Origin of the sequence: Capnocytophaga sp. oral taxon 336 str. F0502 (assembly GCF_000411575.1) — a bacterium.
In the GTDB taxonomy this organism is placed as follows: Bacteria; Bacteroidota; Bacteroidia; order Flavobacteriales; family Flavobacteriaceae; genus Capnocytophaga; species Capnocytophaga ochracea.
In genome coordinates, this window is record NZ_KE150490.1 from 57,672 (window position 1) to 115,342 (window position 57,671).

Below are 57,671 nucleotides of genomic sequence, written 5' to 3' on the forward strand. Positions count from 1 at the left end.
AGGTTTTAAAGCATATATGGAGAGCGAAGCCCCCGCTGAACTGCTCCAAAACCCCTGCGATGCTTTGAGAGCCGATGTAAAGAACCAATCGAATATGATGACCTCTAAGGTGCAATTTATCCTCACCGATTGTGCTAATAAAACCGTCTTTACTTCCGAGATAGGTAAAAGTCGTGAAAAGGAGTTCAAGAAGTCGTATCAAGAAGCCTTGCGCAATGCCTTTGAAGGGAATGCTTTAGCAACTTTTAAGTCGGAATACAAAGCACCTGTTACTACTCAAACGGCAATGGCAACGCTTACTCCTGCACAACCTACTACCATAGCAAAAAACAATACTCAAATAATAGAAGAAGACCCCTATATAGAATTTTTATATGCTAAAAAAGTAGATTTTTCATACGAATTGTATGATAAGAAGACTAATGAATTGCATTATAAAATCAAACCGACTCTTACCCCGAATACATTTGTAGCTTATGATTTAAAAAATAATGAATTTGGAGTGCTTGAAAAGGACGGCTCCACATTCTATAAATTTACTTTGTTTAAAAAAATAGATGATAGAGGTCATACATTTTTAGCAAATATCCAATTCATACCTTAACCCCTTGTACAGCAAAGCTGAAGCAAAAAAACTACGCGAAGACTTCTGGATTTCCTTTGGCAAATCCTTCCCTCGGAAATGGACGCTTTACGATACCAAGATAAAGGATTTCAGCTTTAAGTTTTCATTCGACACCTGTAAAGCACGGGTGCTCCTCGCTGTGGAAGACCCTGACGAGGCAACACGTAGTCTGTACTACAACAAATTGTTGTCGCTGAAAACCATTCTGCAAGAACAGTACCTCCCTGACGTTGTTTTCGAAGAGCACTTTCTCTTGAACAACGGTAAAGAAATCAGCTGTGTGTATGTAGAACTGCCAAACGTAACCATTCACAACAAAGCTACTTGGCAATCAGCGATGGAGTTCCTCTATCAATCGATGTTGCAGTTTGAAGTCTTTTGGGCAGAGTACAAAGACATAATACAAGAAGAAAAATAAGCACTACTTACCCCTGTATTATCCTTTGAAACTTTAAGAAAAGATTAACATCGAACCTCATTCTCACGTAACTTTTTTGTCTTACCTTTGCATAGAATAAGGTAACACCCTCAAAGAGGAAGTGTTTTTTACTATAAAAGCACTTCCTTTTCTGTATTTAATATCTAATAAATTGGTAATTATGAAAGAAAACATCAAAGATAAAGTCGTGATTATTACAGGAGCCAGTAGCGGGCTCGGCGAAGCTACTGCCCTTTATTTAGCGCAGTATGGTGCTATAGTCGTAGCGGTTGCGCGCCGTAAAGACCGCTTGGAATCGCTAGTGAAACGCATCGGCTCTCAAGGCGGTAAGGCTCTTGCCATTGTATGTGATGTTACCAAACGTGAGGACTTGGAACGTGTTGCCCGAGAAACGCTCAAAGCTTACGGTCGTATAGATGTGCTGGTAAACAATGCTGGACTTATGGCACAGGCTCCTCTCGAAAAGCTTAAAGTAGACGAATGGGACAAAATGATTGATATCAATATCAAAGGAGTTCTCTACGGTATTGCTGCAGTACTCCCAACGATGCAGAAGCAACATAGTGGGCATATCATTAACTTATCCTCAGTAGCGGGTTTGAAGGTGGCGGCAGGTCGTGGTACGGTGTACAGTGGTACTAAGTTTGCTGTAAAAGCTATTAGTGAAGGTTTACGTATGGAAACCGCTAAAGATAACATTCGCGTGACTACCCTTTACCCAGGCGCAGTGGAGAGTGAACTTAAGTATGGTAGTTCCGACCCCGAAGCTAGTGCAGGCATTCAGGCTTTTTATAAGGAATATGAGATTCCTGCCGATTCAGTTGCCCGTGCTATTGTATATGCTATTGAACAACCAGAGGACGTAGCTATCAATGAGATTACTTTGCGTCCTACTAAACAAGAATTTTAATTCAAGTATAACATCTAACTTATGATAAAAAACTTTATTAACAGACCGGTACTATCAACGGTAATTTCTATTCTGATAGTAATTTTAGGGATTTTAGGGATTGTATCCTTACCTATTTCCCAATACCCCGACATTGCCCCTGTAACGGTACAGGTATCGGCTAACTATGCGGGTGCTAATGCCGAAACAGTGCTTAAAGCGGTGGTGATTCCGCTGGAAGAACAAATCAATGGGGTGGAAAATATGGATTATATTACCTCATCGGCTTCTAATAGTGGTTCAGCAAATATTACTGTCTATTTCAAACAAGGCACTGATGGTGATATCGCGGCAGTAAACGTACAAAATGCAGTGTCGCGTGCCAACTCTATTTTGCCATCTGAGGTAACCCAATCGGGGGTGACGGTACGCAAACAGAGCTCAGGTAACCTGATGTTTCTTACCTTCTTTTCTGAGAATAAAGAGTTAGACGATGTGTTCTTGCAAAACTACTTAAGCATCAATGTGATTCCTGCAATCAAACGTATCAGTGGGGTAGGGGATGCCAGTGCTTTTGGAGGTAAAACCTATTCTATGCGCATTTGGTTAAATCCGCAAAAACTTCAAGCTTATGGACTTAATCCTACTGAGGTAACTGCTGCAATTTCGGCTCAGAGTAGAGAAGCGGCTGCGGGTACTTTGGGGCAAAACAGTGGTAGTAGCTATGAATATGTGATTAAGTACAAGGGGAAATACACCCAAGTATCGGAATATGAAAATATAGTACTCAAAGCGTTAGATGGGGGTCGTATTCTCCGTCTTAAAGATGTAGCTAAGGTAGAACTCGACGCGCTCGGATATACAGGATTTTCAGAAAGCAAAGGTCGTCCTGCTGTGGCAATGGGTATTTCGCAAACGCCAGGCTCTAACGCTCACGAGATTATCCAAAATATCGAAAAGCTCTTAGACGAGTTGAAACCTTCTTTGCCCGAAGGGATTACTTATACTATCAACTATAACGCCAATACTTTCTTAGATGCTGCCATTTCTAAGGTGGTGTCTACCCTTTTAGAGGCTTTCCTTTTGGTGTTCTTGGTGGTGTATATCTTCTTGCAAGACTTCCGTTCTACACTCATTCCTGCTATTGCGGTGCCAGTGTCTATCGTGGGTACTTTCTTCTTCTTGAACCTCTTTGGTTATTCTGTCAATATGCTTACCCTTTTCGCCTTGGTGTTAGCTATCGGTATAGTGGTGGACGATGCCATTGTGGTCGTCGAGGCAGTACACGCCAAGATGGAACAAACTCACGAGAAAGCTAAATCCGCTACCATTTCAGCTATGAACGAGATTACAGGGGCGATTATCTCTATCACCCTTGTGATGGCAGCAGTGTTCGTACCGGTAACCTTTATGGGTGGTACTACGGGCGTGTTCTACAAACAGTTTGGGGTAACCCTTATTGTAGCAATCGTGATTTCAGCAATCAATGCGCTCACCCTCAGTCCGGTACTTTGCTCGCTCTTCCTCAAACCTCACGGCGATAAAGAATACGAAGAAAAATCGTGGTTTGGCAAGTTCTTCCACAAGTTTAATGTAGCTTTCAATGCAGCAACTTATAAATACGGACAAACTTTTACTTTCTTTCTTCGCCACAAATGGGTAACCTTAGTGCTTTTACTCTTGGCAGGAGGTGGTATCTATTTTACCAATAAAAGTATGAAATCGGGGTTTGTGCCCAGTGAAGACCAAGGGTTTGTGATGATGGATGTTTCTATGATTCCTGGTGCCTCTATGGAACGTGTCGCCAATATTATGCGTGAGGTAAACGAAAGTCTTTCCAATATCCCAGGGGTGGAAAATGTTACTTTTGTAACGGGTCGTGGTATGATTTCGGGCGAAGGTAGTAACAATGGTATGGGCTTCTTCAAGCTGAAACCTTTCGAACAGCGTTCTAAACTCCCAGGTCAAGACATTCAGTCGATTATCAACAATGCCTTTCGTGCAGTAGCCAATATCAAAGATGCCAATGTGATTTTCTTCCAACCGCCTTCAGTGCCTGGTTTTGGTGTAGGAGGTGGGGTATCGTTTGTACTCTTGGATAAATCCGGAAGTGATATCAGTGAGGTGAACAAGAATGCACAAGAGTTCTTGGGCGCTTTGATGCAACGTCCCGAGATACAGTTTGCCCAAACCTCTTTCAATGTGAACTATCCACAATACCAAATGGATATTAATGTAGAACGCGCTATGCAGTCGGGTATTACAGTGAGCACTATTCTATCGACCTTACAGAATTATATAGGGGGCTTCTATGCAACTGACTTTACCCTTTACGGAAAGCAATACCGTGTAATGGTACAATCGTTGCCCGAAGCGCGTAAAGACCTCAATAGCCTTAATAGCTTATTCGTGAAAACAGGTAGTGGAACGATGGCACCTATTACCGAGTTTGTAACTCTTACACGTACATTCGGTCCGCAATCGCTCAGCCGTTATAACCTTTTTACTTCGGTGTCTATTTCGGCTCAGAACAATCCTGCCTATAGTACAGGTGATGCTCTGAAAGCAGTACAAGAGGTGGCTGCCCAAACCCTCAATAATAATTATGGAATCGACTATACAGGTTTGACACGTGAAGAACAGAATGCAGGCTCACAAACCATTCTCATCTTCTTGCTCAGCTTGGTGTTTACTTATTTTATTCTTTCAGCACAGTATGAGAGTTACCTATTGCCACTATCAGTGCTCTTCTCATTGCCTTTTGGTATCTTTGGAGCGTATTTAGGACAATGGCTTTTTGGATTAGAAAATAATATCTATTTCCAAATTTCCCTCATTATGCTAATGGGTCTCTTAGCTAAAAATGCGATTTTGATTGTAGAATTTGCTGTGCAACGCCGTCGTATGGGGGAAAGCCTATCTAAGGCAGCTATCAATGCCGCAATGGCACGTTTACGCCCAATTTTAATGACCTCCTTTGCCTTTATCGTTGGTTTGATGCCATTAGTATTCGCCTCAGGCGTAGGAGCAGCAGGAAACCGTTCAGTAGCTACGGGAGCTGCTATTGGTCAGCTTATTGGCACCTTTTTCGGACTTGTTGTGATTCCGGTATTCTTTGTATTCTTCCAAGCGATACAAGAGAGTATTAGTGGTCATAAAGAAAAAGAAGAGGTATTTGTAGAGCCTACTGGCGAATATTAAAAGCCTATTGTGCTACGACAAAAAAGGCTATCTGCTTTTTAGCAGACAGCCTTTTTATTTTCTATTACTAGCACATTATTTTTGGGTCGTTTTTGCGTACAATACTTTGCCAAAGTTTCCAACTTTGGTAAAATTGATATAACTTTTGTATCGCAGTCCGTATAAATCTCATTTCTTTAGCTACTAAATCCGTTCTATAAACCTCGCAGATTTGTGAAATCTGTGTAATCTGTGGGATTTTTTTTAATTATCTGATGTTTTTCTTATTCTGAACTCAGAAAGTAGTAATATTGTTTTTTATTTGTCAAAAACGCTATTTTAACACTTTTTCTTCAATAAAGTTATAAGGGCTTTTTACCTATTGATATCCAATATTCTAACATTTTTCCTTCGTCTTAGGTTCGCCTTAGCTTCGCTCTACCTTCGGTTAAACTTCAATTAAAAGATAACAAAGGTTTTTCTAATATTTTACTGATGAATAATGTTTTAATGTTTTTGACATCACGAAATACTATCAAGTGTTCTACTTTCTAAACTTTAAAAAAATTGCAGGGTTTTAAAAGAGATTAACATTTTTTCAGCATTGACCTTGCCTCTTTTAATTCGAGTCAAACTCACCACGTAATAGAAAAATAAAAAGGCTATCCTAATTTAGGATAGCCTTTTCCTTAATTTTTATTTGTAAGTTCTTATGTTGTAGGGTATTTGATTACTCTACGATAGTAGCGATACTTACACGGTTCCAATCTGGTTCACTGAACATATCACCGATACCATTACCTTCAGCTTCGATTCTGTCAGAAGAGATTTTGTAACGATTAACCAACAATGTTTTAACAGCTTTTGCACGAGCATCAGCCAATTGTTTGTTCTTTTCTAAGTTTCCTTCTGGTGAAGCATAACCTTTGATAGTTACTTTAGCATCAGAGTGTTTTTTAAGGTAAGAAGCGATACGCTCTACGTTAGGTAACTGAGAAGCATCGATAGTAGTTTTAGCTACGCGGAAAGTAACTACTGATTCTAAAGTTTTCTTGTTTTTAGTAACTACTTTTTCTACTACTTCTGGTTTCTTGTTGCGAGCTGCTTCTAAGTCATCTTGCAATTTATTAACTTGTCTTTGGCAGTCAGATAATTCCTTGTTTTTGCTGTTCAACTCATCACGAAGTCTACCCAATTCTGCGCTATTGTCAGGATTTTGAGTAGCTGTAGTGAAGTGGTGAGCACCATTACTTCCTTTGAAACGGTAAACCACACCAACAGTAGCTTGAATGAAAGAGTTTAAGCTGTTTAAGCTGTTTACTGAACTTTTTTCAGTAGGAACGTCTACGCCATACACAATAGCAGGACTTAATTTAACTCCCCACGCTTTGCTTTCGCCTAAATTGAACAATAAGTTAGAACCAAACTGAGCAGACATACTGTTGCTTCTGTAGTTTTCTCTATAGTTAGGAGCGATGTCTTGTACATATCTGTGGAACCAACCAATTCCTGCAAAACCTTCTACTTCGAAGAAACGAGGAGTTCCTTTGTAACCAGCAATAAGGTTGCTCAAGTTTACAGTACCTACCAAGCTTACATTGGTATTGTCTATAAAGTTACCTGCATCTACATTATTGTCAAGGGCTACGGGACGTACATACGCCATACCTTCAACGCCTAAACGGAAAGCAGGAGAGATTTGTTTGCCAATCTCAGCTCCAAAAGTGGCACGGGTGTTTTTAAAGAAAGCTTCACGGTGAGTATCTGAGAAACCACCAGCTTTAACACCTACTTGCCAGTTGTCAAAAAATTTGCTCTTACTTAGCATATCTTGTGCGTTAGCACTTGTTATCACTGCAACGACAGTTGCAATACTTAATAAGGTTTTTTTCATATAAAAAAATGTTTATTACTTGTGTTTTAAAATTCGGGGCAAATATACGACTTTTTTATTTGTACAATCATTTTTAGTAATAAAATATGTGCTTTTTGCATTTTTATCCTGTTTTTTTAACGTTTCATTTACAAACTGTTTGCATTTCTTTCACATTTCAGAGAGTTAATATAGTTTTTGGGTATAAAAAATCAGGGAGAGTTTCATTGTAAACTCTCCCTGATTTTCGTGTTAATAAAATATGATAATAATGCTATGAATTTACAATTACATCATTCCTGGCATTCCACCACCCATTGGAGGCATTGCAGCTGCTTTATCGTCTTTGATGTCTACCAAAGCACATTCGGTAGTGAGAATCATACCAGCTACTGAGGCAGCATTTTCAAGGGCTACACGGGTTACCTTTTTAGGGTCGATGATACCTGCTTTAAACATATCGGTATAAGTACCTGTTTTGGCATTGTATCCGTAAGCATCTCTTGAAGCCTCGAGTACACGAGCTACGATTACAGAACCTTCAACCCCTGCGTTTTCTACGATAGTGCGCAAAGGAGCTTCCAATGCTTTGAGGATAATTTTAATACCTGTTTCTTCGTCGGCATTGAGAGGTTTTAGTTTTCCTAATACATTTTTAGCACGAATAAGCGCTATACCACCTCCTGCTACGATACCTTCTTCAACAGCTGCACGAGTAGCGTGAAGGGCATCATCTACACGGTCTTTTTTCTCTTTCATTTCCACTTCCGAAGCAGCACCTATGTAAAGCACTGCTACCCCACCAGAGAGTTTAGCTAAACGCTCTTGTAGTTTTTCACGGTCATAATCAGAAGAGGTGTTTTCGATTTGTGCTTTGATTTGTGCTACACGCGCTTTGATATTATCAGATTTTCCAGCACCATTTACAATAGTGGTGTTATCTTTGTCGATACTTACTCTTTCGGCAGTACCAAGCATATCGATAGTAGCGTTTTCAAGAGTAAAGCCTCTTTCTTCGGCAATTACAGTGCCACCGGTTAGGATAGCGATATCTTCGAGCATTGCTTTACGACGGTCACCAAAACCAGGAGCTTTTACAGCAGCGATGCGAAGGGTACCGCGCAATTTGTTTACTACTAAGGTAGCTAATGCTTCACCATCGATATCTTCAGCGATAATCAAAAGAGGTTTGCCAGATTGAGCTACAGGCTCTAATACAGGAAGCAAGTCCTTCATAGTAGAGATTTTCTTGTCGTACAACAAGATATAAGGGTGGTCGAGTTCTGCAACCATCTTTTCAGAATCGGTTACGAAGTAAGGAGAGAGGTAACCGCGGTCGAACTGCATTCCTTCTACTACATCTACGTAAGTATCTGTACCTTTTGCTTCTTCTACGGTGATAACCCCTTCTTTACCTACTTTCTCGAATGCTTGAGCGATAAGTTCGCCAATAGTATCGTCGTTGTTAGCAGAGATAGAGGCTACTTGTTTTATTTTTTCAGAAGAAGAGCCTACTTCTTTAGCTTGTTTAGCCAAGTGTTCTACGATTTTTGCTACGGCTTTATCAATACCGCGTTTTAAATCCATTGGGTTAGCACCAGAAGCTACGTTTTTAAGACCTTCTTTTACGATAGCTTGTGCTAATACAGTAGCGGTAGTAGTACCGTCGCCTGCGAGGTCATTGGTTTTAGAAGCTACTTCTTTTACCATTTGAGCGCCCATATTTTCGAGAGCGTCTTCTAGTTCTATTTCCTTAGCAACGGTTACCCCGTCTTTGGTTACTTGTGGTGAACCAAATGATTTGCTAATAATCACATTACGACCACGAGGGCCTAATGTTACTTTTACTGCATTTGCTAATGCATCAACGCCACGTTTTAAACCTTCGCGAGCGTCTATATCAAATTTAATATCTTTTGCCATTTCTTTAGTTTTTAGTTTTTATGTTTAGATAACTGCTAATACGTCGTTTTCACGCATAATAAGGTAGTCTTTACCTTCTAATTTTAGTTCAGTACCGGCATATTTGCCATAGAGTACTGTATCGCCTACTTTTAGGGTTACAGGGTTATCTTTAGTACCTGCTCCAACGGCTACAACCGTACCTTTTTGAGGTTTTTCTTTTGCAGTATCAGGGATGATAATACCTGATGCGGTAGTAGTTTCGGCCACTGCGGGCTCAATCACTACTCTATCAGCTAAAGGTTTAATATTCAATTTTGCCATTATTTGTTTAGTTTTTAGTTATTTTTTTGTTTAGAAAATAGGAATTAGGTGTTAGGGAATTACATCGCCCGCGCCCCCTTCGAAAGGGGGGGATGTGGGGATGTTATCTAACCTTTTCATTCAAGTATTTTAATTCCTTTTATAAAAAATCGAAGAGGATATTTCAGAAAGTATGCCAATCTGTAAAAACTGACTTTTTGTCAGTTTAGTTACCTGTATTAGAAGATGTGGCAGGAGTAGCAGGCATTTGAGTAGCATTGTTGGCAGGTGCTTGTTGGTTAAGAGGGTTTTCTACAGGGGCAGTAGGGGTATTGCCATCGAGCAGTTTAGAATCGGCATTTACACCGGTATTGCCTTGTAGTAAGGTGTTGGCGATAAGAATAAGCACTCCTAAAGCAGTAGCAAACGTCCAAGTACTGCGTTCGAGGAAGTCGCCTGTTTTTTTCACACCACCTACTACTTGTGTATTGCCACCGAAAGTAGAAGAGAGTCCGCCTCCTTTAGGGTTTTGTACCATAATTACTAAAGCGAGTAGCAAACATACTACCACGATAAGCACTAAAAAGATGTTGAATGTAGTCATTTCTCTATAAATTAAAATAAATTATTTTGTTGTAGTTTTTTGATATTTTCTATTTGGGCTGCAAAGTAAGCACTTTTTTCTGGATTTTTCAAAATTAATATTTCATACGCTTGTATAGCTTGCTTAAATTTGCGCTGATTTACATATACTTGTGCCAATGTTTCGGTCATTAATTGTTTAGGGTCTGAGTTTACATCATCGGCTAAATTTACGTTGGATACATAGTCTTTAGAGGCTTCAATCTTAGGATTGTTCTCCAAAAACTTATCAATGAGTTTGAACTTCTCGGCTACCTTGTCGTCTTTATAAGATACTTCGGTATGGTCATCGGAGATGTTTTCTAACCATTGAGAGATATTGTCAGTATCAGTTTTAGGTTTTTCCTCTGTTTTTGGTTCAAAAGCATCGGCTAACTCTTGGTGATTTACCAAATCTTCGGGGAAAATAGGTTCTTCGAAAATAGATTCGGGTACATTAGGGCGATACAAGCGTGGTTCGTGGTCGATGTAACTTACCTTAGGAGGTGTATTCTCAGTTTCTTCGGCTTCTTTGCGTTCTCTCGCTTTGCGAATACGTTCAAAATCACGGCGCAGGGCTGAGAAATCAGGGATAATACTTTTAGAATTGATAAAGTCGAACAATACTGAGCGGTCGGTTACGTGTACCGCAGCGAGTTTTAAGGCTTTGTTGTACTTGTAGTTTTCTTCGGAATGCAATATTTTGAGTTGTAACACCCTTGCCGCTTGGAAATAAGGATATTCCTTCACTATCTCGTCGAGTTCATATACTTGATCATCGTTAATAGTGTAGGGATGCCTAATAATCTCTATGAATTGTTTTACTGTCAATCTTACCTTTTATCTTTACCTAATTGCTACCAATCTGCTAATGAGGCGTTGAAAATATCTTGGGTGATACGCTCGAATATCTGTGGGATAGCTTCGCCTTTTACCGAGTTGAATTGTGTAGCAGCAGGATAATCATAGTAAAAAGAAAAGCGTTTTTCAAAGTCTTTTTTATCTTCTTTATGATTAGTAAAGCGCACATTTACGCCTATGGTTACACGGTTTTGGGCAGCGGTTTGTCCTGCGGTAGCCGTCATAGGGGTAATGTTAAACTCTACGATTTCGCCTTCGTACACGAGGTCGCCATTGCGATCGGTAAGGCTGAGGTTGGTTTGGTTGTTAATCAAATCTTGTAGGGCGATGGTAAAATCGCGGTCGAGGCCAGGTTCTACCAAGGGAGCATCGTTGCGAAAGAAGTTTACTTGAAAAGTCTTTGCATCGCCTGTACTTCCTCCTGTAAAGTTGTAGATACCACAACTTATAGCGGTGAAAGCCAAGAGTATATATAAGATATATTTCATTTTACCAATCAATTAGCGGGCAAAGATACGAAAATAATTACGAATGACAAATTACGAATGATGAATTTTTTTACAAGCGTTTGAGGGCTTGCTTGATGATTTCTTCTACTGAAAGCTCTTCGTTGCTTGATTTGATAATGGTATCGACTACTTTTTCGGCTTGTTTGCGCATAAAGCCCAATACTTCTAAGGCGGCAAGCGCTTCTTCTTTGTGGGTACTTACGGTGTTCATCGGCACCTCTTCAAAGTCTCGAAGCTTGAGCATCTTGTCTTTGAGGTCGAGTACTACGCGTTGGGCTGTTTTAGCACCTATACCTTTTACTGCTTGAATGGTAGCTACTTCGCCATTGATAATAGCATTGCGCACTTGTGCAGCGGTGAGCGATGAGAGCATCGTGCGGGCAGTACTAGCACCTACTCCCGATACCGAAAGGAGCAATACAAACACTTCGCGTTCGGCTTTGGTGAGGAAGCCATAGAGCGTGTGGGCATCTTCTTTTATTTGCAAATAGGTGTATAGTTTAATGGCTTCGCCTTCGGGTAGCGCTGAATAAGTATTCAAACTGATATTTACGAAATAGCCCACCCCGTGGCAGTCGATTACTACGTGAGTAGGGTTCTTTTCTACGAGTTTTCCTTGTAATTGTGTAATCATTAGTTTAATTTGTCGATTGAGTAGTGCAAAAGTACAAATAATTAGAGAATTAGCAAATTAGAAAATGAGAGAATTAGAAAATTAGCAAATGGGGTGCTAGTTACAAGCTTGAACTAGAAGAGATTAACTTTGCCAAAGGTGCGAGCCGCACAGGCAGTGTGAGCCACACGGGCTGTTAAATTAGCAGATTAGCAAATGTAGAGGGTTGAGGGGTTCGGAAGAAAACGGAGAAGTTCGGAAGAGGGGAGGTAGGATTTTTGATGAAAAAAGGGTGTAAGAAGGGTGGGGGTAGCTTATAGAGAGCTTATAGGAAGCTTATACGAATCTTGGACGATTGGTATAGGAAGGGTATATAAGTAGTTGACTCATAATATAATACAACAAGGCTAAAAATATTAAAAACAGGGTTTCGAGGCGAAAGAAAAAGGAATAGGTGTTAGGTCATAGGCCTTAGGCAATAGGGGAGAAGCGACGGTCATTATTGTTGTATAAACATTCTCTTTTCATATACTTCGCTCTCGCGGTGCACATACCCAGCTGTTGCTGGTTATCTTCGAAGGGGGAATTAGTGACGGGAAGGTTAAATGTATTTAACTTTGCCAAAGGTCGTAGGACAACAGGCAATAAGGGGAAGACGGATATAAATTGGTAAATTGATAAATTAACAAATTAGCAAATAAATAAATTGGGTTATCGGCATATGATGGTAATGGCTCTTTCTTCGCCTTTTTCGTTGATGATACGCAGGGTGTGATTACCTTTTGGGGCAAAGATATTCATTTCGTGAAAGGTTTCGGTGGTGCCGAGAAAAGCATCGTCTAAATACCAAAAAACCTTGCCTTCGCGATTGGCAGCCTTTGCTGTAAAGGGTTGTTGCTCGCCTCCAAAAGTTTTAGTGGTGTAGAGTACGCTTTGGTGTTTGGGGTAAACGAAATCCAAGCCCCTTTGCAGATTGCCTTGTGTGCAATCGGGACGTAGGGGGGGAAGTGGCTTGTAGTGAATGTGTTGCTGTTTGTAATACCATTCCATTACGGGAGGTAACACGAACCACGCTTTGTTTACAATGTTTTGTGGAGATTCGCACGAGGTGTTTACTTGGTACTGCTCCTCACGGTCGAGGTGTACGAGCTTATGATAAGGACATTGCCCCACTTCCTTAGGAGCGAGAGTGCTGAGTACTGTTTGCTTAGGGCATTCGGGTTTGGCAAGGAAACCAGAATTGGCACAGACGGATACCTCGCGCAGGTCGTCTAAGGGTTCTGAAAACCACGAAGTAGGAGGGAGGGCGTTGAAGATACTGAACATTACCGGAGCGGCGTAGGTAGCCCCTGTGAGGGTGGGACGTCCTTCGCCTGTGGCATTGCCTACCCACACAGCCACCACATATTGAGGCGTAGCACCAATCGCCCACGCATCTTTATTGCCAAAGCTGGTACCCGTTTTCCACGCTATCTTGCGCGACGACTCGTAGTAGCGCCACGCTATATCATCGGTAGGGCGGTTCACTTCCTTCATTGCACTAAACATCTTGTAGAGCGCTCCCGCCCTGAGTGTAGGTAGTTCGCGAGTGTTTTTTCCGAAATCTAAGGGGGCAGTATCGGTATAACGCAAGTGCTGAAATTCCTTAGTACGATAGTGCTGAGTGCGCGCAAAGACTTCCGTTTCCGAAGCCAGATTGGTATACGCCTGTGCCAAATCCCACAGATTGCTCTCGGCACCTCCGAGGATAATGGAAAGACCATAATGGTCGGGGTGGCGGTTGATGTTTTTCAGTTGCAAGTGTTGTAACACATCGTAGAAACGATAGGTAGTAAACTGCTTTAAGAGCCATACAAATGGAATGTTTAGCGATTTGGCTAAAGCCATATCGGCAGAGACAGCACCTTCAAAACTATTGCTAAAATTCTGAGGTGAATAGCCTCCTATTTGAGTAGGAACATCGGGTACTAACTGGGTGGGGAGGAGTTCTCCCTCGTGCAACATTGCTGCATAGAGAAAAGGTTTTAGCACACTGCCCGTACTGCGAGGTGCGTGCACGATATCCACATCTTTTTGATGATCGGTATCGGTAGGGGTATTGCCTACGTAAGCGAGCACTTTTCGTGTTTTCACTTCTACCACCAAAGCTGCCATATTATAGATTTCGGATTGCGAGTAGTGGGTGTAATACCCTGCTACAAGGCTGTTTACTTTCTCTTGCAAGTTTAGCGACACCGTAGAGCTAATGCGCTCACCTTCTTGGGTTTTAGAAGCAAAAATAAGCAAGTGAGGTGCGAGTTGTGGAATAGGGTGAGGTTCAGCAGGAAGAGGTTCGAGAAGTGCCAAATCGTATGTTTCTTTATCGATGATATTTTTAAGGAGGAGTTTGTAAAGCAACGCATTGCGTTTCTGCAAGAGACGTTCTTGGTTCTTACCAGGAAAGATAAGGCTGGGTGCATTAGGAAGGACTGCCAGCGTAGCCGATTGTGCCCACGAGAGCTGATGAGGAGCGACACCAAAGTAACGCCAGGCTGCCATATCGAGTCCCACAACATTGCCACCAAAGGGAGCGTGAGAGGCGTAGAGCTTGAGAATACTCTCCTTAGAATAACGGAACTCCAACCGGGTAGCCCATATCATTTCAATAAGTTTCTCGAAATAAGTGCGCTGTTGGTGCTCACGAGCGATGCGTATCACCTGCTGGGTGAGCGTACTACCGCCGCGCTGTACTTTACCACTGCTCACATTGCGATAGAGAGCCTTGACTACCGATATGGGATTTACCCCCCAATGGTAATAAAAATGAGCATCTTCGAACTGCAATACCGACATTTTAAAGCGGTAGGGCACACTGTCTACTTCAGGGAAGCGCCATTGTCCGTCGTCCGCAATCTTAGCCCCAAGTAATTTACCCTCGTTGCTTTCCAACACCGTGGCATAAGGTTGTGGGAAGAGCTGACGAGGCAGGCAGAAAGCATACCACACAAAGCATAGCACTGCTATCGCTGTTTTGATAGGGTGGTGGCGGATATAAGAGATAAGAGGAGACAAGTAACGGGTAACAAGTGTGGTGTTCATAAAGACTACTAAAAAGACTTTCAGAAAATCGCGCAAATATAAGAAAAAGTTTTTAGTTGTCAATCACCAGGAAAGTCAAGAGGAGCAGAAAGAACCGATTCTTATGATATTCTCCTATCTAACCGCTAATCACTAACGGTTAATTTTCTAAGTTATTAAACTTTTAACACTCTTTACTTCTTTATTTTTACATTTATTTATAAACAGAAACTATTCTCTTTTAAAAGGAAAGAGTGTTGTTCTCTTAAAAAAGATTAAAGAAATTCCTTAGAGGTACACCTGTATTTTCGTTTTATTTATGTTTTTTGCAAAAAAGTATGTTTTTTAGCAAAAATATTTTCGATTGGTAATTAATAGGTTATAAAATAAGAAATGTTAAAATTTTAAGATTGTTAATAAATTTGTTAGTTAAAATTTGGCAGTTTATTAAGAACTCTCTACCTTTGTCGAAAATAAATTTTTAGTAAATGAAAGTAAAAGAATCAATGTTGCTATTCGTTTTGTTGCTATGCTGCACTGTAGCAATAGCACAAACGAGAGTATCTGTAACAGGTTCTGTTACAGGTAACGATGGACTGCCCCTCCCTGGGGTGAGTGTAGTTGTCAAAGGGACAACGCGTGGTGTTTCAACCGATTTTGATGGGAAGTACGAAATCCAAGTTGCTCCTAATGAAGTACTTGAATTTAGCTCTATTGGGTATGCTTCTCAGCTCAAAAAGGTTGATACGAAAAAAGGAACGTTTACTTTAAACATCGTTCTTAAAGAAGAAGCGCAACAGCTTGGCGAAGTAGTGGTTACTGCGTTAGGCATCAAGCGTGAACAAAAGGCTTTGAGTTACAATGTACAACAGGTAAACGCCGAAGAGCTTACTAAAGTGAAAGATGCAAACTTCATCAATTCACTCACTGGTAAAGTAGCTGGGGTTACTATCAACCGCAGTTCTTCTGGTGTGGGGGGGGCTACCAAAGTGGTAATGCGTGGTGCTAAATCTATTGAAAAGAGCAACAACGCTCTTTATGTGGTAGACGGTGTGCCTATGCTATCCACTACTTCTAAGCAAGGTAGTGGTAAGTTCCACTCACAAGGGTCTACCGAAAGCATTGCCGATATCAACCCTGACGATATTGAAAGTATGACCGTACTTACAGGGGCTTCAGCTGCTGCGCTCTACGGTTCGGCTGCTGCCAATGGTGCAATCCTTATCACTACTAAAAAAGGTAAAGAGGGTAAAATGAACATTCAGTTATCCTCCAATACAGAGTTTGGCAATCCGTTTGTCTTGCCAGAATTCCAAAATAGTTATGGCAGTGATGGCAAAGTAACTTCTTGGGGGGCTAAATTGCCTGATGATGCCAATCGTTACGATGTGAAGGACTTCTTTAGAACCGCCACTACCCTTACCAATTCGGTAGCACTTTCTGGAGGTACCGAAAAGAACCAAACTTATTTTTCAGCAGCCTCTACCAATGCTGAAGGGTTGGTACCTAACAACCAGTACAACCGTTACAACTTTACAGTGCGCAACACTACCCACTTATTAGGCGACCGCTTGCGCATTGATGCTTCGGCAAGTTACATCCTCCAAAACCACCTTAATATGATTAATCAAGGGGAATATATGAACCCCTTAGTGGGTGCTTATTTGATGCCTCGTGGTTACGGTTTGCAACGCGCTCGTCAGTTTGAACGTTACAACCCTACTACTCATATTTATGAACAAGTATGGGGAGATTTCGCAGCTGGCTCCGATGGTACTTTCAACGGTAGCTTTGCAGGTGATTACACCTTGCAAAACCCATATTGGGTAGCTTATCGCAACTTGCGCGAAAGCAAACGCGAACGCAATATGCTTTCTTTTGGCGTTACCCTCGACCTCAAAAAGTGGAGTCCTACTGAAAAATGGGATATTTCAGGACGTGTACGCACCGATAATACCAACTTCACCAGCACCGACAAACGTTATGCTTCTACTTTGTCGTTATTAGATATGAGCAAAACAGGTTATTTTGGCATTGCTCGTGGTTATGAAAAACAAACCTACCTCGATGTGCTTACTAACCTCAACAAAAATTTTGAATGGGAAGGCGTGGGTCGTTTCTCTTTAGTAGCCAATATTGGAGCTTCTTTGCAAGACACTCGTTATGACGAATTAGGCTATAAAGGACCTTTACGCAAAGATGGTATTCCTAATGTATTCAACACTTTTAATATCGACCAAGGTGCTGCCAAAACCAGACCTTACCAATCGGGGTATACGGAACAAACTCAATCTATTTTCGGTAGTTTGGAAGTAGGTTATAACAGTTGGCTCTACCTTACCCTCACCGGTCGTAATGATTGGGCTTCACAGTTAGCAAACTCTCCACAATCTTCTTTCTTCTATCCCTCAGTGGGACTTTCAGGAGTACTTACCGATTTGCTTTCACCTGAAACGAAAGCTAAATGGTACAACACCTTATCTTTTGCTAAAATGCGTGTAGCTTTCAGTTCGGTAGCCTCTCCTTTTGATAGAGAACTCACTACCCCTACTTTCACTTTCAACGAAGACACTAAAGTATGGAAAGCAGTTTCGTATTTTCCTATCGGTGAATTGCGTCCAGAACGCACCGATTCTTACGAAGTGGGTATCGCAACTAAATGGCTTAAAGGAACGCTAAGTTTAGATGCTACCGTTTATCAAACCAACACTTACAACCAAACAATTAAGGCAGAGATTTCTCCTTCTACCGGTTACGATGGTATCTACTTGCAAACTGGTGATGTACGCAACCGCGGACTTGAAGTAGGATTGGGTTATGATTTGAAAATCAAAGATAAATTCAGCTGGAACAGTTATTTCACTATGAGTTACAACGAAAACAAAATTATGTCGCTTGTAGAAGATTATATCAATCCTGTTACTGGAAAACGCGAAGGTCGTAGTTACTTAGAAAAAGGAGGTATCGGCGGTGCTCGTTATATCCTTAAAACAGGAGGTACCTTAGGCGATGTGTACGCTACTAACGATTTCAAACGCGATGCCGATGGCAACCTACTTGTGGATAGCAATGGCAAAGTGAATGTAGAAGAGTATAGCAATCGTGACAATTATGTGAAATTAGGTTCTGTATTGCCTAAATACAACTTAGGTTGGCGCAATGATTTCAACATTGGCAATATAGGCTTTGGTGCGATGTTCGCTGGACGTATAGGAGGTGTAGCCATCTCTATGACCCAAGCTGCCTTAGACCATTACGGTGTTTCTAAAGAATCGGCTGAGGCTCGCAATGCAGGAGGCGTAAATATCAACGGTTACAAAGTACCTGCCCAAAGTTACTTTGAAGAACGCGGTAAAGGACGTGTAGCTCAATACTATACCTATTCGGCTACCAACTTCCGCTTGCAAGAGGCTTACGTTTCTTATCATTTGCCACGCAAACTCGTGAATGATAAGGTAGATGTTACCCTTTCTGTTGTAGGTAGAAACTTAGCAATGCTTTACTGCAAAGCGCCTTTCGACCCCGAAGCGGTTTCATCTACTGGTAATTATGCTCAAGGTTTAGACTACTTTATGTTGCCAAGCCTTAGAAGCTATGGTTTTAGTATCAAAGCAAACTTTTAAATAAGCGCAAAGAATGAAAAAATATATTATCCCTGTATTAGCCCTACTTGCAGTAGGCTGTACTAAAGATTTTGAAACTTTCAACAAAAACCCCTACGGAGCTACCGATGAACAGCTCAGTAGAATCCCACAAGGAGGAAATGAACTCGTTGCCTTGCAAAAATTGGTAGTACCTCAGCAGGAAAACTCTTACCAAATGTGTTTTGACCTGCCCGCTACTCCGTATGCAGGCTATGCCTCACAACCTAAGTTCCAAGCCGATTACCCTGTGTATAACCCACGTACAGGCTGGACTGACTATGTGTTTGACGACACTTATACCAAGCATTTATACCCTGCTTATTTTGCTTTAAAGAGCTATTCTAAAGGCGATATAAGCAAATACTATTTTGCTTGGGGAACTGTGTTGCGTGTAGCCGTTACTCACTGGCTTACCGATACCTATGGACCATTACCCTACTCTCAAATGGAAGCTGGTAAAACCCAAACACCTTACGACAAACAATCGGATTTGTACAAATATATGGCAGAAGACTTGAAAACAGCTATCAACACTTTGAAAGCAGTAGATGCTTCCGACCGCCAATATGCCGATTTTGACCTTGTATACAAAGGTGATATGACCAAATGGGTGAAATATGCTAACTCTTTGTTGTTACGTATGGCTATACGTATGAGCGATGTAGACGAAACTAACGCTAAAGCGTATGCTCAATTTGCCATTAACAATGGTGTGATTACCGAAAATGCCGATAACGCTATGCTCGAAACTCAAGATAATGCAGCTTTCAAAGTAGCAGTAAGTTGGGGCGACTCACGTGCAGGTGCTGATATTGTAGCCTATATGAATGCCTTTTCAGATCCCCGTCGCGAGGCCTATTTCACTGAAGTTGCAGGCTTAACTCAAAAGTACATCGGACTAAGAAGTGGACTTACTGGTATCACTGTAAACCCAGCCCTTTTTTCAGCTCCAAAAATCACTAAAGAGTCACCTATGGTGTGGATTACCGCATCAGAAGTAGCTTTCATCAAAGCTGAAATGGCGCTCAAAGGCTGGACTTTTGTAGGCGATACTGCTGAAAACTTGTACAAAAAAGGTATAGAATTATCGTTTGCACAACACAATGTTGCCATAGGTAGTTACTTAGAGAACACCAATACCCGCGGTGCTTATTCCGACCCTCGACAAAGTGCTTACGACAACCCTACTTTCTCATCGGCTATTACAGTGAAATGGAATAGCAGTGATAGTAATGAAGTGAAATTATCAAAGATTATCACTCAAAAATGGATTGCAATGTACCCTTACAACTCACACGAAGCGTGGGCTGAATGGCGCAGAACGGGTTATCCTAACCTAATGGCTCCCGTAGAAAACCGTAGCAATGGAGTAATTACTTCGGTAACCCAAGTAAATGGCAAAGACACTGGTGGTATGCGACGTTTGCCTTTCTCTTCTAAAGAGACTACTAACAACCCTACCAACCGCAACGCTGCTGTAGGTTACTTAGGCGGTGCCGATAATGGCGCTACCGACCTTTGGTGGGTGAAGAAATAACTTAACCTTTAAATGTTATCGCAATGAAAAAAATAATATTCATAGCCTCGTTACTTGCTGTTGCTTGTAACGATATTGAACCGATAGATATAGAGGCTCCTAAACGTGAAATCAACACTCAGGCGCTTACTCAATACAAAGCCGACCTGAACAAACGCCCGATTACTATGGGAATGCTCTACAATTGGGGAAAAGAAGCAGGGGCTATCCTGATGAATACCCCTGATAGTTTAGATGTGATTGTAGTGAAAAATAACTACAATGCTATCGACGAAATGCTCCAAAACGATTTGAGAGACGTACAACAAAAGAAAGCGACTAAAGTTTTGCTCGGTATCGACTTTTCGGCAGCTACCACTACTGATACTACCAAGATCACCAAGCAAGCTAACGATGCTCTCGCTATCGCCAAAGCCAATGGTTTTAACGGTGTGAGTGTAGAGTTTCCACAAGAAAGTAGCGATTACTTCTCTCAAGCAGCTTTTGATGCCGTACTTTCGGCTATCGTTGCTAATAAAGGCAACTTGCTTTTTGCCATTGAAAATATGTATGGTGAATATGGACTAACAAGTGAGGAAAAACCAATTGGCAAAGCTAATTGGGTAATATTCCGCAAAAAGGACAATGAGCAATTCCGCAGTTTTACTGAGCAAGCTGAAAAGTGGAAAACATTGCGCTATTTACCTTCAACCGATTTCACCGAAGAAGGTCTTGACGATGGCTATAGCGACTCTACCAATTTCAACCCCGATGGCAAAAATGGTCGCTATCCGCGTACAGTAGATATCGTTAATTGGAAAGCCTCCAACCGCGCTGGGGTAGCCCTGTACCACATCGAAAAAGATTACTACAACCTTTCGGGTAAAACTACTTTCAAAATCTTGAGAGGTATCATTCACAAAGTACAACAACAAAAATAGAAGTAATGAAACGCAATTTAATAATAGGTATGTTCCTCGCCCTTGCGGCTTGTGCTCCTAAAGAAGATGTAGGAGGAGGAACTAAAGCAGGAGGACAATCGGCAGTACTGCTCCAAAAAGAAGGCAATAAAACCGCCGAATTTTCCTCTCCAGTAGCCCTTTCGGCTCAAGCGAATGAAGTAGGTACTCAAAAAAGTGTAGCCTACCAAGTGCAATTGTTTAAAGAAAACAACAGCAATTTGGCTGCTTATGTTACCTTAGACGATAGCCAAGTAGCCAAATACAACAGTCTATACGGCACCAAATACACCGTGTTGCCCGCTAAATACATTTCGTATACCCAAACTTTGAACATCAAAGCAGGTAATATTCTATCAGACGAAGGAACTGCCAAAGTAACCGTCTCCGATGAATTGAAAGACAATACCGCTTATATGTTTGCCTTACGACTCTTCTCAGTGAGTGGAGCGAGTGTTACCCCTAACACTCAACTGCTAATGGTGAGCTTCGAAAAAGTGAAAGGCCAAATTAAAAACACCTTGGCGGTTACTCGTGATGAGTATTTATCAGTTGATAATGGCAACTCTAATCTAAGCGATATTGGTTCTACTTTTACTTTAGAAGGACTTATCAATGTACAGAAGTTTAGAGGAGGGCCTGGTGATAGTGGTCAAGCAGGCATTTCTACCTTTATGGGTACCGAAGGACAAACCTTATTGCGCTTCGGTGATGCTAGCGTAGCCCCCGATCACTTGCAAGCCAATGGTCAAGATATAGGCGTAAAATTCAAAACTAACCAATGGTATCACATCGCTATAGTAGTCGATGGTAGTAAGACCATCGCTTACATAAATGGCAAAAAAGAAACTGAGTTTAATAGTTCAGGAAGTCTTGGCACTTTCTATATTGGAAAAAGCTATAGCGAAAGTCGTGGTATTGTAGCTCGCTTTAGCGAACTTCGTCTGTGGAATGTGGCGCGTACAGCTACCCAAATAAAAGATGGTATGTACGAAGTAAAAGCTAATGAAAGTGGCTTATACGCTTACTGGAAAATGAGTGAAGTAAAAAACAATAAAATACCTGATGCTTCTGGCAACAACCGCAACCTTATTCTATATGGTCAAGCTAATAAAGACGGTAGACAAACTATCCAGCTACACGAAGAAGAAAAAGGTGTAAAAATAACTGAATAATATGAAAGCAAAATACATCATAGCCAATATAATGATAGGTGCAGCATTGCTGTACGCTTGCGATAAAGACAAAATAGAATTGCCTCAACCCGGGAACAATACTATGAGCAGTCAAGGCAGTGCCTTATATTACAAAACGGCTCCTCAGCAAGAGGAAACTATTCTTACCGCCGATGGTACTTATACTTTTGTAACCAAAATAGGAAAATCTGCCCCCGATGCAGGTGTGGTAACTTTGCTCACCAGCTCTATGGAAAAAATCGTAAAAGATTACAACATCTTCAAAGGAGCATTAGATTACAGTCTACTGCCTTCAGCCAATTATACTTTTGAAGGCGCTACTTATGCCAAAGGTGCTACTGAGGCTGAAGTAAAACTGACTATCAAAAACTTTACTTCTTTAGCGTATGGCGATTACTTGCTTCCTTTGAAAGTAGAGATGGCAGGACAGCAAGTATTCCATTTGGTAAAAGTGCATAAAGATGGAGAATTTTCTGCTCTTAGCGAAACTTCTAAAAAACCTATGCCTCCTGGAACTTATAGTTGCTCTAACCGTAAGGAACCTATGAAAATGGTCGCTTATGTGGAGACTAACGACTGGGACATCCGCAATATGGGTCAGTTTATACTCAAAGATAGCAAAAAACCAGTGTTTGACATAGTCGTGCTTTTTGCCGCCAATATGAACTACGATGCCAAAAAAGGCAAACGCTATTTGTTCTTCAATGACAAGTTGCAACCCATTCTCAAAGACCTCGATAAGTATATCAAACCTTTAAAAGATAGAGGAATTAAAGTAGTAGTAGATATTTTGCCTAACCACCAAGGGGTAGGTTACTATAACTTCCAAAACTATGAAGAAGCCCTTGAGTTTGCTCGTGATTGCAAACAATATGCCGATAAGTACGGTTTTGATGGCTACGATATCGACGAAGAGTGGGCTGAGTACGACAAATTAAAGCAAAAACCTACCAAAGGGAATCAATCTATCTTGTGGTTTATGCGAGCTATGAAGGAAGTAATGCCTAATAAATTGCTTACTTTGTATGACTTTGGACATAATTTATATAACGGTGTAACTGATGAGCACGGAAAAGGAGCTAAAAACTACTTAGATTATAGCTGGTCAGATTATGGCAGTAATCAAACTTCTTTTGTAGGACTTCCTAACGAGAAATATGGCAAAATGTCTGTTAATGCCACCTATGGGACTTATTCTATAAGTTGGGCAACGGAAGCTAACTTAAAAGATTGCTTTGGAATGATGATGATATACAATATCAATGGAAACAGTATAGCAAGTGGACAAGTAACCCAAGACCTAAGTACTGCTACTAAATTATTTTATGGTGAAGAATGTATTTTCTCTGGGAAATACCATAAAGGACATAAAGACAGGTAATACTTAATTACTTTATAAAAAGAAGAGGCTGCCCTTGCATTGGGGGTAGCCTCTTTTTTTTATGTAATGTAACGTCACTTCAATATAAAAAATGCTATTTTTCAATTACTTTTGCGTTGTCACAATCCCTCTTACCTTTGTCATTCGTCTCTCGTCACTCGTCATTACACCCCCTCTCCCAAGGAGAGAGACGAGGTTGGGATTCTTTTTCTTTCGTCTCGAAACCCTGTTTTTAACATTTTTAACCTTGTTATATTGCAGTATGAATCAACAACTTACACACCCTTTCTATACCGATCTTCCAAGATTCGTATAAGCTTCCTATAAGCTCTCTATAAGCTAACCTCACCCATCTAATAGCCTTTTTTCATCAAAAACCCTCCCTTTCCCCTTCCGAACTTCTCCGTTTCCTTCCGATAACTCAGATGTGTCTCTTTTGCGGTATACACTTTGCCAAAGTTTTTGCCTGTGCGGCTCGCACCTTTGGCAAAGTTAATCTCCTATAGTTCAAGCTTGTAACTCGCGCCTCATTTGCTAATTTCCAAATCTGCTAATTTTCTAATTTCTAAATTTCCAAATTAATAAACCCTATTAACCCTATTGTACTATAACTCTAAAAAAAATGAGAAGGAAGTCACAAGGCTGTTGAAAAATGGCACGTTAATTGCTCTTTGGCACATTAATTTATTGTCTTATTGACAGATTAATCATGTTAATATATGAAACATTTAAGTATTGTTATTATCTTTTTTTCGTTATTAGTAAGCCCCATAGTAGGGGCTCAAACTGCTGAATTACCTTTCAAAGGAGGGGAATGGTTACGTTTTAAAGTAAAATATGGTGTATTTAACGCCAGCATTGCTACAATGGCAGTTAATGAAGAGATGTATAATGGCGAAAAGGTGTTTCACGCAGTGGGTAAAGGTGCCACTACTGGTTTGGCACGTATATTTTTCAAAGTAGATGATACTTATGAGAGTTATTTTGGCATAACAGATGGCAAACCAAGACTTTTTATAAGAAATATTTACGAAGGAGGATACACTAAATACCTCAAAATGTATTTTAATCATACCAGCAATAAGGTAAAAATAAATAATGTAGAAAACGGCAATATTACCGAAATAAACTTTCAGCCAGGTTTACAAGATGTAATATCAGCGTTCTACGCACTTCGTCATCACCCTAATATCGAAAATATGAAAGTAGGGGGGCAGATATCTATGGATATGATTTTTGATGATGACGAGGTGTACAAGTTCAAACTAAAACTATTAGGTCGCGAAAAAGTAAAGACACATTTTGGTACGGTTAATACCTTAAAGTTCTGTCCATTAGTACAAGATGGGCGCGTGTTTAAGGAAGAAGAAAGCATCACGATGTGGATTACCGACGACAAGAATAAAGTGCCTGTGAAGCTAAAAGCTTCGTTGCGTGTAGGTTCGTTGGTAGCTGAGCTTGATGGCTTTAATAATCTTAAAAATGACACAAATTTGAAAAAAAAGAAATAATTGTGTAGTTAGTTTATTTTTTTTACGTATATTTGTCGCCTCAAAGCGGAAGTAATCAAAAATAAACAAATATACTATGAAAAACTTGTTTTTAGCAGTCTCTATTTTTCTTGCAACATTATCGTATGGGCAAGATGCGAATGTAAAAAAACTCATCAAACTTGCCGAGAAGGGAGATGTACAAGCACAAACTGAATTAGCTGATGCTTATTTTAAAGGGAAGGGCGTAAGGCGCTCTTATCAGGAAGCCGTAGTATGGCTTGAAAAAGTAGCCGAGACAGGCGATTTAAATGCACAATACCAGTTGGCACAATGCTATTTTAACGGTAAAGGCGTACCAAAATCACCACAAAAAGGAGTGGAATGGCTCACCAAAGTAGCCGATGCGGGTAACCCCGAAGCACAACGTGAGTTGGCACTATGCTACCGCGATGGCAAAGGCGTAGAGCAATCGAAAGAGAAGTATTATGCACTTATAGAGAAGCACGCTGAGAAAGAGAACCCTGAAGTGCAGTTAGACCTTGCTAAGGCGTACCACTCAGGTGAAGGAGTTACTAAAGATGTGAATAAGGCTAAATATTGGGCAGAACAAGCTTCAAAAAACGGCAATTCAGAAGCTGAGATGCTATTAGCTTCTTGGGCGTATGAAATCAATGCATCAAACCCAGAAGCTATAGAGCGATTAACCCAAGTGGCAAATAAAGGCAATACCGAAGCGCAAAGAATGCTTGCCGATGCTTACTTAGAAGGTAAAGGCGTAGAAAAATCGGAAGCTAAAGCTATTGAAATGCTTGAAAAAGCAGCCAAAGGAGGCGATGCTGAAGCAATGTACCAATTAGGAAACTTTTACTTCTATGGCAACAGTCCGCTTATAGGGAAATACTACAAGAAAGCGATTAATTACTATACCCAGGCCGCTAACAAAGGCAATGCAGCAGCACAAGCACAGTTGGCACTTTGTTTCTACAATGGTATAGGCACCAATGCTTCCCCGAAAGATGCTTTCAGTTGGATACTCAAATCAGTAAATACCAATCCTACTCCTAAAGCGCAAAATAACTTAGGGGTATGTTATGCAGTGGGGATAGGAGCACACCCCTCAAACGCACAAGCCTTAGAGTTTTTCCAAAAAGCTGCTGAAGCAGGTGATGTAACAGCGCAATACAACTTAGGAAATATGCTTTTGCAAGAAGGACAGTTAGACGTGAAAAAGGGCTTTGACTACCTTGAGAAAGCAGCTGCGGCTAATCATCTTTTAGCACTTAAGAAATTAGGTGATTTATACTTCAACGGGAAATACACCAATCAATCGTTTGAACGAGCCTTTGAATATTATACTAAGGCTTCTAAACAAACACCTACTCCACAAAAGGAAATGTTAGACTACTTCTACCAAGGACAAGAAGAGGCGTATGCCGATGTGTTATACAATCTTTCACAATGCTATGCCGAAGGTAAAGGAGTAAAGAAATCGATGAGAGAAGCTAGCAAGTGGGCAGTAAAAGCTGCTGGGCTTTCCAATAAATACGCTTTTGATTGGCTTAATAAAATAGTTGAAAAGAATGACCCAAAAGAGAGTCCGGAAGTGATATTGGCAGTAGCTGATGGTTATTTCTATGCTAAAGGGACAAGTAAACAAAATGATAAAGCCTTTCCACTCTATGAAAAATTAGCTAAACAACAAGATAATACCACTGCACAAAAACGTTTGATGGAGTATTATTTTGAAGTAAAGAATCCAGATAAGAACGATGAGAAAGCAGTTTATTGGGCAGAGAGAGTGGCTAAGAAAGGAGATGCTTCTACTCAATTCAGCTTAGGGAAATACTATATGACAATGGTACCCGATGTGAAGCCACAACCGGCAACTCCAGCTCCTAAACCAACGCCTAAGCAAACACCTAAAAAGCCAACAGCTACCACTACGCCTACAGTTGCTGTTACCTCATCACGCAGTATAGAGCCTAATAGTCCTGAAGCCGAAGCACGTGCTGAGTTACTTCGCAGACAAAGAGGGGGCAAGAGTATTTCTTCTGCCAAACAGCAATATGCTGTGAGAGCAAGTACACGACCTGCCGTAGCACAAAACGCTCCGAAAACACCTATGAAACACCTCAATGAAACCAAAGGGGTACATTGGCTTGCTAAAGCAGCTGAACAAAACAATGTGGAAGCGCTTAATGAATTAGGCTCTTATTATTTTGAAAAGCAAAACTTTGGTCAAGCATTGGCTAACTTCCAAAAGTCGGCACAACGTGATTACGCTCAAGGACAATACAACTTAGCTAACTGTTATTACAATGGGAATGGTATAGACCGTTCGTATGAGAAAGCCGCTAATTACTACAAATTATCTGCACGTAAGGATTATGCTCCTGCGCAATTCCGTTTAGGACACTGCTATTATCACGGTGAAGGCATAGAACAATCGGATAGTAGGGCTGCCGATTGGTTTGAACAAGCTTGCGATAACGGTGAGAAGAAAGCTTGCGATATGCTGAAAGTAGTTACCGCTAAAAAGTAAACTCTCCTTTTTCAAATAATAAATGCGGAAAGAGCTGTCTTATTAAGACAGCTCTTTTTGTTATTTTAGCGAGAGTTTGATGTAAGAGAGAAGTAACTATCCAAAGGGATTACTTTGGTAAAGTAGTGTAACCGCAAAAGTGTTTGAATATTAATAAATCGTTACATTGAACTGATATTATTTTACAGTAAGTGCTACGCTGAATATGCCTGCTACTAATATCAATTTAAGCATATTGTGGAGCAATGCATAATGTTTTTGGTCTTTACTTCGCCAAAGAAGACATACAAAAATACATAAATATATAAGCATAAACCATAGAAAATAGGTTAAATTCCCTATGGAAAAGTAATTGAGCAATACGTAAATAGGTAAGACGCACAACACGACGCTTAGGGTAATGAGCTTTTTGGAGAAGGACTCTCCATATACTACGGGTATAGTAGCGTAGTTATGAGCCAAATCTCCTTTAATATTTTGTAAATCTTTAATAAATTCCTTGATAAGGATAAGCAGAAAGATGAGTAGGGCGTGTACGAAAATTATAGCCTCGAAGTTACGGTAATATACAAAGATGGCAAAAAAGGGGATAATAGCCAATACTGCCGAAGTGAGGTTGCCAAAAAATAATAACTTTTTGATACGGTGGGAATAGAGCCACATTGTGAAAATATATCCTGAGAAGAAAATTACTGCTCTGAATGATACATAACTGGCTACAATTACTGAAAGGAAGTTGAGCAAAAAGTAAAGAGTGAGTTTAGTATTTTGACTTACCAGATGGTCTATCATTGTTTTGGTGGGCTTATTGATAAGGTCTTTTTCTTTGTCGTAAAAACCATTGATAATATAGCCCCCTGCGATAGCCAAGGCTCCTGCAATGACGAGCATCAGTAAAGAATCGTCAAAAATTACCTCACGCCAAGGTTTATACGAAAGCACAAAGATAGCAGCTAAATATTGAGCGAGGCATACTATCATTATATTATAACCTCGTACAGCCGAAAAAATCCCGATGAGCTTTAATAAGGTAGTTCTCCTCATTATGCGTATGTTTTGTGCTTGTTAGCCGTTACCTATAGATAGAGAGCCTTTGTCCTACACGAATATTACTGCCCTTGATACGATTCCAGCGTTTGAGATTAGAAACCGTTACACCGTGCCGTGTAGCAATCTTTCCTAAATTATCTCCTTTCTTTACTGTGTATATTGTTTTCTTAGAAGATCTGCCTCCTGCATATTGGTCGCCTTTTACCACTTGAGGGAGAGGTTGCTCACGGTTTGCTTTCTCTTCATTAAGGTAAGCATAGATAGCCTCTTCGTTAGCTACAAACTTACCTATCTCGGAAATAGGTAAGCGCACGGCGTAGTTACGACCTTCAACATAAGGGACAACATCTAATTGATAGGAAGGGTTAAAAAACTGAATATCTTTTACGTCCATACCTGTAATATCGGAAATATCTTTAAAAGATATAGCTTGCTTTACGCGGACAGTATCGGTTTCAAAAACGTGATTAGCGCGCTTTTGAGGTTTGAAGCCGTGTTCTTTGGCATATTCAAAAATATAGAGAGTTGCCAAGAAAGCCGGTACATATCCAGCGGTTTCTCTGGGAAGATAAGGGCGCAAATTCCAATAGTTAGTCTTGCCATTGGAACGGCGAATGGCTTTGGTTACATTACCTGGTCCTGAATTGTAAGCGGCGAGTGTTAAATCCCAGTCACCAAATATTTTATAGAGTTCATTTAGGTATTTTGCAGCTGCTTTGGTAGACCGAATGGGGTCGCTACGCTCATCAACATAGTTATTTACTTCTAAGCCATAACCTTTACCTGTACTGTACATAAACTGCCATAAGCCTGTAGCCCCTGCACGCGAACGAGCCTTAGGGTTTAGAGCCGACTCGATAATGGCTAAATACTTCATCTCCAAAGGGATCTTTTGATTACTCATCTCTTGTTCAAACATCGGGAAATAATAATCACTAAGAGTCATTAGGCGCTCTAAAGAAGAACGGCGATTTTTGAGGAACGACTTGATTACCTGTTCCAAGATAGGATTATACTCTACATTGAAAGGAGTTTTCTGGTTAAGTTTCTCTAATCGTTTTTTGAGGACTTCAGTAGGAAGTTCGTCGTAGGTTACATCGGTGGGGGTAGTAGCAATATCTTCACTCATTTGCTCGAATAAATCAGAATTAGAGAGTTCTTTTAGCCATTTTTCATCGTATTTTCTTGCCTTAGGGTTGTCGTTTAGTTTGCGAAGAGCTTCGCGTTTGTTGTTAGCAATAGTTTGATTGATGGTATCTTTGGAGAACGAGCTCTGTGCTTCAACGGATAAACTACCGATTAAAAAACAAAAAAGAGTTCCCAATGTATATTTTTTAAGTGTCATATTATTGTTGAGTGTTTTTTAACTTAGATTTAGCAAGGGGACAAAGTTATTAAAAATATTGAAATGCAACAAATATATAGTTATTTTTTTCAAAATCCTCACTGAATTGATACCAAAAGTGTGCCAAGATTTGTTTGTTTTGTGTAGAGGTGTTTTTTAGATAAGAGGTAACTTATACAAAACTTATGTTAATTAGCATTAGTGATTTTATATTTGATACCAAAAGAAGAAAAGCGTATTACTTTGTTATAAAAAGTTTGTCAGTTTAAAAAAAAGTATTACCTTTGCCCGCAGAAATCCTCAGAGAGACTATTTGAGGATTTTTTATTTTTATATAAATATAACAACATTAAAAGGATATTATGAAGAAAGTATCATATTACACTGCTGAAGGGCTGAAAAAGCTTCGTGATGAGCTCAATCAGCTGAAAGATGTGGAGCGCCCTCGTGCTTCTCAAGCTATTGCTGAGGCACGTGACAAAGGAGACCTTTCAGAAAACGCTGAGTACGACGCTGCTAAAGAAGCGCAAGGTTTATTGGAAATGAAGATTGCCAAACTTGAAGAATTGGTAGCTAATGCTCGCATTATCGATGAATCACAACTTGATGTGAGCAAAGTGCTTGTGCTCTCTACCGTAAAGTTGAAAAATCTGGCTAACAAGATGGAGATTACTTATACCCTTGTAGCAGAAAGTGAAGCCGACCTAAAAGCAGGGAAAATATCGGTAAGTTCTCCTATTGGCAAAGGGCTCTTGGGCAAATCAGTAGGTGAAATAGCTGAGATTAAGGTACCTAATGGCACTCTTAAATTGGAGATTTTAGAAATAAGTAGATAAACAATTGAGAATTAACAATTAAAATTATGAGTATTTTTACAAAAATTATCAATGGGGAAATTCCTTGCTACAAAGTAGCGGAAGACGATGAGTTTATCGCTTTTTTCGATATTAATCCTAATGCCAAAGGGCATACCCTTTGTGTGCCTAAACAAGAAATTAGCTATATTTTTGATATGGATGACGACCATTACTTGCGCTTGATGGCTTTCTCAAAACGTGTAGCCAAAGCTCTTAAAAAGGTAGTGCCTTGCGAGCGTATAGGCGTAGCAGTTGTAGGTCTTGAAGTGCCTCACGTACACGTGCACCTCATTCCTATCAGCGAGATGAAGGAAATGACTTTCCAACACAAAGTAAAACTTACTGATGAAGAGTTTAAAGCGCTTGCGCAGAAAGTAAGAGAAGCGTTTTAGCCTTAAAGAAGACAATACAAAAAAGGCTATCAACAATTACAATAAGTTGTTGATAGCCTTTTTTGTTGTAACACGACAAGCAATTAAGACAATAATCCGTCCAATGCATCGGTGTAAGTCTTTTTAGGAGCTACTCCCACTTGGCGACCTACTACCTCTCCATTTTGAAATACCAATACGGTAGGGATATTGCGAATGCCATATTTAGCAGCAAATTCTTGGTTGTTATCCACATCTACTTTGCCTACTACTACTCTACCTTCGTATTCTTTAGATATTTCTTCTACAACGGGAGCGAGCATACGGCAAGGTCCACACCACACTGCCCAAAAGTCTACTAATACAGGCTGGGTACTTTTAAGCACCAAGTCTTCAAAATTTCCATCTGTTATTTCTAATGCCATACTAATATGTTTTTATATTGTAATTAAATTTGAGGCAAAGATACAAACTTTATTAAAAATACAAAACCTCACGGTAATAGTTTTTTGTTATACTACTATAACGTTTGTTATCTGCGCACTGATTGTAGGAACTCTGATAGTTTCTTTTTACCAGATGGGAAAGTAAATTTGGCTTGCAACTGGTAATAGTTTTGAGGGTCGACTACATTAGGATAGGCTTCTTGTGCGATGATGAATTTATTGTCGTCAAAAGAAAGTTCTTCCATCAGTTCACCTATTTGCTCAGTGGTAAACGATACGATATTCTTTTGGGCACGGAAGAAAGCCAGCTTATCTTTATCGAAAGTTTCGTCCTTGTACATCTTAAAGAAGTTATTAAAATCACCTTGACGCATCATAGGAGCACCTCCATAGCCTCCGCCGTATGAGCGATTCCACACATCATTCCATTGACGACCGTGATAGGAGGGCTGATTGTTGTTCAAGCTAATTTCGTCTAACAAATAGAGTCCTTCGCGTGAAAAGAAGTCCATTATCATACGGGTGTTGTTACGGGGATTGATAGTTACTCGATAAATGAGCGTACGTCCTTGCCAAATGCTGAGTGGTTGAGGGTTAGCTGTTACGTCGAAGAAGCGGTACATACCGGTAGTACTGGTGATTTCTTGGTCGCCTATACTCACTGTAAAGCGGTCGCGTTCAGGAATGCGGATAAAGACTTCGGCATAACCGCCGTTATAGTCGTATTCCCAATCGATATTTACTGAGATACCACCACGCCCAATGACAGCGCGCGCTTGTTTGTTTGGGTGGTATTCGTTTTGCAACAAACGACCTGCTGAGCCTACTTCTTGTGCCCAGCTTACTGAGGTTAAAACCCCTAAGCAAAGTAATAATAACTTTTTCATAAGTGTATGTAGATTAAAAAGCCTCCGAACCCCCGAAGGGGGACAATCCGCAAAAGCGATAAATGTTTTAAAATCTCGCACGGATTTCACAGATTTCACGGATTCTTCGGCAATAAATTTAAGTAAATAACATATTAATTCACGGATTTCTCACCTAAAGGTGAGGGATTTTACGGAATTTATGACTTTACATCTTCTTATAGTAAATAGCGAATTTCGTGCCAAAGTCGTAGCACGACAGGCAAGTTGTAGCACAACAAGCAATTTAAAACTTTGGTAAAGTTTGCCACGAACTTCCTTCCTTGGAAAAATACAAAAATCACAGATTTACTTTTTTGGATAATATTAAATTATTAACTTTGCCACAAAATTAGGGACAGAATGAATTTATTAATTTATATTATTGCTTATCCTATTGTTTGGGGGATTTCGCGATTGCCTTTTTGGCTTCTTTACGGAGTATCGGATTTCTTTTATTTTATACTTTATACTCTATTGAAATACAGGGTGAAAGTGGTACGCAAGAACCTCCATACGGCTTTTCCTTTTAAAACAGAAGCGGAACTTAGAACGATAGAACGCAAATTTTACCATCACTTTTGTGATACTTTATTAGAAATGGTGAAATCATACGGAATGAGTGAAAAAGAGATGAAGAAGCGTATGGTGTATCCTAATCTTGAAGTGCTCAAAAAGTATGAAGGAGAGGAGCGTAATATCCTCATTATGTGCAGTCATTATGCGAGTTATGAGTGGTTGTTGTCTTTGGCTTATTTTCTTGAACACAAGTCGTATGCGCTTTATACTCCGCTGAGCAATAAGTATTTTGACAGATTGTTACAAAAAATACGAATGAAACACCACAGTTACCTTTTGCCTCGCTATACGGCGCATAGAGAAATGAAAAAACACAAAGATGCGCACGGGGTGTATTGCTATGGTTTTGCCTCTGACCAGATTCCTAATAATAAGAAGAACTATCGGCGTCCGTTTTTAGGGCTTAATGTGCCTGTATTTACAGGGGCGGAACGCTTGGGAAAGGCACTCAATACGGTGATTGTATTTGCTAAAATAGAAAAAGTAAAGCGCGGTTATTACCAAACTACCTTTGAAGTATTGGCGGAAAATCCTACTGAATACGTGGATTTTCAGATTACGGATATGTTTTTTGAACGTATCAACAGGCAGATTTACGACAAACCAGAGTTTTACCTGTGGACGCATAATAGGTTTAAGAGAATGCAATAAGAGTTGGAAAATGAGAAAATGAGGAAATTAGCAAATGAGGAAATGAGGTGCGAGCCGCACGGACTATTAACTTTAGCAAAGTTTGAGATGAAAAAGCGATGAGTTGGGAGTGTTAGGAATATCCGGAAGATATCGAAGAAGTTCGAAAGGAGGAAGAGAGGGATTTTGGTGAAAAAAGGCTGTAAGAAGGGTGGGGTTAGCTTATAGAGAGCTTATAGGAAGCTTATACGAATCTTGGACGATTGGTATAGAAAGGGTGTATAAGTGGTTGATTCATACTATAATACAACAGCATTAAAAATGTTAAAAACGGGGTTTCGAGGCGAAAGAAAGAGGAAGAGGTAATAGGCCTTAGGCCATAGGCACTAGGGAAAAGTATGAAGGAAAAAGAGAGTGTGGTGACGGGGAAAGTGAAGGTAAAGAGGGGATATATGACGGTTATCATAACTCTTTATAGACCATATCTTATTAATTTTTAATCCTTGACTCATATTATAAAATAATATCTAATTGAATGAAAATTGTAATTATTAAGATGAAAAAGATATTATACTTTGTGTTTTTGTGTTTGATAATGGCTTGTAATAAGCAGGCAAACACTTCAAAAGAAGAAACTAAACAGGATACTACTTCGGCAGTGCCCGAAACCTCTTACACTGAGTATGTAAACCCACTGATGGGTACGGACTCGAAGTTTAGTTTATCGAATGGGAATACTTACCCTGCTATTGCGGTGCCTTGGGGTATGCACTTCTGGACACCCCAAACGGGCAAAATGGGCGACGGCTGGGCATATCAATATCACGCTGATAAGCTTGTGGGCTTTAAGCAAACTCACCAACCGAGTCCGTGGATTAATGACTATGGGGCTTTTGCACTGATGCCGGTAGTGGGTGACTTGAAAATTAAAGAGGAAGAACGCGCTTCGTGGTTCTCTCATAAGGCAGAAACGGTTCAGCCTCACTACTACAAAGTGTATTTAGCCGATTATGATACATCAGTAGAGATTACACCTACCAGTAGAGCAGCACAATTCCGCATTACCTTCCCTGAGAGCAATAAGGCTTATTTGGTTTTAGATGCTTATTTTAAAGGCTCGATGGTGCAAGTGTTGCCCAAAGAACGCAAAATTATAGGCTATGCCCGCAACAACAGTGGGGGAGTACCTGAGAATTTTCACAATTACTTTGTGCTTACTTTCGACAAGGATTTTGAGAGTGTACAGACGTGGAGCGACGGCTTTAAGCTGACAAAAAATGCTGAAAGCAAGGGCGAACACACAGGGGCAGTGATAGGCTTCCGCACGAAAAAAGGTGAACAGGTAACCGTAAGAGTAGCTTCGTCGTTTATTTCGCCTGAGCAAGCCCTATTGAACTTGCAAACGGAACTGGGTAATGACACTTTTGAACAGACGAAACAAAAAGCACTTACCCTTTGGGAGAATGAACTCGGCAAGATACAAGTGGAAGATGAGAATATAGACCATTTGCGCACTTTCTACTCCTGTTTGTACCGCACACTGCTCTTCCCACGCACTTTCTACGAATACAACAAAGAAGGTGAAATGGTGTATTACAGTCCGTATAACGGCAAGGTGGAAAAGGGGTATATGTTTACTGATAACGGTTTTTGGGACACTTTCCGGGCAGTATTTCCGCTTTTCAACCTGTTGTATCCTGAGATGAATCAACAGATGATGAAGGGATTGGTGAACGCTTATAAAGAATCGGGCTGGTTACCCGAATGGGCAAGTCCGGGTCATAGGGATTGTATGATAGGGTCGAACTCGGCTTCTATCATTGCTGATGCTTACCTGAAAGGGAATATAGACGAGGCTGATGCTGAAATTCTTTTAGAAGCGATGCTGAAGAACGCTACTCAAAACGATGGTAGACCAGTGAAATCGGTAGGGCGTGAGGGGGTGAATTACTACAATAGTTTGGGTTATGTGCCTTATGATGTGAAGATTAACGAGAATGTAGCCCGCACATTGGAGTATGCTTACGCCGATTATTGCATTGCTCGTATGGCAGAAAAGATGGGTAAGGCGGAGGTTGCTAAACAGTATTACGAACAATCGAAACGCTACAAGAATGTGTTTGACCCCGAAACTAAGTGGATGCGAGGCAAGAATAAGGACGGCAAGTTCCAGTCGCCATTTAATCCGCTGAAATGGGGCGATGCGTTTACCGAAGGGAACAGTTTGCACTACACGTGGTCGGTATTTCAGGATATAGAAGGACTTATACAGCTAATGGGTGGCAAAGAGGCTTTTGAAAAGAAGATAGATGAAGTGTTTGAGATGCCACCGCTGTTTGACGATTCGTACTACGGTTTTACCATACACGAAATACGCGAGATGCAACTCATAAATATGGGGAACTACGCGCACGGCAATCAGCCCATACAACACCTTATCTACCTATATAACTACGCTGGTAAACCCCAAAAAGCACAAGCTAAACTACGGGAAGTGATGGAGAAACTCTATACCCCTACGCCCGATGGTTATTGCGGAGATGAGGATAACGGACAGACCTCGGCTTGGTATGTATTTTCAGCCTTAGGCTTTTACCCTGTTACCCCTGCCAGTGATAACTACATACTCGGTAACCCACTGTTTAAAACGGTGAGCTTGCAACTGCCTGAGGGCAAGAAGTTTTTAATAAAGAGTGTGGCTCGCAATTCGGATAACAACTTAGTAGAGTACGTACAACTGAACGGCAAGAAAATAGAAGGTTTTGAAGTGCCGTTTGGCGCATTTAGAGAGAATGGTACTTTGACGTTTTTCAGGTAATGAGTAAATGTGAAAATTAGTAGATTAGTGATTTTGGTACGCTCTTTGATTTACAGACAGTAGTTTCATCAAAACCATTGTTTAGTAATGAGAATCAAGCATTTTTTATCAGCAACAGCTTTACTACTTCCCTTACTGCTAACCGCACAGAAATCGGTAGTGTCAGAGGTGAAGGTAGTGAATGAGCGCAATGCCAACCCGATGGTATTGCAAGACCTTTCAGTAGATATATTAGTGGTAGGACAAACGGCTGTTACTACTATGGAAATGACCTTCTACAACCCCAACACCCGCGTAATGGAAGGTGAGTTTCAGTTCCCGCTTGCCGACGGACAGCAGGTGTCGCGCTTTGCCTTAGATATCAATGGCAAACTGCGTGAAGGTGTGGTGGTAGACAAAGCCTTAGGGCGCAAAGCCTTTGAGGATATTGTGCGCAGGGGTGTAGACCCAGGCTTATTAGAAAAAACTGAGGGTAACAATTTTAAAGCACGTGTATACCCTATGCCTGCTAAAGGTACTCGCCGTGTACTCATCGCCTTTGAACAAGAACTATACGAACGAGGCGGACAAGATTACTACTTCTTGCCTATCACGGCTAACGTAACCCTTAAAAACTTCAAGGTGCGCACTGAGGTAGTATCACGTTTTGTAAAGGCAGATATTCAGAACAGTCTGCAATTAGACTTCAAACAAGCGCGCAATAGCTATATCAGTGAGGTAAGCAAGCAAAACTTCACGCTCAACCAGAACATTGCACTTACTTTCCCGAAAATAGAGAAACCACAAACCATTAGCGCTACCCAAGGCAGTAAAAGCTATTTTTATGGCAATATAGCTTTGAGCGATACCAAAGCTAAAAGTAGCCCCACTCCTAAGGAAATAGGACTCTTATGGGACGCATCGCACTCAGCAATCCAACGCGATAGAGAAAAAGAGTTTGCTTTCTTAGATGCTTATTTTAAGGAACTTAAAGACACTAAGGTAGTGCTTAGTACTTTTAATATTCGTTCTGCTAAACCGCTTACTTTTGAGGTGAAAAACGGCAATTGGCAAGCACTGAAATCACATTTAGAAAGTTTGCAATACGATGGTGCTACCGATGGTAATGCTATTGATTTTAACCTCAAAACAGATGAAATATTACTTTTTAGCGACGGTATTTTTAACTTTGGCAGTAAAGAATTTTCTGTAAACGAAGTGGTAAAACAAGCTAAAACCCCTATAACAGTGGTGAATGCTTCGGCGGTTGCCAATACTCCAAAAATGCAATACCTCGCCAATGCTACGGGTGGTAACTTTATAGATTTGACAACCCTCACTACTGAGCAAGCAATAAAAGTAGCACTCACTGTACCTTTCCAACTGCTAGATATAGAAGTGAAAAGCGGTAAAGTAACCAAAATCTTCCCACAGAAAGGAGCTACTATTAGTAAAGGTAATTTCACCCTTGCAGGTGAATTGCAAAGCGAGGAAGCAACCTTAGTACTTAGTTTTGGTTACCCTAAAAAGGTAATGGTGCAAAAAGAAGTAAAATTTGTAGCAAACCCCGATGCTTCTGAAAGTGAGTTCAACCTTTTGCGCCGTATATGGGCAGAGAAGCAAATTGCACAACTGCAACGAGAAGGTGTTGAACAAAAACAAATAGATGCGGTAGGACGTGAGTACGGCATTGTAACCGAAGGCAATTCGCTGATAGTATTAGAAACCGTAGAAGATTATGTACGTTACCGCATTATGCCACCTACCGAATTACAACAGGAGTACTCCAAACGCTTAGCAAATGAGCAAAAGCAAAAAGAGGATACTGCTAAGCGTATTTTGGATAGAGTCGTAGAGCAATCGGAAAAGCAAAGTAAATGGTGGCATACCGAATATCCTGTGAAAGGCACTGAACCTAAGAAAAATGATAATAACTCTAATGATACTCCTGTAAGAATAAGAGGGGTGGCTTCTGGGGTAGCACAAGAAGTTAGAAGTGAGGAGGTTGCTGCTATAGAAGCTGACGAAAGTGCAGAATTAAATGAAGTAGTTGTAGTAGGTTATTCTCCACAAAGAAAAGCAGCTATGACGGGAGCTATAAATAGTAGAGTTGCTGATTCTCCTAGTGGTAACGCTACTGCTAAAAAAGGAGTTTCTTTATCACGCAAACCAGCAAGTCCTGTTCCTGTACCTACCTCAAAAATAGAGCTCAACGCCTATAACCCCGATACCCCTTATTTAAAGGTAATGGAGTACACTGAGGAATCTAAAGCAGTAGAAACTTATTACAAACTCAAAAAAGAATACGGTAACACACCTTCCTTTTATGTAGATGTAGCTGACTATTTCTTTAAGAAAGGTAATCGTGAGCAAGCTATCTTGGTAGTATCTAATTTGGCAGAGCTCGGTTTAGACGACCCTCAGTTGTTACGTATGTTAGGCTACAAGCTCAGTAACTATAATGCTAAAAAAGAAGCAGTATGGGTATTCCGTAAGGTGGTAACTCTGCGTGAAGAAGAACCACAGTCTTTTCGTGATTTGGGCTTAGCACTTGCCGACGATGGTGCCTATAACGAAGCCGTGAAAAACCTTTATAAAGTAGTTACAAGCGAGTGGAGCAGTCGTTTTGGCGATGTACAAATCGTAACAATGAACGATATCAATAGCCTCGTCGCACGCCACAAGGGTATAGACGTGAGTTATATCGACAAACGTTTGCTCAAAAAAGAACCCGTAGATGTGCGAGTAGTGCTCAGTTGGGATACTGATAGCTGCGATATGGACTTATGGGTAACCGACCCCAAAGACGAGAAGTGTTACTACCGAAACACTCTTACTTACCTTGGAGGTAAAATCACACGTGATGTTACTCAAGGCTACGGACCTGAAGAATTTATGCTCAAGAAAGCTGAAAAAGGCAAGTACAAAGTGCAAGTGGATTACTTTGGCACTCGCTCACAAAAGCAACTGATGCCTGTGAACTTGCGTATTACTTTCTATACTCACTATGGTACGCCTCAGCAAAAACAACAAGAAACCACTGTACGCCTCAGTAATGCCAAGGAGGTGATTGAAGTAGGAAGTTTTGAATTTTAATAGTTAATGCTTAATAATTAAAGATAAAAGGCTGTTCAGTAAATGTTGAACAGCCTTTTTCCATTATGAAGTTGTAAAATTAAATTAATAATTAAAGGTCTACGGGGTAAGATTGGTGACCGAAACGAAGCCCAAAGAAGAAGTTAAACTCTTTAGCTGAGCGGGTAAGCACATTGCCTAAAATAGTGCTTGACCCTAATACTAATGGACCTAAGCGCAAGGCAATTCCCACATTAGCTTTTGATACTTGGTTGTATGAAATAGGCAAATAAGCACCAAAACTATTAGTATCGTAGTGAGGAGTGAGTGAAAGTTCATTGGCATAAGTAGCGTTGTAAAGCTCTTTGTCCTTTGTAGAAGCTATATTCACTTGTCCTGATAAGTTCAAGTAGAACGCATCAACTACGCGATAATCGGCGCTGAGGTTAAAAGTAGAAGGTAGTGATGACCTCAATTTAGAGCCTGTAGCCTTTGTTCCATCAAAGTGATTCTTCAAATTCTCTTCTGATAGGTCATCTATGCTTAAAGTCGTACTTTGTGTTGCAGGCATTTTGTAGCGGTAAGAGTTCTTATTGGCAGTGTATTGTAACCGCCCGAGATCCATTAGCGAAATCCCTACACGCAAATCGTGAGGATTGTTGTGGCAACGAGGACAACCGTCCTTGCGAAACTCATATGTAGCTCCTAAATCGAAAGCCAAAGTAGTAGCTTCTGAATTAAAATACAACTTGTTTATCTTTACATTGTCGAAATCAACCAAGTCCATTCCACCGTTAAGTACTTCCAAAGTCCCGTTAGCCGATTGGATTTTCAAGTTTACTTTGTTGTTCTGAGTGTCAGGTGTAAGCGTAGCTGAGCCTTCAAAGTCTTTAAAACCTACATAAATATTACCAGAGCCCTGTACCAATTTAGCACTTGCTCCCACTTTCACCGTGTTTGTACCGTCAAAATACACTTCACCTGACCACGAGAAACCTACTTCCGAAAAAGCATTTACCACTATCTCTTGGTCGTTAAGGTTCACTTGGTAAGGGGTTTTGAGTTCCAATTTATCTAAATTACTAACAAATGATTGTAACATTTTTGCATCTACGTTGCGTACATTGCCCAGAAGGCGCACACGAGAGAAAATCCCTACTGTATGCTGGTCGTTTATCTTCACAAAAGCCGAGGGTCCTAACACATCAACATTTATCTTCGCTTTGATATTGTTATAACCAAAAATAGCATTCTGAGTATCAACGCGTGTGTACTCGTTAAAGCTATCAGTGATATTAGGCGTGAGTTTAATAGCGTTGTTGCCAAAACCAAAGTTCACTGTAGCAATATTAGCGTCCCAAGAACGCTTACTGCTAATCATATTCGCAGGATTAGAAGTTACAGGAAAAATACCCGAATAATTGCTTTCTCGAAGCCCTACATACGATTGCTGAGCTTCCACTGCCATTGTTGTTAGAAACAATGCTGATAAAATTACTTTTTTCATTCTATAAAAAACACTTGTTTAAATTGCGCGGCAAAAGTACAATATTTTATCAAATAACAAATAAAGAAGGTCAAAATTATTTGTAGAATTAATTTATAATCGTTATCTTTGCCCTTTCTATACTGCCATTTACCGCTGAGCTACCTCTTTAAAAACCATATACAGTCTTGTCTGTTTTGCATAGTTCACTACCTGAGTTTCGTTTTAGTTTCGTTTCACCTATGCTTTTAGTAGAGCATACATTCGTCTTTTCTATACCAATCTTCCAAGATTCGTATAAGCTTCCTATAAGCTTCCTATATCTAAGCACTGATTATCAAAGATATTAGTTACTTAAACATAACCTATTAACGGAAGTTTACGAAAGCTATGGCACATAAATCGTAATCTTCATTTTGTAGAAGATTTTAAAATTGTTATTTCTTATGAAAAAGATAATTCTCGTAGGATTGAGCCTTCTTGCGCTCTCCTGTCGCACCACACAAAAAGTAGCGCAATCTTCCTCTTCTGAAGAAGAAATGCTTAAAAATATTACGCATAATCTTATTATTAGCTATCAAAATCAAAAAACATTGGCTCATTTGAAAAAAGAAGTACAAAAATATGGTGCAGAGATGCTTTATGAATACAAAATTATCAAAGGAATAGCTATCAAAGTACCCCAAGATAAAGATATTCGTCAGGCAAAAGCCTATTTTTCTAATCTTAAAGGCGTAACAAATGTGGAATACGACCAGATAAACCATATTGACCATTAATCACTAACCATCAATCATTAAAAGCTAACTTTAACAAAAGATTAACGCCTCACGACACTTGTCTGTAAAATTTTTTAGTGTACTTTTGCACTGTAAAAGCAGACCTCACAACGCCACAAAAACAAGGAAGTGTTTTTTGCAAACGCTTCCTTTTTAGTGTATTATTTTTAATAAAATTATCTCTCAGACCTATCCGAATTATCCGACCTGTTTGATAACTAAAACATCTAAAATAACAAACATTATGAATAAAATCTTTTTAGTAGCAACCGCTATCGCAATGGTAGCTTGTAATAATGGAAACCAACAACAACAGCGACCACAAGGTGCTGTGCCTTACCCTGTAATTATCGTAGGAGAACAAAATACCGTGTCTAACCTTTCTTACCCCGTGAATATCGAAGGGGTGGTGAACAGCGCCGTACAAGCCAAAATATCAGGCTATATTACCAAAGTATTGGTAGACGAAGGTCAGGTGGTTACCCAAGGGCAACCGCTCTTCAAGTTAGAAACTCAAACCCTTAACCAGTCAGCTGCTTCAGCCAAAGCTGCCGTAGAGGTTGCTAAGGTAGAGGTAGATAAACTCGTGCCTTTGGTACAGAAAAACATTGTGAGCCCTATCCAGCTCGCCACAGCCAAAGCCAACTTACAACGCGCCCAAGCTACTTATAACGAGGTAGCCAGCAACATTGGTTTTGCCGTAGTAAAAGCACCTGTAAACGGCGTGGTAGGTGCGATTAACTACCGCGAAGGTGCTTTGGTAACTGCCAATAACACTGTGCTCACTACCGTATCCGACGTGAAAGAGGTGTATGCCTATTTTTCAATGAACGAAAAAGAATACCTCGATTTCTTAGACAATACCCAAGGCAAAACCACTGCCGAGAAACTCAAAAACTTACCTGAGGCTTCTTTGGTGTTAGCTAACGGACAAGAATATGCCGAGAAAGGCAAAATACAAGCCGTAACCGGACAAATAGACCCTACTACCGGTAGCATACAATTTCGCGCTACCTTCCCTAACCCTAACAAGTTGCTTACCAATGGCAACAGTGGGATTATCAAGATACCACAACATTTTAGTAACTCACTTGTAATCCCCGAAGTTGCTACCTTTGAGCAACAAGGAAAGGTATTTGTGTACAAAGTAGAGAACGACACCCTCAAACAAGCTATCATCACCCTTAAAAGCCGCGCCGATAACTATGCTGTGGTAGAAAGCGGACTTAAAAACGGCGATGTCATTCTCGCGCAAGGACTCAACAAAGTGCGTACGGGTACTGTTATCAAACCTCAACCTATCTCAATGGATAGCCTTGTCAAGAAAATACAACCGATATTTTAGTGAAGACTGAAAAGTCGCCTTTGCATCGTAAACCTTGCTAAAATTTTACTGCTTGTCGTGTTACGACCTTTGGCAAAGTCTACGTTAAACATTAATTGTTAATTGAACATTACTGTATGAACAGAATCATTTATAAATCACTGGCTATAGCAACCATAGCCCTTACCCTTACCGCTTGTGCAGGACGCAAAGCCTATGAGCGTCCACAAGCCATAGACGAAAAACTCTTCCGTACTGAAAGCCCCGCTACCGATGCCCAAAGCGATGCTACCCTTTCGTGGCGCAATATCTTCACCGACCCGCTCTTGCAACAACACATCAGCAAGGCACTTTCCAATAACCTCGATGTGCGTGTAGCGATGCAAAATGTGGTTTCAGCACAAGCCTACCTCAAACAAAGTAAGGCAGCTTTTATTCCTACCCTCTCGGTGGGAGCTAACTATACTCGTAGCACCTCATCATTAAATGCTGGAGGTGGTGCTCCCGACCGTACTTACAACAATCTATTCGATATCACAGGTAACGCTTCGTGGGAAGCCGACATTTGGGGTAAGCTATCCGCTCAAAAACGCGCTTCTTATGCTTCTTACCTCGCTACGGTAGAGGCACAAAAAGCAGTACAGTCCGAAGTGGTAGCTACCTTAGCAACGGCTTATTACCAACTACTGATGCTCGACGAACAGAAAAAAGTACTCGAACAAACTATTGAGTTTCGTACCAAAAGTTTAGAAACTACCAAACAACTCAAAAAAGCAGGTTCTACTACCGAAGTAGCAACCAAACAAATCGAAGCACTCGTATACAACGCACAGGCGCAACTCATTACTATCAAGAATAGCGTTTGGGCATTGGAGAACACCATCTGCGTACTCTTGGGTGAAGAGCCTCATAACATAGAGCGAAGCACGCTTGCTGAACAACAATTCCCCACACAGTTTCATCAGGGGTATGCGGTAAGCCTGCTCGAAAATCGTCCTGATGTGGCACGTGCCGAACTAAACTTGCGCAACGCCTTTGAACTTACGAATGTAGCGCGTTCCAATTTCTATCCTACACTTACTCTTTCCGCTCGTGGAGGTATCAGTAGTACCGAACTCGATACTTGGTTTTCTGCCAAATCAATGTTTGCTAATTTTATAGCAGGATTGGCACAACCTATTCTCAATCGCCGACAAATACGCACCCAATACGAAGTGCAGAAAGCTGCTCAAGAAACCGCTTTGCTGAATTTCAAGAAAGCAATTCTTTCAGCGGGCAAAGAAGTATCCGATGCAATGCATCAATTTAGTTCGCAAGACGAGTTCATTCAGCTCAAAACCCAAGAAATGAAAGCCTATCAAGATGCCACCGACTATTCCAAACAATTGTTCGATAGCGGTATGGTGAATTATTTAGAGGTCATAACTGCCGAAGTAAACCGCCTCAATGCCGAGCTTAGTGTAGCCAACGCACAGTTTACCCGTATGCAGTATGGCATTACTTTGTATAAAGCATTAGGAGGAGGCTGGAGGTAGGGGCGAATGGCTGTTCGCCCAACACTTTAGCAAAGTTTAAAACTTTGTCAAAGTCGCTATTTGACTCGTCTGACCAGTCTGATTCATCTGACAAGTTTTATAAATAACAAAACACTATGACAACAAGAGAAAACATTCAAGAATTGAACGACCATTTGCAGGCGTTCCCAAAGGCAGAAGACATCTTTACGAAAGACCAACAGTGGCTCAGAAAGCATTTTCTGCCCCTGATGAGTATCGATTTGGCAGAAATCAACCCCGAATGGGCAGGACAAAAGGTATATATGCTCAGTCCGTTTGAGCCTTACGAGGTTTATATAGGCTATAATACTACCGAATATCATAATGAGTATACTGCTACGAATTGGTTAGCCTTTAAACTGACTGATGATAATAAGTTTGAGTTTCTGGGAAAAGAAGGATTTTTTGAAAGAACAGCCATTCACGACTGGGATTTCAATTCCGAAGAAGAAAAGGAATTTCAAGAAATGCAGAAAGGCTACGAGAAAAGTAAAGCAAATTTCGAGAAATATGGTTCATTAATTAATTTATATTCTCCTGAATACGATGGAAAACTGAATAAAGTGAACTACTTAAACAGATTGGGGGGAGATATATGGGACGGAAATTGGACTACAACTATTGAAAGTGATGAGTATCCGAAAGCATTTGATATGAAAATAGAAATAGGTAATGACCTCCCTAACGATGGGATTAGTATAACCTATCAAGGAAATCCTTTCTATTTTATTGCAGAAACGGCAAGTTACGATTGGTATGGTGGCGGTATCGATGCTATTATTATGCTTTACGAGCCTGTAAGCCGTATCGTACTATTCACTTTTGATTATTCGTAAATTGATTAAGCAATTTGAATATATTAACAATTTAATTAAATCATTAATTGCCCGTGCGGCTCATATCGAATGAAGACACTCATTATAGTAACACACCCTCATATAGAGGATTCTCTCATCAACAAACGTTGGATTGAGGAGCTCGAGAAATACCCAAAGCAATATACCATACATCAGTTGTACAAAGTATATCCCGACGAACATATCGACGTTAGGAAGGAACAACAACTGATAGAGCAGTACGACCACATTGTATTTCAGTTTCCGCTCTATTGGTTTAGTATGCCACCGTTGTTAAAGAAATGGCAAGACGAAATCCTTACCTACGGTTGGGCTTACGGGAGCAAAAGCGGCTATAAAGTAGGTGGCAAAAAGGTAACGCTTGCCATTTCGGCAGGTATTGATGAGCGTGAATATGCGCATAACGAAAAATATAAATACACCCTTAAGGAATTGTTACGTCCTTTTGAACTCACGTTCGAATACATTCACGCCGATTATTGTCCGTTTTTTGCCTATTACGGCATCGAGCTGAATAGTACAACCGAATGGATTGAGAGAAGCGTACCATTATATAGGCAGTTTTTAGAAGAATTTGCCAAACAATAATTAGTTTATATATCTTTTCAAAGTTTTAAATCTTAAAGTTTAACACTTCTGACGGCTAATTTAGACAGAAAATCAAGGCTTTTGGTACGTTTGTTGTGGCATTATTTCTTAACAAATCATAACCGAGATTCATTATGAATAAAAGAATTAAAGGACTTGCTATTGCAAGTTTACAGAACCACGAACATTACGGGTTCGTAACCGAAGTGAAATTGGCGTTAGAACAAGCCAATATTGAATCGCTCGCTACCCTTTTGGGTAAGTTTACGCCTTTGGTAGAGGAGGAAAACAAATCGCTTGAAGTGGTTGCTAAGAGTGAGCACACGCATCGCTTGAAGGAATTAGACCGCAATCGCGACAATATGTTTCGAGGGCTTTCGGCTTGCGTGAACGAAGCCTATTACAGTCCTACGAAAGAGGAACGCGAGGCGGCAGTGCTTATTAAGATATTGCTCAAAACCTATGGCAATATCATTTCCGAGAGTTTCGAGTCGCAACACAGCAAGACACAAAACCTCATTCAAGACCTTCGCGCCGATAAGTATGCGGCAGCGGTTAAGAAGATTTCGTTAGCGCGATGGGTGAATTGGCTTGAAGAAGCCGAGAACACCTTTATGGAGCTCTACCGAACACGCCGCGATGAGCGGGCTTCTACTATCGCAGGGACTCGCGCACTCAGGCTCATTCGCAAAGACATCGATGTGGTATATCGCGAAATCATTATGCATCTCAATGCTCTTGCTGTGATACAACCCACTGAAGCCCTCAATCAGCTTATTGCACGTATCAATATTCATATTGATAAGCTCGTAGCGCTGAAAGCAAGTAGGTCTACACGTGCTAAAAAGAATCCCAAAACGGCAAGCAATGGCACCAAAGAGAGTTAAAAACAACTCATTTACACGTATCAACGGTACGTAAATTATTCAACAAAGAGTAATTTACGTACCTTTACGATACGTTGATTTTGTAAAAATAGTAATGAAATTAATACTAACAACAATATTATGTGGTGTTTTTTATCTTTCTATGGGACAAAATACACTATCGAATAACAAAAATGAAAATATGAAAAGATTATTCTTAACCTCATCATTCAGTTCAGTAGCCAAATTGTTTGAAGATTTTGCAGGAGAACCAGTAAATGGAAAGAAAATAGTATTTATTCCAACAGCAAGTTTGGTAGAAAAAGTGCGTTTTTATGTCGATGATGATAGAAAAGCCTTTGAAAAATTAGGGCTTATCATAGAAGAATTAGAAGTTTCTACCGCTACTACCAAAGAAATAGCCACAGCATTAGAACGAAATGATTATATTTTCATTTCTGGAGGGAATACGTTCTACCTAATGCAGGAACTAAAAAAGAAAGGAGCTGACAAACTACTTATGGAACAAATTAATAACGGAAAGTTGTACATAGGTACTTCGGCAGGTTCTATCATTGCTTCTCCTAATATTGAGTTTGTTAGTGATATGGATGAGACTGAAAAAGCTCCAGAATTAACTGATTATTCAGGATTACATTTGGTAGATTTTTGCTTTTTGCCTCATTATTTGAACTTTCCATATAAGGAAGTTACTCAAAAAATAGTAAACGAATATTCACAGAAAGTAGATTTGCGACCTATTTCTAACAATCAAGTAATTACCGTTTTAGGTAATGAAATAAAAACACTTGAAAAACCTAAACGAGCAACTAAGAAATAGAAAGTTTTGTTGTGTTAGTTTCTCAATATCCCCCTTTGAAATTTATTAGAGGAAGGTTTTTTAATATATTCCTTTACACTTTACTAAAATGAAAGCGTAGAAAAGAGTCAAAATTTGCTATTAAATAAATAATTTATATGAAAAATATATTATTAATATTAGTTTTAAGTGTCTTTTCTATAAGTTATGCACAGAATAAAAATACTAAAAAAATGGAAAAACAAGTGTATATAGTACACGGATATGGCGCCACACCTGATAATCATTGGTTTAAGTGGTTAGAAGAAGAATTAAAAAAGTATAAAATCAAAGCCTATCGTGTTGCAATGCCTTTTCCTGATAATCCAAACGTTGATGATTGGATAGCAACACTTAAAAAACAGGTGAATGTAACACCTCAAACAGTAATAGTAGCGCATAGCTTGGGTACGATTACTACTCTGGATTTCCTATTGGAGAGCAAAAAAGAACCTAAAGGTATCGTACTCGTATCGGGATTTTATGAACCAGTACCCAATTTCGAGAACTTAAGCTCATTTGTAGAGAAGTTTTCAAGTTTCAAACATTTGCCAATGGTAGGTAAAGCAGTGGTTATTTCGGCTATAGATGACGATATAGTACCCACTCAGCTAAGTGATAATCTCTCTCGCTTTCTCAATTGTGAGTTTATTCGTCTTCCACAAGGGAAACACTTCCTCGACCGAGGAGGATATACTGAATTTCCATTAGTGAGAGATAAAGTATTAGATATCTTTAAGGAGAAATAACAACAAATTATGCCCAACATCTTATTGCAACAATTAGAAAACGCACTTCCCACAGGAATGCAAATCCCCGAAGAACTCCGCCAACTCTATCAGTGGATAGAAGATAATGGCTATTATGAGGACAGAGACGATGGTGTACGTTACGGATATCTGTATCCTAAAAATCCTTTTAGGAATACATACCTAGATGACGTAAACGTAGATATCGATATTGCCTTTTATATGGAAGAAGAAAACTTTCGTAAAGAACTCTTAACCATTTCTTTTGGTAATAATGCCGACGATGCCGCTCAGCGTTTTTTGCAAATAGCCGAAAATATATATAATGGCTCTATGGTAGCTTTGTGGTTGGACTACAGAGGAACAACCCAAATAGTCCGTTGTGTGAATACGGTTGAAGAGGCAGGCAACTGGGAAGTGGTAAAAAAACAATTGAATTTCAATAAAATATCTATTCGCGCAAAAGGAATAGATATTTTTGTACCAATGAGCTCAGAGGATAGTGGCTTAAATGATGATTTTGAAGGTTGGTATGATGCGATGATGTATGAATCGTAAAGAAAAATGAAAAATATTTTGTTACAACAATTAGAAAATGCCCTCCCTGAGGGAATGCAAATCCCTGAGGAACTCCGACAACTCTATCAGTGGATAGAGGACAATGGTTATTATGAGGACAGAGATGGTGTGCGTTATGGCTATCTATATCCGTGGGATAAATTAGAAGAAAGCTGGACAGATGATGAGCGAGAAGGAGGTACCATTATTACTTTCAATGTAGATGAAGAATCCTATCGTAATGAGCTATTAGAAATACAATACAAACAGCACGCCGAGAAGATAAAGCGCCGTTTGCTCGTCTTTGCACGCAGTGGTGCCGATGGTTCGGAATGTGCCTTGTGGCTCGACGATGAAGGGCGTACCCAAATCGTGCATATCGGGTCGGGTTCAGGCTCTATGATGACCTGTATATTGGTGAAAAACGCCTTGGATTTCTTGCGCCTTTTAGCCATTGGCTATGATGAAATTTGTTGGGACGAGTATTATCCACTCCCTCCTAACAGTGATAAGAACGAAATGTTCGTCCACCCCAATACACAATACCAAGAGTGGGTGCAAAATACGTTTCATACCACTATCCCCGCAATAGGATTAGAAGTGGTAACCCCTCATAATATGGACGACGAAGCAACCGATGACCCTTTCTTAAATTGGTTTTATGAGATGACAGATGAGTAATAAGAAGTGATTATGCATCTTTATGCTACCTATAATCAAATGAAAAACAGCTATGGGAGATAGAAATACAGAAAAAAAGTTATTTCGAGACAAACTTTTAAAAGGTTTAGATGTTGCTTACAAGCGAATGATAGCCGAAAAGCGGAAGAATAATCAAAAGATTGTGGTGCGCCGTGAGGGTAAAATCGTTACTATTAATCCGTAGGGAAAAGCATTAAATACTAATTACAAACATCAATTATTTTTTTATTATTGCATTCTTATTAAAATATTTTTAGTAATTTTGCCTTACCTTTACAATAATGATTAAGATTAAAATGCTATGGGACTAAAATTTTTAGAAGAAATTAAACAAGGCATCAGAAGCGCCTCATTGAAAAAGGATATTATCTGTTATTACATCAATAACGGAGATGATACACTTGCCGACCTTGGCAAGGAACTGAACTTCAGTGTGCCTACCGTTACTAAAATGGTGGGCGAACTGATAGAAGATGGTATAGTGATGGACTTTGGGAAGATGGAAACTCCAGGAGGTAGACGTCCTAATATCTATGGATTGAACCAAAGTTCGGGATATTTTATAGGTGTAGATATCTCTCAAAAACGCGTTCATATAGGGCTTATCAACTTTAAAGGAGATTTGATAGATGAACAGATGGATATCTCTTTTGAGGAAGCGCATCCTCACGAGCGTTTTGAACGTTTATGTGAAATAATTGAAGATTTTATGAGCCATACAGTGGTTCCTAAGGACAAAATACTGAGTATTGGCATTAATATTTCAGGGCGTGTGAACCCTCAAACGGGGCATAGTTATAGTTTCTTTTATTTCGATGAACGTCCGATTACTGAAATATTTGAAGAAAAATTGGGTATAGATGTCTCTATTGATAACGATTCGCGTGCGATGGCTTATGGTGAATATATTAAAGGACGCGTACAGGCTGAAAAAAATATCATCTACGTGAATGTAGGTTGGGGATTAGGCTTAGGAGTCATCGTTAATGGGCAGCTATATTATGGGAAATCGGGCTTTTCAGGTGAGTTTGGGCATATTACTGCCTTTGAAAACGAGATATTATGCCACTGTGGTAAGAAAGGTTGCTTAGAAACAGAGGCTTCGGGCTCTGCTCTTTATCGTAAATTCTTGGAAAAACTTCATAACGGTCAATCGTCTTTACTTACTCAACAGAAGGAAAATGAAGACGAAATTACACTCAACGATATCATAGATGTAGCTTTGCAGGAAGATATATTGGCTATAGAACTTATTGAAGAGGTGGGAAATACGTTAGGTAAACACGTGGCGGGTCTCATCAACCTATTTAATCCTGAATTGGTGATTATTGGTGGTACTCTTGCCAATGCAGGCGACTATTTGATATTGCCTTTGCGCAGTGCTATCAAGAAGTATTCTTTGAATTTAGTGAATAAAGACTCTTCGATAAAAGTATCAAAATTAGGTGATAAGGCGGGTCTATTAGGTGCAAGTCTCCTCGCCCGTAGTAAATTTATAGGATTGATATGAGAGAGCAACAACTTCAGGCTTTTGGGAGACTCCTCAATATAATGGACGACCTGCGTGCGAAATGTCCGTGGGATAAGAAACAAACAATACAATCGTTGCGCCATCTCACTATTGAGGAAACTTATGAATTGGGCGATGCTATCCTCAGTGGCAATCTGCAAGAAGTGAAGAAAGAACTCGGTGATTTGTTACTTCATATCGTTTTCTATGCCAAAATAGGTAGTGAAACGGGTGATTTTAATATTGCTGATGTGGCAAATGGTGTGTGTGAAAAACTCATTGAACGGCATCCGCATATCTATGGAGATGTGAAAGTAGACAACGAAGACGATGTAAAGCGCAATTGGGAAAAAATAAAACTCAAAGAAGGTAACAAGAGCGTACTGGGAGGTGTGCCTAAAAGTTTGCCTGCATTAGTAAAAGCTACTCGTATACAAGACAAAGTGGCAGGTGTAGGCTTCGATTGGGATAATATAGACGATGTTTTTGCGAAGATAAAAGAGGAAATAGATGAACTACACGCCGAAGTAAAAGCGCAAAAACAGACAAATATTGAGAGTGAGTTTGGCGATGTTCTTTTTAGTCTTATTAACTATGCCCGATTTTTGAAAGTAAATCCTGAAGATGCCTTAGAGCGCACTAATCGTAAGTTTATAACTCGGTTTCAATACTTGGAACAACGAGCCAATGAAAAGGGAAAATCACTCAAAGATATGACCTTACAAGAAATGGAGACTTATTGGCAAGAAGCTAAAGGAGACGCTAAGAATAGTGATTGAGCATTCTATGATTGTTAATAAATCTTATCTTTGTATTGTGAAGAAAAAACTAAACTATGAACACTGATTTGGATAAAGAATTCAAAGCAAATGTACACTCAAGAGTGTTTTGGGACTGCCATTTCGATAAGTTAAGTCTTAAAGAAAGTAAGTACTTTATGATTGCTCGTACCCTAATGCGAGGTACAGATAAAGAAATACAATTCATCGAAACTCATTTTTCGTTAGAGGATATTTTAAAAGCAGTAGAGAAGTCTCCCGAAGCTGATGCCGTATGCAGAAATTATTATAGATACATTTATAATTATGTTACTAAAAGAAAGCAAAGCGATAGGAGAACCTCAGAAAAAATTGCTTAGAGAGTTAATGACATTAGATATCTTATCTGATGATTATTGTTTAGCAGGAGGTACTAATTTAGCTTTTCGGTATCAGCATCGCATTTCAATAGATTTAGATATATTTAGGTTCAATAAGAACTCTAATAAAGATGCCAATATGGCTCTTTTTGGTGAGATAAAAGATGTTTTTGGTGATTTAGTTATATTGAATGATATCTCTAAAATAGGTATTTTTATGTATATCGACGATGTTAAAGTGGATATCATAGAATATCCCTATTCTTTTTTTAACATAGAGACTATTGACGGCATACGTTTGGCTTCAAAAGAAGATATTTGTGCGATGAAAATGAATGCTATCATAGGAAGAGGTAGCCGAAAAGACTTTTATGATTTGCATCAATTATTGAAAGAATATACCCTTGATGAACTAATTGAGTTGTATAAGAAAAAATATCATATTGATAATATGCAAATGATAATGCGTTCTCTTATTTATTTTGATGATGCCGATGACAAAGAGTTTAAAAATAATGATGTAATTAGTCTTAAAGATGAAGATTGGGACACCATCAAAGAGAATATAGAAACAGTTTATAACGACTTATTAAAGAAAAACACTTCCCTAATATAATAACGATAATGGCAATACAAAAACCAAGCATACCTAAAGGTACTCGTGACTTTTCACCAGCCGAAGTAGCCAAACGCAACTTTATTATTAACACTATTAAAAATACTTTTAACGCTTTTGGATTTCAGCCTATCGAAACGCCCAGCTTTGAAAATTACGATACATTGATGGGTAAATATGGCGAAGAAGGCGACCGTCTTATCTTCAAGATACTCAATTCAGGTGATTTTACACAAGGAGTTAAACAAGACGATTGGGAAACTAAGAATACTCAGAAGCTCACTCCTCAAATATCAGAAAAAGCACTCCGTTATGACCTTACAGTTCCTTTTGCACGCTATGTAGTACAACACCAAAATGAACTGACTTTCCCCTTTAAACGTTATCAAATTCAGCCTGTTTGGCGCGCCGACCGTCCGCAAAAAGGACGTTTCAGAGAGTTTTACCAATGCGATGCCGATGTGGTAGGCAGTACCAGCTTGTGGCAGGAAGTGGAGTTCGTACAGCTCTACGACACCGTGTTCACAGCGCTCAATCTTAAAGGGGTGACTATTAAGATTAACAACCGCAAAATTCTCAGCGGTTTTGCCGAAGTGATAGGGGAGAGTGATAAACTCATCGACTTTACCGTAGCTCTCGATAAGCTCGATAAGATAGGCGAAGAGGGTGTTATCAAAGAAATGATAGAAAGAGGTATCAGTCACGAAGCTATTAGCAAGTTACAACCTATCTTTGCACTTAAAGGAGCCCTTGCTGAAAAGCTCACTGCTCTGAAAGAGATACTAAAAACTTCTGAAACGGGGTTGAAAGGTATTGAAGAGGTGGAGTTTATAGCACAACAAATAGCGCGGCTTACCTTACAAACAGCTATTTTAGACCTCGATGTCACCCTCGCACGTGGACTGAATTATTACACAGGAGCTATCTTTGAGGTTACTGCTCCAGCGGGAGTGCAAATGGGTTCTATTGGTGGAGGTGGACGTTATGACGACCTTACGAGCATCTTTGGATTGAAGGGGATAAGTGGTATAGGTATCTCGTTTGGTTTAGACCGCATAGGATTGGTGATGGAAGAACTGAATCTTTTTCCTGAATCACTGAGCAATAGCATAGAAGTGCTTTGTATAAATTTTGGCAATAACGAAGCTTTACAGAGTATGAAACTATTGAAAGAGTTGCGTAAACTCGGAAAAAGAGCAGAACTCTACCCCGATGCAGCTAAGATTAAAAAGCAAATGGAATATGCTAATAAGCGAAGCATTCCGTTTGTAGTGATGATTGGGGAAAGCGAGCTTACTAAAAATACTTTTGTATTGAAAGATATGCTTAAAGGCACTCAAAAAGAATATAATTTTAATGAGGTAAATGAAGCATTATTTCAATAATATGAATCATAGAATATATATAAAGAGACTGATATATCATCAGTCCCTTTTTTATTGTATGCTTTGTTTGATTGTTGCTTAAACAATAACGGATAATAAGAAGATAGATTTACTTCACTATTATCTGAACCGTATCTGAAGCCACTTGTTTAAGCAGCACTTCTTTGTTCATTTCCACTTCTTTAATAGCCTCTTCCGTAGCGTGGCGAATGGTATAAAGTGTTACGTTCTCAGTTACCGATACCTTAAAGCGTTCTTCCAATTTTTCTAAAAGTTCAGTTAAGGTATCGAATTTGTTGTCTACACATACTGAAAAACTAATAGCCGAGTTCTGTATCACACTTACTTTCATCTTAGTCTTATGCAAATTCTTGAAGATATAGCTAATACCCTCTTCCATTATAAATGAAAAGTCAAGTGAAGAGAGAGAAAGCAGTATTTGTTCTTTCTTGAGGATAAAGCAAGGCACCTTTGGAGATAATTCAGCTACATTACACACAGCGCTTCCTTCAGCAGTAGGATTCAAAAACGAACGTACATAAAGAGGAATTTCCTTTTGTTGGAGTGGTTGTAGGGTTTTTGGGTGTATTACTGAAGCGCCATAAAAAGCGAGTTCTATAGCTTCCTTATAAGGGATTTTATGCAAGAGCTCTGTATGCTGAAAATATCGAGGGTCGGCATTGAGAACACCAGGAACGTCCTTCCATATCGTTACACTTTCAGCGTTTAAACAATAGGCAAAAATAGCCGCTGTATAGTCTGAACCTTCACGCCCTAAGGTAGTAGTGAAGAAATTGGCATCACTTCCTAAGAAACCTTGTGTGATGTTCAGTAATGATTTGTTAATATGCGTGCGAATGTTACTTTGTGTTTCTTCCCAGTCGATAGAGGCATCACGGTAATTACTATCTGTTTTTACGAGATTACGGACATCTATCCACGTGTTTTTAATACCATTGTCATTCAGATATTGACTGATAATAGTAGTAGAAATGAGTTCACCAAAGCCAATCACTTGGTCATATACAAAACTGTGTTTCGGCGACTTGTTGCGTTCTAAAAACGAAGTAAGCTCTGCAAACAAGCCATCTACTTTCCAATACACAGGGTGATTTTCATCGGTAAATAATTCGCGAATGATATGGTAATGAAAGTCTTTTATCAGCTGAACGCTTTCCGAAAGTTTTTCTTGTTCCTTAAAATAGCTATTTACCACTACTTCTAAAGCATTAGTGGTTTTTCCCATTGCTGAAATGACGATGAGCGTATTAGCATAGCCTACCGTTTCTAATATTTTAGCGACATTGCGCACGCCTGCAGCATCTTTTACTGAGGCGCCTCCAAATTTAAATATCTGCATTTCTTTTAGATATGAGGTAAAGTCTGCGACAGCAGAGTATGGTAAGAGGTAAGTAATAAACCTAAATACCCAAAATACCGAGATTAACAGTGCAAAGGTAGTGTATTTTAGTGAAAAGAGAAAAGTGAAGATTAAAAAATGTCATTTGGAAGTGATATTGTTATATTTCTAACGTTCTTTTTTATCTGTTGTTTTAGATATTTAATAAAAAATAATGAGTGTTGAGAAGTACTTCTCAACACTCATTTGTATAGTCAAGTATCAAACTATTTTTATTTGTTTCCAGCCTGTTTTTTAGCGTCTGCTTTCATCTTTTCATTAGGAACGATTACTACATTCACACGGCGGTTTTTAGCTCGTCCATCAGCAGTTTCGTTACTTGCAACAGGGTTTCTTTCACCATACCATTTGGTAGTAAAACGGCTACCCGCTAAACCTTTACTTTTAAAATAGTTAGTAACGGCTTGTGCACGGCGTTGTGAAAGACCTAAGTTGTACTCATCTTTACCTACATTATCAGTGTGGCCGGCTACTATCACATTAGTATCAGGATATTCTTTAAGAATAGCAGATAGTTTATCAAGTGTTTGTCTTGATTTGTTGTTGATGTTATACTTATTAGTATCAAAGTATACACCTCCGTTATTTTCGTCGAAAGTAACCACGATACCATCGTCTACACGTTTAACATCGGCACCTGGGATTTCTTCTTCTATTTTCTTAGCTTGTTTATCCATTTGGTTACCGATAACAGCTCCTGCAGCACCTCCTACTACTGTACCGAGTACGGCACCGAGTTCGCTGTTTTGTCCGTTACCTACGTTGTTCCCTAAAATAGCTCCTAATAAAGCTCCACCAGCAGCACCAATTACAGCTCCGCGTTGTGCTTTGTTAGAGTTGTTGTATGCCTCGCAACCGGTAAGCAATACAGCTGCCGATAAGGCTAAAACTACGATTTTTTTCATCTTCTGTTTGTATTAATCTTTAATTATTTTACAAAATTCATTGAGATAACAAAAGGTTTGCCATCTACTCTCACGGTTTGTTCCCACACCATTGAGTTGTCAGAAATACTTGCTAAGTGCAAACGAATACCTTGTTTAGTTTCTGAAACATATTTTTCATTAGTAGGTTTCAACAGAAAATCATAGTATCCTGTTGATTTATCTACTTCTTGTACAATAAAAATGAAGTTTCTTTGTCCTGTTGAACAACCACTCGCGTTGATAGTATAGTGTCCGCGATTGTTATTCGGTACGAATTTCCAAGTACTGCCTTCAAAGCATTCTTTGGAAGTATCGTTTAACAAGGTAACTTCATATTTACCTTTTTCACTATATGTGATGGATTGCAATGTCCATTCACCTTTAATAGCTTTATTAGCTATATTTGTTTCTTTGGGTTTTGCAGTCATTGAGCCTGAAGAACTCTTACAAGCCATTACCAATACTGCCATTACAAGTAAAAGTGCAATTTTTTTCATCTTTATTTGTTTTTGATTACGAGGGCAAAAATAAACTTTTTTTTCTCGCCCACCTAATAATTAACTAAATATTAACATTCTATTACTAAGTTATCATATGCCAAAAATACGTTTTTAGGCAATCTTTTTTGTATCTCATCGTGAAAACCAAAGGTTTGGCTCACGTGTGTGAGATAGGTGCGCTTAGGTTGTACATC

The 57,671-nt window shown here is 39.8% G+C and carries 49 protein-coding genes (2 of these 49 cut by a window edge); 32 read left to right on the plus strand and 17 right to left on the minus strand.

The genetic code is table 11. The features are described 5' to 3' along the window. The 4 genes from HMPREF1528_RS06105 to HMPREF1528_RS06120 all read left to right on the plus strand — a co-directional run. Window positions 1–604: the 3' portion of a hypothetical protein gene (locus HMPREF1528_RS06105; RefSeq protein WP_016479056.1), read on the plus strand. The gene continues 143 nt to the left of window position 1, outside the view; the window shows 604 of its 747 coding nt (coding positions 144–747); its start codon lies off the left edge, out of view; the stop codon is at window positions 602–604. 4 nt (window positions 605–608) lie between these two features. Next, window positions 609–1,043, plus strand: coding sequence for a DUF4268 domain-containing protein (locus HMPREF1528_RS06110; protein ID WP_016479057.1), 435 nt, complete (start codon window positions 609–611; stop codon window positions 1,041–1,043). Between the two features lie 181 nt (window positions 1,044–1,224). Continuing rightward, entirely contained in the window at window positions 1,225–1,974 is a 750-nt protein-coding gene (locus HMPREF1528_RS06115; RefSeq protein ID WP_016479058.1) for an SDR family oxidoreductase, read from the plus strand. 21 nt (window positions 1,975–1,995) lie between these two features. After that, window positions 1,996–5,154 (plus strand): efflux RND transporter permease subunit, encoded by a 3,159-nt coding sequence (locus HMPREF1528_RS06120; RefSeq protein WP_016479059.1) that lies wholly within the window; start codon window positions 1,996–1,998, stop codon window positions 5,152–5,154. A 709-nt stretch (window positions 5,155–5,863) separates the two neighbouring features. On the opposite strand, the gene HMPREF1528_RS06125 is transcribed toward HMPREF1528_RS06120, so the two are convergent. The 8 genes from HMPREF1528_RS06125 to pbpC all read right to left on the minus strand — a co-directional run bounded on the left by HMPREF1528_RS06125 (window position 5,864) and on the right by pbpC (window position 14,893). Then, complete coding sequence (locus HMPREF1528_RS06125) at window positions 5,864–7,027, minus strand: OmpA family protein (RefSeq protein ID WP_016479060.1); 1,164 nt, start codon at window positions 7,025–7,027, stop codon at window positions 5,864–5,866. A 267-nt stretch (window positions 7,028–7,294) separates the two neighbouring features. Then, window positions 7,295–8,929 (minus strand): chaperonin GroEL, encoded by a 1,635-nt coding sequence (groL, locus tag HMPREF1528_RS06130; RefSeq protein WP_009418123.1) that lies wholly within the window; start codon window positions 8,927–8,929, stop codon window positions 7,295–7,297. 24 nt (window positions 8,930–8,953) lie between these two features. After that, window positions 8,954–9,232, minus strand: coding sequence for a co-chaperone GroES (gene groES, locus HMPREF1528_RS06135; protein WP_002673428.1), 279 nt, complete (start codon window positions 9,230–9,232; stop codon window positions 8,954–8,956). 205 nt (window positions 9,233–9,437) lie between these two features. After that, window positions 9,438–9,815, minus strand: coding sequence for a preprotein translocase subunit SecG (gene secG, locus HMPREF1528_RS06140; RefSeq protein ID WP_002673422.1), 378 nt, complete (start codon window positions 9,813–9,815; stop codon window positions 9,438–9,440). A gap of 11 nt (window positions 9,816–9,826) precedes the next feature. After that, window positions 9,827–10,663 carry a hypothetical protein gene (locus HMPREF1528_RS06145; RefSeq protein WP_002673420.1) on the minus strand — a complete coding sequence of 279 codons (837 nt, stop codon included), beginning with the start codon at window positions 10,661–10,663 and terminating at the stop codon, window positions 9,827–9,829. Window positions 10,664–10,689: 26 nt separating this feature from the next. After that, a complete protein-coding gene (locus HMPREF1528_RS06150) occupies window positions 10,690–11,181 on the minus strand; it encodes an LptE family protein (protein WP_009419020.1) in 492 nt (163 codons plus the stop codon). 70 nt (window positions 11,182–11,251) lie between these two features. Further along, window positions 11,252–11,836, minus strand: coding sequence for a Holliday junction branch migration protein RuvA (gene ruvA / locus HMPREF1528_RS06155; RefSeq protein ID WP_016479061.1), 585 nt, complete (start codon window positions 11,834–11,836; stop codon window positions 11,252–11,254). A 690-nt stretch (window positions 11,837–12,526) separates the two neighbouring features. Continuing rightward, a complete protein-coding gene (pbpC, locus tag HMPREF1528_RS06160) occupies window positions 12,527–14,893 on the minus strand; it encodes a penicillin-binding protein 1C (protein ID WP_016479062.1) in 2,367 nt (788 codons plus the stop codon). A 467-nt stretch (window positions 14,894–15,360) separates the two neighbouring features. On the opposite strand from pbpC, the gene HMPREF1528_RS06165 reads away from it, so the two are divergent. The 7 genes from HMPREF1528_RS06165 to HMPREF1528_RS06195 all read left to right on the plus strand — a co-directional run bounded on the left by HMPREF1528_RS06165 (window position 15,361) and on the right by HMPREF1528_RS06195 (window position 27,603). Then, entirely contained in the window at window positions 15,361–18,495 is a 3,135-nt protein-coding gene (locus tag HMPREF1528_RS06165; RefSeq protein WP_016479063.1) for a SusC/RagA family TonB-linked outer membrane protein, read from the plus strand. A 13-nt stretch (window positions 18,496–18,508) separates the two neighbouring features. Next, window positions 18,509–20,053, plus strand: a complete 1,545-nt coding sequence (locus HMPREF1528_RS06170) for a SusD/RagB family nutrient-binding outer membrane lipoprotein (protein WP_016479064.1) — start codon at window positions 18,509–18,511, stop codon at window positions 20,051–20,053. A 23-nt stretch (window positions 20,054–20,076) separates the two neighbouring features. Beyond that, window positions 20,077–20,973 carry a glycoside hydrolase family 18 gene (locus tag HMPREF1528_RS06175; RefSeq protein WP_016479065.1) on the plus strand — a complete coding sequence of 299 codons (897 nt, stop codon included), beginning with the start codon at window positions 20,077–20,079 and terminating at the stop codon, window positions 20,971–20,973. A 5-nt stretch (window positions 20,974–20,978) separates the two neighbouring features. Continuing rightward, the gene (locus HMPREF1528_RS06180; RefSeq protein WP_016479066.1) at window positions 20,979–22,166 is read left to right on the plus strand and encodes a DUF1735 and LamG domain-containing protein; all 1,188 of its coding nucleotides are present in this window, start codon (window positions 20,979–20,981) and stop codon (window positions 22,164–22,166) included. Between the two features lies 1 nt (window position 22,167). After that, the gene (locus tag HMPREF1528_RS06185) at window positions 22,168–23,568 is read left to right on the plus strand and encodes a BT_3987 domain-containing protein (protein ID WP_016479067.1); all 1,401 of its coding nucleotides are present in this window, start codon (window positions 22,168–22,170) and stop codon (window positions 23,566–23,568) included. Between the two features lie 719 nt (window positions 23,569–24,287). Beyond that, complete coding sequence (locus HMPREF1528_RS06190; RefSeq protein ID WP_002673370.1) at window positions 24,288–25,079, plus strand: DUF3108 domain-containing protein; 792 nt, start codon at window positions 24,288–24,290, stop codon at window positions 25,077–25,079. Between the two features lie 76 nt (window positions 25,080–25,155). Beyond that, window positions 25,156–27,603, plus strand: coding sequence for a tetratricopeptide repeat protein (locus HMPREF1528_RS06195; protein WP_016479068.1), 2,448 nt, complete (start codon window positions 25,156–25,158; stop codon window positions 27,601–27,603). Between the two features lie 177 nt (window positions 27,604–27,780). On the opposite strand, the gene HMPREF1528_RS06200 is transcribed toward HMPREF1528_RS06195, so the two are convergent. Together HMPREF1528_RS06200 and HMPREF1528_RS06205 are read right to left on the minus strand one after the other, a co-directional pair. Then, a complete protein-coding gene (locus tag HMPREF1528_RS06200) occupies window positions 27,781–28,647 on the minus strand; it encodes a geranylgeranylglycerol-phosphate geranylgeranyltransferase (RefSeq protein WP_034567920.1) in 867 nt (288 codons plus the stop codon). A 28-nt stretch (window positions 28,648–28,675) separates the two neighbouring features. Beyond that, window positions 28,676–29,998, minus strand: a complete 1,323-nt coding sequence (locus HMPREF1528_RS06205; RefSeq protein ID WP_009410097.1) for a lytic transglycosylase domain-containing protein — start codon at window positions 29,996–29,998, stop codon at window positions 28,676–28,678. A gap of 362 nt (window positions 29,999–30,360) precedes the next feature. On the opposite strand from HMPREF1528_RS06205, the gene greA reads away from it, so the two are divergent. After that, window positions 30,361–30,834 carry a transcription elongation factor GreA gene (greA, locus tag HMPREF1528_RS06210; protein WP_002673366.1) on the plus strand — a complete coding sequence of 158 codons (474 nt, stop codon included), beginning with the start codon at window positions 30,361–30,363 and terminating at the stop codon, window positions 30,832–30,834. Between the two features lie 26 nt (window positions 30,835–30,860). Next, the gene (locus tag HMPREF1528_RS06215; protein ID WP_016479070.1) at window positions 30,861–31,247 is read left to right on the plus strand and encodes an HIT family protein; all 387 of its coding nucleotides are present in this window, start codon (window positions 30,861–30,863) and stop codon (window positions 31,245–31,247) included. Between the two features lie 83 nt (window positions 31,248–31,330). Here the strand turns inward: HMPREF1528_RS06215 and trxA are convergent, their stop codons facing one another. Together trxA and HMPREF1528_RS06225 are read right to left on the minus strand one after the other, a co-directional pair. Next, window positions 31,331–31,651 (minus strand): thioredoxin, encoded by a 321-nt coding sequence (trxA, locus tag HMPREF1528_RS06220; protein ID WP_002673363.1) that lies wholly within the window; start codon window positions 31,649–31,651, stop codon window positions 31,331–31,333. Window positions 31,652–31,758: 107 nt separating this feature from the next. Continuing rightward, the gene (locus HMPREF1528_RS06225; protein ID WP_009417940.1) at window positions 31,759–32,559 is read right to left on the minus strand and encodes a DUF4476 domain-containing protein; all 801 of its coding nucleotides are present in this window, start codon (window positions 32,557–32,559) and stop codon (window positions 31,759–31,761) included. Window positions 32,560–32,940: 381 nt separating this feature from the next. On the opposite strand from HMPREF1528_RS06225, the gene HMPREF1528_RS06230 reads away from it, so the two are divergent. The 3 genes from HMPREF1528_RS06230 to HMPREF1528_RS06240 all read left to right on the plus strand — a co-directional run bounded on the left by HMPREF1528_RS06230 (window position 32,941) and on the right by HMPREF1528_RS06240 (window position 39,679). Then, window positions 32,941–33,807, plus strand: coding sequence for a lysophospholipid acyltransferase family protein (locus HMPREF1528_RS06230; protein ID WP_016479071.1), 867 nt, complete (start codon window positions 32,941–32,943; stop codon window positions 33,805–33,807). A 514-nt stretch (window positions 33,808–34,321) separates the two neighbouring features. After that, window positions 34,322–36,604: a GH92 family glycosyl hydrolase gene (locus HMPREF1528_RS06235; RefSeq protein WP_016479072.1), complete on the plus strand. Its 2,283-nt coding sequence runs from the start codon at window positions 34,322–34,324 to the stop codon at window positions 36,602–36,604. A gap of 87 nt (window positions 36,605–36,691) precedes the next feature. Continuing rightward, the gene (locus tag HMPREF1528_RS06240) at window positions 36,692–39,679 is read left to right on the plus strand and encodes a VIT domain-containing protein (RefSeq protein WP_016479073.1); all 2,988 of its coding nucleotides are present in this window, start codon (window positions 36,692–36,694) and stop codon (window positions 39,677–39,679) included. 91 nt (window positions 39,680–39,770) lie between these two features. Here the strand turns inward: HMPREF1528_RS06240 and HMPREF1528_RS06245 are convergent, their stop codons facing one another. Beyond that, the gene (locus HMPREF1528_RS06245) at window positions 39,771–41,165 is read right to left on the minus strand and encodes a DUF5723 family protein (protein WP_034567921.1); all 1,395 of its coding nucleotides are present in this window, start codon (window positions 41,163–41,165) and stop codon (window positions 39,771–39,773) included. Between the two features lie 425 nt (window positions 41,166–41,590). Here HMPREF1528_RS06245 and HMPREF1528_RS06250 point away from each other — a divergent pair, with 425 nt between their 5' ends. The 16 genes from HMPREF1528_RS06250 (at window position 41,591) to hisS (ending at window position 54,631) form a co-directional block, all read left to right on the plus strand. Beyond that, window positions 41,591–41,923, plus strand: a complete 333-nt coding sequence (locus tag HMPREF1528_RS06250) for a hypothetical protein (protein ID WP_002673357.1) — start codon at window positions 41,591–41,593, stop codon at window positions 41,921–41,923. A gap of 244 nt (window positions 41,924–42,167) precedes the next feature. Then, complete coding sequence (locus HMPREF1528_RS06255) at window positions 42,168–43,268, plus strand: efflux RND transporter periplasmic adaptor subunit (protein ID WP_016479075.1); 1,101 nt, start codon at window positions 42,168–42,170, stop codon at window positions 43,266–43,268. 116 nt (window positions 43,269–43,384) lie between these two features. After that, complete coding sequence (locus HMPREF1528_RS06260) at window positions 43,385–44,782, plus strand: efflux transporter outer membrane subunit (protein WP_016479076.1); 1,398 nt, start codon at window positions 43,385–43,387, stop codon at window positions 44,780–44,782. Window positions 44,783–44,898: 116 nt separating this feature from the next. Continuing rightward, on the plus strand, window positions 44,899–45,639 hold the full coding sequence (locus HMPREF1528_RS06265) for a hypothetical protein (protein ID WP_016479077.1): 741 nt from the start codon (window positions 44,899–44,901) through the stop codon (window positions 45,637–45,639). 69 nt (window positions 45,640–45,708) lie between these two features. Then, window positions 45,709–46,248 carry an NAD(P)H-dependent oxidoreductase gene (locus HMPREF1528_RS06270; RefSeq protein WP_016479078.1) on the plus strand — a complete coding sequence of 180 codons (540 nt, stop codon included), beginning with the start codon at window positions 45,709–45,711 and terminating at the stop codon, window positions 46,246–46,248. Window positions 46,249–46,382: 134 nt separating this feature from the next. Beyond that, complete coding sequence (locus tag HMPREF1528_RS06275; RefSeq protein WP_009410928.1) at window positions 46,383–47,135, plus strand: DUF6261 family protein; 753 nt, start codon at window positions 46,383–46,385, stop codon at window positions 47,133–47,135. Between the two features lie 181 nt (window positions 47,136–47,316). Then, window positions 47,317–47,955, plus strand: a complete 639-nt coding sequence (locus HMPREF1528_RS06280) for a Type 1 glutamine amidotransferase-like domain-containing protein (RefSeq protein ID WP_034567959.1) — start codon at window positions 47,317–47,319, stop codon at window positions 47,953–47,955. Between the two features lie 137 nt (window positions 47,956–48,092). Next, window positions 48,093–48,722: an RBBP9/YdeN family alpha/beta hydrolase gene (locus HMPREF1528_RS06285; protein WP_016479080.1), complete on the plus strand. Its 630-nt coding sequence runs from the start codon at window positions 48,093–48,095 to the stop codon at window positions 48,720–48,722. A 9-nt stretch (window positions 48,723–48,731) separates the two neighbouring features. Then, entirely contained in the window at window positions 48,732–49,280 is a 549-nt protein-coding gene (locus HMPREF1528_RS06290; protein WP_016479081.1) for an SMI1/KNR4 family protein, read from the plus strand. Window positions 49,281–49,286: 6 nt separating this feature from the next. After that, window positions 49,287–49,961, plus strand: coding sequence for an SMI1/KNR4 family protein (locus HMPREF1528_RS06295; RefSeq protein ID WP_009410924.1), 675 nt, complete (start codon window positions 49,287–49,289; stop codon window positions 49,959–49,961). A gap of 52 nt (window positions 49,962–50,013) precedes the next feature. Beyond that, a complete protein-coding gene (locus HMPREF1528_RS12730; RefSeq protein WP_002673339.1) occupies window positions 50,014–50,166 on the plus strand; it encodes a hypothetical protein in 153 nt (50 codons plus the stop codon). A 117-nt stretch (window positions 50,167–50,283) separates the two neighbouring features. Then, on the plus strand, window positions 50,284–51,492 hold the full coding sequence (locus HMPREF1528_RS06305) for an ROK family transcriptional regulator (RefSeq protein ID WP_002673338.1): 1,209 nt from the start codon (window positions 50,284–50,286) through the stop codon (window positions 51,490–51,492). Continuing rightward, complete coding sequence (gene mazG / locus HMPREF1528_RS06310; RefSeq protein WP_016479082.1) at window positions 51,489–52,271, plus strand: nucleoside triphosphate pyrophosphohydrolase; 783 nt, start codon at window positions 51,489–51,491, stop codon at window positions 52,269–52,271. Before HMPREF1528_RS06305 ends, mazG begins: the two co-directional genes overlap by 4 nt. A gap of 56 nt (window positions 52,272–52,327) precedes the next feature. Beyond that, the gene (locus HMPREF1528_RS06315) at window positions 52,328–52,630 is read left to right on the plus strand and encodes a DUF6922 domain-containing protein (protein WP_002673333.1); all 303 of its coding nucleotides are present in this window, start codon (window positions 52,328–52,330) and stop codon (window positions 52,628–52,630) included. Further along, window positions 52,578–53,246: a nucleotidyl transferase AbiEii/AbiGii toxin family protein gene (locus tag HMPREF1528_RS06320; protein ID WP_016479083.1), complete on the plus strand. Its 669-nt coding sequence runs from the start codon at window positions 52,578–52,580 to the stop codon at window positions 53,244–53,246. Before HMPREF1528_RS06315 ends, HMPREF1528_RS06320 begins: the two co-directional genes overlap by 53 nt. An 8-nt stretch (window positions 53,247–53,254) precedes the next feature. After that, window positions 53,255–54,631 (plus strand): histidine--tRNA ligase, encoded by a 1,377-nt coding sequence (hisS, locus tag HMPREF1528_RS06325; RefSeq protein WP_016479084.1) that lies wholly within the window; start codon window positions 53,255–53,257, stop codon window positions 54,629–54,631. 109 nt (window positions 54,632–54,740) lie between these two features. Here hisS and HMPREF1528_RS06330 read toward each other — a convergent pair whose 3' ends face one another. The 4 genes from HMPREF1528_RS06330 to HMPREF1528_RS06345 form a co-directional block, all read right to left on the minus strand. Then, a complete protein-coding gene (locus HMPREF1528_RS06330) occupies window positions 54,741–55,991 on the minus strand; it encodes an aspartate kinase (RefSeq protein ID WP_009421686.1) in 1,251 nt (416 codons plus the stop codon). 272 nt (window positions 55,992–56,263) lie between these two features. Continuing rightward, entirely contained in the window at window positions 56,264–56,956 is a 693-nt protein-coding gene (locus tag HMPREF1528_RS06335; RefSeq protein ID WP_009410919.1) for an OmpA family protein, read from the minus strand. Between the two features lie 23 nt (window positions 56,957–56,979). Further along, entirely contained in the window at window positions 56,980–57,474 is a 495-nt protein-coding gene (locus tag HMPREF1528_RS06340) for a lipocalin family protein (RefSeq protein ID WP_002673313.1), read from the minus strand. A 71-nt stretch (window positions 57,475–57,545) separates the two neighbouring features. After that, window positions 57,546–57,671, minus strand: the 3' end of a protein-coding gene (locus HMPREF1528_RS06345; protein ID WP_016479085.1) for an MBL fold metallo-hydrolase. 636 nt of this gene lie beyond the right edge of the window; the window shows 126 of its 762 coding nt (coding positions 637–762); its start codon lies beyond the right edge, outside the window — the gene reads right to left on this strand; its stop codon occupies window positions 57,546–57,548.

Excerpts from the sequence above, each read along its gene's own strand:
- HMPREF1528_RS06165 (WP_016479063.1), top strand. The coding sequence starts at position 15,361 with ATGAAAGTAAAAGAATCAATGTTGCTATTCGTTTTGTTGCTATGCTGC.
- HMPREF1528_RS06200 (WP_034567920.1), bottom strand. The coding sequence starts at position 28,647 with ATGAGGAGAACTACCTTATTAAAGCTCATCGGGATTTTTTCGGCTGTA.
- HMPREF1528_RS06125 (WP_016479060.1), bottom strand. The coding sequence starts at position 7,027 with ATGAAAAAAACCTTATTAAGTATTGCAACTGTCGTTGCAGTGATAACA.
- hisS (WP_016479084.1), top strand. The coding sequence starts at position 53,255 with ATGGCAATACAAAAACCAAGCATACCTAAAGGTACTCGTGACTTTTCA.
- HMPREF1528_RS06230 (WP_016479071.1), top strand. The coding sequence starts at position 32,941 with ATGAATTTATTAATTTATATTATTGCTTATCCTATTGTTTGGGGGATT.
- HMPREF1528_RS06240 (WP_016479073.1), top strand. The coding sequence starts at position 36,692 with ATGAGAATCAAGCATTTTTTATCAGCAACAGCTTTACTACTTCCCTTA.
- HMPREF1528_RS06275 (WP_009410928.1), top strand. The coding sequence starts at position 46,383 with ATGAATAAAAGAATTAAAGGACTTGCTATTGCAAGTTTACAGAACCAC.
- groL (WP_009418123.1), bottom strand. The coding sequence starts at position 8,929 with ATGGCAAAAGATATTAAATTTGATATAGACGCTCGCGAAGGTTTAAAA.
- HMPREF1528_RS06260 (WP_016479076.1), top strand. The coding sequence starts at position 43,385 with ATGAACAGAATCATTTATAAATCACTGGCTATAGCAACCATAGCCCTT.
- groES (WP_002673428.1), bottom strand. The coding sequence starts at position 9,232 with ATGGCAAAATTGAATATTAAACCTTTAGCTGATAGAGTAGTGATTGAG.
- HMPREF1528_RS06120 (WP_016479059.1), top strand. The coding sequence starts at position 1,996 with ATGATAAAAAACTTTATTAACAGACCGGTACTATCAACGGTAATTTCT.
- pbpC (WP_016479062.1), bottom strand. The coding sequence starts at position 14,893 with ATGAACACCACACTTGTTACCCGTTACTTGTCTCCTCTTATCTCTTAT.
- HMPREF1528_RS06280 (WP_034567959.1), top strand. The coding sequence starts at position 47,317 with ATGAAAAGATTATTCTTAACCTCATCATTCAGTTCAGTAGCCAAATTG.
- HMPREF1528_RS06245 (WP_034567921.1), bottom strand. The coding sequence starts at position 41,165 with ATGAAAAAAGTAATTTTATCAGCATTGTTTCTAACAACAATGGCAGTG.
- secG (WP_002673422.1), bottom strand. The coding sequence starts at position 9,815 with ATGACTACATTCAACATCTTTTTAGTGCTTATCGTGGTAGTATGTTTG.
- mazG (WP_016479082.1), top strand. The coding sequence starts at position 51,489 with ATGAGAGAGCAACAACTTCAGGCTTTTGGGAGACTCCTCAATATAATG.
- HMPREF1528_RS06205 (WP_009410097.1), bottom strand. The coding sequence starts at position 29,998 with ATGACACTTAAAAAATATACATTGGGAACTCTTTTTTGTTTTTTAATC.
- HMPREF1528_RS06185 (WP_016479067.1), top strand. The coding sequence starts at position 22,168 with ATGAAAGCAAAATACATCATAGCCAATATAATGATAGGTGCAGCATTG.
- HMPREF1528_RS06290 (WP_016479081.1), top strand. The coding sequence starts at position 48,732 with ATGCCCAACATCTTATTGCAACAATTAGAAAACGCACTTCCCACAGGA.
- HMPREF1528_RS06180 (WP_016479066.1), top strand. The coding sequence starts at position 20,979 with ATGAAACGCAATTTAATAATAGGTATGTTCCTCGCCCTTGCGGCTTGT.
- HMPREF1528_RS06235 (WP_016479072.1), top strand. The coding sequence starts at position 34,322 with ATGAAAATTGTAATTATTAAGATGAAAAAGATATTATACTTTGTGTTT.
- ruvA (WP_016479061.1), bottom strand. The coding sequence starts at position 11,836 with ATGATTACACAATTACAAGGAAAACTCGTAGAAAAGAACCCTACTCAC.
- HMPREF1528_RS06215 (WP_016479070.1), top strand. The coding sequence starts at position 30,861 with ATGAGTATTTTTACAAAAATTATCAATGGGGAAATTCCTTGCTACAAA.
- HMPREF1528_RS06255 (WP_016479075.1), top strand. The coding sequence starts at position 42,168 with ATGAATAAAATCTTTTTAGTAGCAACCGCTATCGCAATGGTAGCTTGT.
- HMPREF1528_RS12730 (WP_002673339.1), top strand. The coding sequence starts at position 50,014 with ATGGGAGATAGAAATACAGAAAAAAAGTTATTTCGAGACAAACTTTTA.
- HMPREF1528_RS06295 (WP_009410924.1), top strand. The coding sequence starts at position 49,287 with ATGAAAAATATTTTGTTACAACAATTAGAAAATGCCCTCCCTGAGGGA.
- HMPREF1528_RS06265 (WP_016479077.1), top strand. The coding sequence starts at position 44,899 with ATGACAACAAGAGAAAACATTCAAGAATTGAACGACCATTTGCAGGCG.
- HMPREF1528_RS06330 (WP_009421686.1), bottom strand. The coding sequence starts at position 55,991 with ATGCAGATATTTAAATTTGGAGGCGCCTCAGTAAAAGATGCTGCAGGC.
- HMPREF1528_RS06270 (WP_016479078.1), top strand. The coding sequence starts at position 45,709 with ATGAAGACACTCATTATAGTAACACACCCTCATATAGAGGATTCTCTC.
- HMPREF1528_RS06320 (WP_016479083.1), top strand. The coding sequence starts at position 52,578 with ATGTTACTAAAAGAAAGCAAAGCGATAGGAGAACCTCAGAAAAAATTG.
- HMPREF1528_RS06315 (WP_002673333.1), top strand. The coding sequence starts at position 52,328 with ATGAACACTGATTTGGATAAAGAATTCAAAGCAAATGTACACTCAAGA.
- trxA (WP_002673363.1), bottom strand. The coding sequence starts at position 31,651 with ATGGCATTAGAAATAACAGATGGAAATTTTGAAGACTTGGTGCTTAAA.
- HMPREF1528_RS06335 (WP_009410919.1), bottom strand. The coding sequence starts at position 56,956 with ATGAAAAAAATCGTAGTTTTAGCCTTATCGGCAGCTGTATTGCTTACC.
- HMPREF1528_RS06225 (WP_009417940.1), bottom strand. The coding sequence starts at position 32,559 with ATGAAAAAGTTATTATTACTTTGCTTAGGGGTTTTAACCTCAGTAAGC.
- HMPREF1528_RS06190 (WP_002673370.1), top strand. The coding sequence starts at position 24,288 with ATGAAACATTTAAGTATTGTTATTATCTTTTTTTCGTTATTAGTAAGC.
- HMPREF1528_RS06305 (WP_002673338.1), top strand. The coding sequence starts at position 50,284 with ATGGGACTAAAATTTTTAGAAGAAATTAAACAAGGCATCAGAAGCGCC.
- HMPREF1528_RS06150 (WP_009419020.1), bottom strand. The coding sequence starts at position 11,181 with ATGAAATATATCTTATATATACTCTTGGCTTTCACCGCTATAAGTTGT.
- HMPREF1528_RS06115 (WP_016479058.1), top strand. The coding sequence starts at position 1,225 with ATGAAAGAAAACATCAAAGATAAAGTCGTGATTATTACAGGAGCCAGT.
- HMPREF1528_RS06285 (WP_016479080.1), top strand. The coding sequence starts at position 48,093 with ATGAAAAATATATTATTAATATTAGTTTTAAGTGTCTTTTCTATAAGT.
- HMPREF1528_RS06170 (WP_016479064.1), top strand. The coding sequence starts at position 18,509 with ATGAAAAAATATATTATCCCTGTATTAGCCCTACTTGCAGTAGGCTGT.
- HMPREF1528_RS06175 (WP_016479065.1), top strand. The coding sequence starts at position 20,077 with ATGAAAAAAATAATATTCATAGCCTCGTTACTTGCTGTTGCTTGTAAC.
- greA (WP_002673366.1), top strand. The coding sequence starts at position 30,361 with ATGAAGAAAGTATCATATTACACTGCTGAAGGGCTGAAAAAGCTTCGT.
- HMPREF1528_RS06250 (WP_002673357.1), top strand. The coding sequence starts at position 41,591 with ATGAAAAAGATAATTCTCGTAGGATTGAGCCTTCTTGCGCTCTCCTGT.
- HMPREF1528_RS06195 (WP_016479068.1), top strand. The coding sequence starts at position 25,156 with ATGAAAAACTTGTTTTTAGCAGTCTCTATTTTTCTTGCAACATTATCG.
- HMPREF1528_RS06340 (WP_002673313.1), bottom strand. The coding sequence starts at position 57,474 with ATGAAAAAAATTGCACTTTTACTTGTAATGGCAGTATTGGTAATGGCT.